Annotated in this window: 43 protein-coding genes, 1 tRNA gene, 1 other RNA gene and 1 CRISPR repeat array (2 of these 46 only partly in view); of the genes, 31 read left to right on the top strand and 14 right to left on the bottom strand. The window is 40.3% G+C overall.

Annotation, left to right across the window (positions count from 1 at the left end; all coding sequences use genetic code 11):
* The 3 genes from BM015_RS08965 to BM015_RS08975 all read left to right on the top strand — a co-directional run.
* Window positions 1-1,862, top strand: partial view of a DUF7133 domain-containing protein gene (locus BM015_RS08965; RefSeq protein WP_090657478.1) — the 3' portion only. The gene continues 445 nt to the left of window position 1, outside the view; the window shows 1,862 of its 2,307 coding nt (coding positions 446-2,307); the start codon falls outside the window, past its left edge; its stop codon occupies window positions 1,860-1,862.
* 345 nt (window positions 1,863-2,207) lie between these two features.
* Complete coding sequence (locus BM015_RS08970) at window positions 2,208-3,395, top strand: Gfo/Idh/MocA family protein (protein WP_090657480.1); 1,188 nt, start codon at window positions 2,208-2,210, stop codon at window positions 3,393-3,395.
* 178 nt (window positions 3,396-3,573) lie between these two features.
* Entirely contained in the window at window positions 3,574-4,902 is a 1,329-nt protein-coding gene (locus BM015_RS08975) for an MFS transporter (RefSeq protein ID WP_177191856.1), read from the top strand.
* A gap of 396 nt (window positions 4,903-5,298) precedes the next feature.
* On the opposite strand, the gene fsa is transcribed toward BM015_RS08975, so the two are convergent.
* The 5 genes from fsa to BM015_RS09000 form a co-directional block, all read right to left on the bottom strand.
* Window positions 5,299-5,952, bottom strand: coding sequence for a fructose-6-phosphate aldolase (gene fsa / locus BM015_RS08980; RefSeq protein WP_090657482.1), 654 nt, complete (start codon window positions 5,950-5,952; stop codon window positions 5,299-5,301).
* A gap of 88 nt (window positions 5,953-6,040) precedes the next feature.
* Window positions 6,041-6,140: signal recognition particle sRNA small type (gene ffs, locus BM015_RS08985), an RNA gene on the bottom strand.
* A gap of 35 nt (window positions 6,141-6,175) precedes the next feature.
* A complete protein-coding gene (locus BM015_RS08990) occupies window positions 6,176-7,459 on the bottom strand; it encodes a type IX secretion system plug protein (protein WP_090657485.1) in 1,284 nt (427 codons plus the stop codon).
* A gap of 258 nt (window positions 7,460-7,717) precedes the next feature.
* Window positions 7,718-8,314: a hypothetical protein gene (locus tag BM015_RS08995; RefSeq protein WP_090657486.1), complete on the bottom strand. Its 597-nt coding sequence runs from the start codon at window positions 8,312-8,314 to the stop codon at window positions 7,718-7,720.
* A 24-nt stretch (window positions 8,315-8,338) separates the two neighbouring features.
* A complete protein-coding gene (locus BM015_RS09000; protein WP_090657487.1) occupies window positions 8,339-8,563 on the bottom strand; it encodes a hypothetical protein in 225 nt (74 codons plus the stop codon).
* A gap of 321 nt (window positions 8,564-8,884) precedes the next feature.
* On the opposite strand from BM015_RS09000, the gene BM015_RS09010 reads away from it, so the two are divergent.
* The 11 genes from BM015_RS09010 to sov all read left to right on the top strand — a co-directional run bounded on the left by BM015_RS09010 (window position 8,885) and on the right by sov (window position 29,878).
* Window positions 8,885-9,286, top strand: a complete 402-nt coding sequence (locus BM015_RS09010) for a helix-turn-helix domain-containing protein (RefSeq protein WP_090657492.1) — start codon at window positions 8,885-8,887, stop codon at window positions 9,284-9,286.
* Between the two features lie 47 nt (window positions 9,287-9,333).
* Window positions 9,334-10,365: a hypothetical protein gene (locus BM015_RS09015; RefSeq protein WP_090657494.1), complete on the top strand. Its 1,032-nt coding sequence runs from the start codon at window positions 9,334-9,336 to the stop codon at window positions 10,363-10,365.
* Window positions 10,366-10,385: 20 nt separating this feature from the next.
* Window positions 10,386-11,891 (top strand): hypothetical protein, encoded by a 1,506-nt coding sequence (locus BM015_RS09020; protein WP_090657496.1) that lies wholly within the window; start codon window positions 10,386-10,388, stop codon window positions 11,889-11,891.
* Window positions 11,869-12,237, top strand: coding sequence for an ASCH domain-containing protein (locus BM015_RS09025; RefSeq protein WP_090657499.1), 369 nt, complete (start codon window positions 11,869-11,871; stop codon window positions 12,235-12,237). Before BM015_RS09020 ends, BM015_RS09025 begins: the two co-directional genes overlap by 23 nt.
* A gap of 327 nt (window positions 12,238-12,564) precedes the next feature.
* Window positions 12,565-13,803, top strand: a complete 1,239-nt coding sequence (locus tag BM015_RS09030; protein WP_090657500.1) for a hypothetical protein — start codon at window positions 12,565-12,567, stop codon at window positions 13,801-13,803.
* Between the two features lie 356 nt (window positions 13,804-14,159).
* Window positions 14,160-18,437 (top strand): type II CRISPR RNA-guided endonuclease Cas9, encoded by a 4,278-nt coding sequence (gene cas9, locus BM015_RS09035; protein WP_090657501.1) that lies wholly within the window; start codon window positions 14,160-14,162, stop codon window positions 18,435-18,437.
* Between the two features lie 78 nt (window positions 18,438-18,515).
* Window positions 18,516-19,436, top strand: coding sequence for a type II CRISPR-associated endonuclease Cas1 (cas1, locus tag BM015_RS09040; RefSeq protein WP_090657502.1), 921 nt, complete (start codon window positions 18,516-18,518; stop codon window positions 19,434-19,436).
* A 30-nt stretch (window positions 19,437-19,466) separates the two neighbouring features.
* Window positions 19,467-19,799, top strand: a complete 333-nt coding sequence (locus tag BM015_RS09045; protein ID WP_218148462.1) for a four helix bundle protein — start codon at window positions 19,467-19,469, stop codon at window positions 19,797-19,799.
* A gap of 105 nt (window positions 19,800-19,904) precedes the next feature.
* Entirely contained in the window at window positions 19,905-20,210 is a 306-nt protein-coding gene (gene cas2 / locus BM015_RS09050; protein ID WP_090657504.1) for a CRISPR-associated endonuclease Cas2, read from the top strand.
* A 497-nt stretch (window positions 20,211-20,707) separates the two neighbouring features.
* Window positions 20,708-21,750: a CRISPR direct-repeat array (repeat unit 47 nt; unit sequence GTTGTATTCAAAGATCACAAGAATAAAGTTTGAAAGCAAATCACAAC).
* 248 nt (window positions 21,751-21,998) lie between these two features.
* On the top strand, window positions 21,999-22,580 hold the full coding sequence (gene ruvA / locus BM015_RS09055) for a Holliday junction branch migration protein RuvA (protein WP_090657505.1): 582 nt from the start codon (window positions 21,999-22,001) through the stop codon (window positions 22,578-22,580).
* Window positions 22,581-22,684: 104 nt separating this feature from the next.
* Window positions 22,685-29,878, top strand: coding sequence for a T9SS outer membrane translocon Sov/SprA (gene sov / locus BM015_RS09060; protein WP_090657507.1), 7,194 nt, complete (start codon window positions 22,685-22,687; stop codon window positions 29,876-29,878).
* Window positions 29,879-29,900: 22 nt separating this feature from the next.
* On the opposite strand, the gene BM015_RS09065 is transcribed toward sov, so the two are convergent.
* Entirely contained in the window at window positions 29,901-30,722 is an 822-nt protein-coding gene (locus BM015_RS09065; RefSeq protein WP_090657509.1) for an SDR family oxidoreductase, read from the bottom strand.
* A gap of 52 nt (window positions 30,723-30,774) precedes the next feature.
* On the opposite strand from BM015_RS09065, the gene BM015_RS09070 reads away from it, so the two are divergent.
* A complete protein-coding gene (locus tag BM015_RS09070; RefSeq protein WP_090657511.1) occupies window positions 30,775-31,308 on the top strand; it encodes a Uma2 family endonuclease in 534 nt (177 codons plus the stop codon).
* On the opposite strand, the gene gmk is transcribed toward BM015_RS09070, so the two are convergent.
* Entirely contained in the window at window positions 31,297-31,872 is a 576-nt protein-coding gene (gene gmk / locus BM015_RS09075; RefSeq protein ID WP_090657513.1) for a guanylate kinase, read from the bottom strand. The two genes, BM015_RS09070 and gmk, sit on opposite strands and share 12 nt — an antisense overlap.
* A gap of 76 nt (window positions 31,873-31,948) precedes the next feature.
* Between gmk and BM015_RS09080 the strand changes: the two genes are divergently transcribed.
* Window positions 31,949-32,021: transfer RNA gene (locus BM015_RS09080), tRNA-Lys, on the top strand.
* A 428-nt stretch (window positions 32,022-32,449) separates the two neighbouring features.
* Here BM015_RS09080 and BM015_RS09090 read toward each other — a convergent pair.
* Window positions 32,450-33,472 (bottom strand): LLM class flavin-dependent oxidoreductase, encoded by a 1,023-nt coding sequence (locus BM015_RS09090; RefSeq protein WP_090657517.1) that lies wholly within the window; start codon window positions 33,470-33,472, stop codon window positions 32,450-32,452.
* A 227-nt stretch (window positions 33,473-33,699) separates the two neighbouring features.
* On the opposite strand from BM015_RS09090, the gene BM015_RS21830 reads away from it, so the two are divergent.
* From BM015_RS21830 to BM015_RS09150, 12 genes are all read left to right on the top strand, one after another.
* The gene (locus BM015_RS21830; protein WP_245751330.1) at window positions 33,700-36,927 is read left to right on the top strand and encodes a sigma 54-interacting transcriptional regulator; all 3,228 of its coding nucleotides are present in this window, start codon (window positions 33,700-33,702) and stop codon (window positions 36,925-36,927) included.
* A gap of 417 nt (window positions 36,928-37,344) precedes the next feature.
* Window positions 37,345-38,229 (top strand): alpha/beta fold hydrolase, encoded by an 885-nt coding sequence (locus BM015_RS09100; RefSeq protein WP_090657519.1) that lies wholly within the window; start codon window positions 37,345-37,347, stop codon window positions 38,227-38,229.
* Window positions 38,230-38,244: 15 nt separating this feature from the next.
* A complete protein-coding gene (locus tag BM015_RS09105) occupies window positions 38,245-38,562 on the top strand; it encodes a phosphoribosylpyrophosphate synthetase (RefSeq protein WP_143075806.1) in 318 nt (105 codons plus the stop codon).
* A 78-nt stretch (window positions 38,563-38,640) separates the two neighbouring features.
* On the top strand, window positions 38,641-39,645 hold the full coding sequence (locus BM015_RS09110; protein ID WP_090657523.1) for an alpha/beta hydrolase: 1,005 nt from the start codon (window positions 38,641-38,643) through the stop codon (window positions 39,643-39,645).
* Window positions 39,646-39,834: 189 nt separating this feature from the next.
* Window positions 39,835-40,590, top strand: a complete 756-nt coding sequence (locus BM015_RS09115; RefSeq protein WP_090657525.1) for an SDR family oxidoreductase — start codon at window positions 39,835-39,837, stop codon at window positions 40,588-40,590.
* A gap of 217 nt (window positions 40,591-40,807) precedes the next feature.
* Window positions 40,808-40,996 carry a hypothetical protein gene (locus tag BM015_RS09120; RefSeq protein ID WP_090657527.1) on the top strand — a complete coding sequence of 63 codons (189 nt, stop codon included), beginning with the start codon at window positions 40,808-40,810 and terminating at the stop codon, window positions 40,994-40,996.
* Window positions 40,997-41,045: 49 nt separating this feature from the next.
* The gene (locus BM015_RS09125) at window positions 41,046-41,822 is read left to right on the top strand and encodes an alpha/beta fold hydrolase (RefSeq protein ID WP_090657529.1); all 777 of its coding nucleotides are present in this window, start codon (window positions 41,046-41,048) and stop codon (window positions 41,820-41,822) included.
* Between the two features lie 134 nt (window positions 41,823-41,956).
* Window positions 41,957-42,415 (top strand): redoxin domain-containing protein, encoded by a 459-nt coding sequence (locus BM015_RS09130; protein ID WP_090657531.1) that lies wholly within the window; start codon window positions 41,957-41,959, stop codon window positions 42,413-42,415.
* 14 nt (window positions 42,416-42,429) lie between these two features.
* Window positions 42,430-42,996, top strand: coding sequence for a DsbA family protein (locus BM015_RS09135; RefSeq protein WP_090657534.1), 567 nt, complete (start codon window positions 42,430-42,432; stop codon window positions 42,994-42,996).
* A 388-nt stretch (window positions 42,997-43,384) separates the two neighbouring features.
* Window positions 43,385-45,418, top strand: coding sequence for a M13 family metallopeptidase (locus tag BM015_RS09140; protein ID WP_245751332.1), 2,034 nt, complete (start codon window positions 43,385-43,387; stop codon window positions 45,416-45,418).
* A gap of 173 nt (window positions 45,419-45,591) precedes the next feature.
* The gene (locus BM015_RS09145; RefSeq protein WP_090657536.1) at window positions 45,592-46,425 is read left to right on the top strand and encodes a universal stress protein; all 834 of its coding nucleotides are present in this window, start codon (window positions 45,592-45,594) and stop codon (window positions 46,423-46,425) included.
* A 16-nt stretch (window positions 46,426-46,441) separates the two neighbouring features.
* The gene (locus tag BM015_RS09150) at window positions 46,442-47,836 is read left to right on the top strand and encodes an aldehyde dehydrogenase (protein ID WP_218148463.1); all 1,395 of its coding nucleotides are present in this window, start codon (window positions 46,442-46,444) and stop codon (window positions 47,834-47,836) included.
* Here the strand turns inward: BM015_RS09150 and BM015_RS09155 are convergent, their stop codons facing one another.
* On the bottom strand, window positions 47,837-48,922 hold the full coding sequence (locus tag BM015_RS09155; RefSeq protein WP_143075807.1) for a glycosyltransferase: 1,086 nt from the start codon (window positions 48,920-48,922) through the stop codon (window positions 47,837-47,839).
* Between the two features lie 207 nt (window positions 48,923-49,129).
* On the opposite strand from BM015_RS09155, the gene BM015_RS09160 reads away from it, so the two are divergent.
* The gene (locus BM015_RS09160) at window positions 49,130-49,378 is read left to right on the top strand and encodes a hypothetical protein (RefSeq protein WP_090657540.1); all 249 of its coding nucleotides are present in this window, start codon (window positions 49,130-49,132) and stop codon (window positions 49,376-49,378) included.
* A 25-nt stretch (window positions 49,379-49,403) separates the two neighbouring features.
* On the opposite strand, the gene BM015_RS09165 is transcribed toward BM015_RS09160, so the two are convergent.
* From BM015_RS09165 to BM015_RS09185, 5 genes are all read right to left on the bottom strand, one after another.
* Entirely contained in the window at window positions 49,404-50,660 is a 1,257-nt protein-coding gene (locus tag BM015_RS09165; RefSeq protein WP_090657542.1) for a pyridoxal phosphate-dependent aminotransferase, read from the bottom strand.
* A gap of 138 nt (window positions 50,661-50,798) precedes the next feature.
* On the bottom strand, window positions 50,799-51,599 hold the full coding sequence (locus BM015_RS09170) for an enoyl-CoA hydratase/isomerase family protein (RefSeq protein ID WP_090657544.1): 801 nt from the start codon (window positions 51,597-51,599) through the stop codon (window positions 50,799-50,801).
* Window positions 51,600-51,747: 148 nt separating this feature from the next.
* Window positions 51,748-53,085 (bottom strand): TldD/PmbA family protein, encoded by a 1,338-nt coding sequence (locus BM015_RS09175; protein WP_090657546.1) that lies wholly within the window; start codon window positions 53,083-53,085, stop codon window positions 51,748-51,750.
* A 129-nt stretch (window positions 53,086-53,214) separates the two neighbouring features.
* Entirely contained in the window at window positions 53,215-54,849 is a 1,635-nt protein-coding gene (locus BM015_RS09180; protein WP_090657548.1) for a TldD/PmbA family protein, read from the bottom strand.
* Between the two features lie 239 nt (window positions 54,850-55,088).
* On the bottom strand, window positions 55,089-55,685 hold the full coding sequence (locus BM015_RS09185) for an acetate uptake transporter (protein WP_090657550.1): 597 nt from the start codon (window positions 55,683-55,685) through the stop codon (window positions 55,089-55,091).
* Between the two features lie 362 nt (window positions 55,686-56,047).
* Between BM015_RS09185 and BM015_RS09190 the strand changes: the two genes are divergently transcribed.
* Window positions 56,048-56,623: a Crp/Fnr family transcriptional regulator gene (locus BM015_RS09190; RefSeq protein WP_090657552.1), complete on the top strand. Its 576-nt coding sequence runs from the start codon at window positions 56,048-56,050 to the stop codon at window positions 56,621-56,623.
* Window positions 56,624-57,267: 644 nt separating this feature from the next.
* Window positions 57,268-57,671: the 5' portion of a ribonuclease H-like YkuK family protein gene (locus tag BM015_RS09195; RefSeq protein WP_090657554.1), read on the top strand. The gene runs 70 nt beyond the window's last position; the window shows 404 of its 474 coding nt (coding positions 1-404); it begins with the start codon at window positions 57,268-57,270; its stop codon lies beyond the right edge, outside the window.

Below are 57,671 nucleotides of genomic sequence, written 5' to 3' on the forward strand. Positions count from 1 at the left end.
TTGCCGAACCGCCAAAGCTTTGGTATTATGATATTAAAGATGATAAGCCCGTAAACAAAACGTTGGTTGACAGCAGCTATGCAGATGGCGGCAACGTAGAGCACCAGCCCAATGGTTTGCTGCGTGCGATGGATAACTGGATATACAATGCCAAAAGCGATGTGCGTTACCGGAAACAGGGTAATAAATGGCTGAAAGAAAAAACACATTTCCGCGGGCAGTGGGGCATTGCGCAGGATGATGAAGGAAGGTTGTTTTATAACACCAACTCAGAAAATTTATTGGGCGATTATTTTATGCCCGGCCTTGGCTCCGGCAATACCAACCAAAGAAAGGTGGCGGGTTATGTTGAGTCGATTATTAAAGACAACAGGACGTATCCTGTGCGGCCAACACCTGGTGTAAACCGCGGCTATATGGAAGGCGTGCTTGACGATAGTTTGCGCCTCACCAATTTTACGGCTGCCTGCGGCCCTGTAATTTATAACGGCGGTTTATTTGATGAGGCTTATCACGGCAATGCCTTTGTAGCCGAGCCTTCTGCCAATCTTATCAAAAGAAATATCTTAACGGATAAAGGTTATATTGTTGATGGAAAACAGGCATATCAAAACAAGGAATTTTTAGCCAGTGAAGATGAGCGTTTCAGGCCGGTGAATTTATATGTTGGCCCCGATGGCGCCATGTATATTATAGATATGTATCGCGGCATCATTCAGCATAAAACTTATCTCACGCCTTATCTTAAAAATGAAATAAAGGAGAGAAAGCTTACCAATCCTTTAAACTGCGGGCGTATTTATAAAATAATTCCAAAAGGAGGTGACGCAAAAAATATTGTGTTCAACAATGACCCGCAGCAACTTGTTGAATTACTGAAAAACAAAAACGGCTGGGTGCGTAATGAAGCGCAGCAAATGATCATTGACAGTAACTATACTGCTGCATCGCCTGCACTGCATGAAATGCTGAAGTCAACAGATAATTTTATTCCCGTTGCACATGCATTATGGACATTGGAAGGCTTGCATGCATTACAGCCTGCGGATGTATTGCCTTTGCTGCAAAACAATAACTGGCTCATAAGAATGCAGGCATTAAGTGTATTGCCTTCTGTTATGAATAAAAATAATTACAACCAGTTTTTACCGCTGCTGCAGCAACTGGTGAACGATACGCTGGCCGCGCCTTATATTGGTTATATCATGCATAATATGCAGCAGTATAATGCAGCCGCTGCCAAACAAATACTGATGCAGTTGACATCAAAATACGCAGCCAATAAATATGTTGCCGATGCGGTGATCAGCAATCTTGAGAATAAAGAAGAAAGCTTTTTGAAAGAGGTGGTAAAAATAAATGCTGATACAACAACAGTGTTTGCAAGGAGATTAAGAAAAGTAATTGATGATATTGCAAAAGCCAGGAGCCAGAGCAACCAGAAAAAGCTTGCCGCTTTATATCCAAGAGGGGCGCATATATTTACAACACTTTGCCAAACCTGCCATGGCCTTGATGGCAACGGCGTTACAGCATTGGCGCCGCCGCTGAATAAATCAAACTGGGTGCAGGGCAACAAAAACCAGTTGATACCAATTGTGCTGTACGGGTTAACAGGCCCTGTAAAAGTGGCGGATCATTTATATAAATCGCCGGAAATAAATGGCGATATGCCGGGCATCGGGTCGAACGATGAATATAATGATGAAGATATTGCGCAGGTATTAAACTACATTCGTAACTCATGGAATAATAAAGTTTCCGGTTCTGCCATTACAGCAAAAGATATTTCTGATACAAGAAAGAAATATGAAGGCAGGCAGAAGACGTTTACAATGGAAGAACTGGAAGGGATTAAGTAGAAGTTGATTGGTTGAAGGGTGAGAAATGGGAATTTGGAATAAGGAATTGGTAAGCAGGAAAGTTGATTCGTTGAGAGGTTGATTGGTTGAAGGGTGAGAAACGGGAATTTGGAATAAGGAATTGGAAAGAAGGAAAGTTGATTGGTTGAGAGGTTGATTGGTTGAAGGGTGAGAAACGGGAATTTGGAATAAGGAATTGGAAAGAAGGAAAGTTGATTGGTTGAGAAGTTGATTAGTTGAATGGGAAGAAACTTGTGAACAAGTGAACACGTGAACTTTTAAACGGATGGGAATTGCTATCAGCTTGTAGCTCAAAGCTGATAGCTGATAGCTCGTAGCTCAAATATGGATAAAACAACAATAAAAGCAGGTATTATTGGCTCCGGCTTTGCCGCCAGGTTTCATTACGATGCATTGCAAAGGGTGTTTAGCACCGGGGTTGAAATTGCGGGCGCTTATTCGCCCACGGAAGAACGGTTGAAAGCATTTACGGATGCAAGAAAAATAATGCCTTACAATGACCTTGAAAAATTAATTGCCGCCTCAGATGTGTTGCATGTTTGCACGCCGCCTGTAACGCATGAGCCCATTGTTATTGCTGCATTGCAGCAAAACAAACATGTAATTGTTGAAAAGCCGCTTACAGGATATTTTGGCGATGGCACAGATAACTTTAACGGCGATACATTTCCAAAACAGCAGGGCCTTGATCATGCATTGCAAAGCATACAAAACATGCTGGATGCAGAAAAGGAAAGCACGGGCAAAATAATGTATGCAGAGAACTGGGTGTATGCGCCTGCTGTTCAGAAAGAAAGGGAACTGATACAAAAAACCGGTGCGCAGATTTTATACATGCGCGGCGAACAATCGCACTCCGGCTCGCATTCATTAACGTATGGGATATGGAAGTTTTCAGGCGGCGGCTCCATGATGGGCAAAGGCTGCCATCCCCTAAGCGCAGCCATTTATTTTAAACATGTGGAAGGCAGGGCGCGCAATGGCAAACCCATTCATCCCAAAACAATCACGGCACGCACCCATGCGGTTACACGTATGCCCGGTTTTAATAATGAAGGCTATTTAAGAGCGTCTTATACCGATGTGGAAGATTTCGCCATGCTGCATGTGGTGTTTGAAGATGGTACATTTGCTAACCTGGTTGCCAGTGAACTGGTGCTGGGCGGTGTGCATAATATAATTGAGGTAAATACTACCAATCACAGAACGGTATGTAATATTAATCCGAATGATGCCATGCAATCATATACGCCCGATAAAAAATATTTTGAAGACATATATGTGCTGGAAAAGATAGAAACAAAACAGGGCTGGTCGTGCATTTCGCCGGATGAAGGATGGTTTGCAGGCTATCAGCATGAAATGGATGCGTTTTATCGCTCGGCCGCTTATGGAGATGCTATTGAAAGTAATAGCAGCCTGGCCGCAGATGTTATCGCCACCATTTATGCGGGCTATGTATCTGCCGAGAACAAAGGCGCGGAAACGGCTGTTCCCCTGGTGTTATCATAAGTAAATGGATTGTTGTTGATTTAAAAAATAATCAACAATCAATACGCAATGTTTATTTAATAGAAAAGTCCCTCTCCTTTGGAGAAGGATTTAGGGTGAGGTCAAACAATTAAATTAAACAATCTCACATAAATAATCAATACCTGCATTATATCATCATTAAAATAATCTAACAGGCATGCCATTAAACCAGACAACTTCAGGCAACATTAATAACAAAATTGGTAAATACCGCTGGACGATATGTTCGCTTATATTCTTTGCCACTACCATCAACTATCTTGACAGGCAGGTGATCAGCCTGTTAAAACCCACGCTGGAAAAAGAATTTAACTGGAGCGAATCGGATTATTCCAATATTGTTATAGCATTCCAGTTTGCCTATGCCCTGGGCATGATTGGCGCCGGAAGATTGATTGATAAGATAGGCAGCAAACTGGGATATGCCCTTACACTTACGTTATGGAGCATTGCCTCTATCCTGCATGCATTTGCAAGGGGCGTATGGAGCTTCGCGGGCTACCGCGCATTTTTGGGGGTAACAGAAGCCGGTAACTTCCCCGCAGCATTCAAGGCTGTGGCAGAATGGTTTCCGCGCAGGGAGCGGGCTTATGCTGCCGGCATATTTAATTCGGGCACCAATGTTGGCGCTATACTGGCGCCGATTGTAGTGCCGTGGCTTGCCATCAATTACAGCTGGCGCATTGCATTTATTGCCATTGGCGCCTTTGGTTTTTTATGGCTGATATTCTGGTTTATTTTTTATGAAGTGCCCGAAAAGCAAAAACGTTTATCAAAAGCGGAATTTGATTACATACACAGTGATAAGGACGGGGACGATGCGGTGGAAGCACAACCTAAAATTTCCTGGGGAAGGTTATTGGCTTTCAGGCAAACCTGGGCTTTTATCGCAGGCAAGTTTTTAACCGACGGCATCTGGTGGTTTTTATTATTCTGGCTGCCTGCATTTTTAGATGCCCAATATCATCTCACCGGCATGCAGGTAAGTTTGCCCATTGCATTTGTTTACACATTAGCGGGCGTTGCAAGTGTTATCGGCGGGTGGCTGCCCATGTATCTTGTTAAGAAAGGGTTCACGGTTGTAAAGGCCCGCAAAACGTCCATGCTCATTTACGCCTTTTGCCCTCTGCTGATAATAGCAGCGCAGTATGCAGGCGGTTATCACATGTGGTATGCCATTATTATTATTGGCATTGCTGCATCTGCCCACCAGGCATGGAGCGCCAACCTGTTTACAACCGTTAGCGATATGTTTCCCAAAAACTCCGTGGCTTCCGTAGTGGGCATCGGAGGCATGGCGGGTGGCATAGGCGGTATGCTGGTATCAAAATTTGCAGGCCTGTTATTCGATCATTACAAAAATCTCGGGCATATTGAAACCGGTTATTTTATTATGTTCCTGTTTTGCGGTTTTGGTTATTTAATTGCTTGGCTCATCATGTTCCTTGGCCTGGTGCCTAAAATGGAGAAGGTGAAGATTGTGTAATGCGTGGCCTGGGATGAGAAGTATTTATAGCTGGATTTAGGCAATTATAGATGACTGGGTAAAGCACTTTAAATGTCATTTCGACGACAGGAGAAATCTCCCAAAATACAATCCTCAAAGATTCCATAAAGTTCCTGCTATGGGCAAGCTGAAGGAAGAAATTGAGTGATTCGCAGCCTCATTAACGAAGTAAAGAAACCGGCCATTTTACCGTCATGCATGCACCAGCTCCCTGTCCCGGTTCTTTCAGGAGATTGGGCATCTCATCATTAGCCATTTACTTTTGATTGTTATGCAACCGAATGTTTTCCCAAAATCAGGTTGATTAACGTTAATATTCCACAATAAAAAATCCCGCTTTGTGCGGGATTTTTTTATTCATTTACCAGGATAAACTTATTGAGATTTCTTTGCGTCTTCCAAAAATTTAGCCAGGCCAATATCGGTAAGCGGATGCTTTAATAAACCGAGAATGGAATCAAGCGGGGAAGTAATTACATGTGCGCCTAATTCTGCCGCCTGTATAATATGATTGGGGCTACGGATAGATGCCGCCAGCACCTGTGTTTCATAACCCTGTATATCGTAAATCTGGACAATCTGGGCAATCAGTTGCATGCCATCCCAGCCACTGTCGTCAATACGGCCGATGAAAGGAGAAATATACCTGGCCCCTGCTTTAGCTGCAAGAATAGCCTGGCCGGCAGAAAAACATAAAGTACAATTGGTGGCAATGCCGTTATCGGTAAACCATTTAATAGCTTTCACGCCATCCTTTATCATCGGCACCTTTACCACAATATTTTTGTGGATAGCCGCCAGCTTTTTACCCTCTTCAATAATATCTTCGAATTTGGTGGAAATAACTTCAGCGCTTATATCGCCATCAACCATTTCACATATAGTTTTATAATGGTTCATAACCGCTTCATTACCTTTAATACCCTCTTTTGCCATCAGGGAAGGATTGGTGGTTACACCATCTAAAATGCCGAGATCGTGAGCTTCTTTAATTTGTGCGAGATTAGCTGTATCAATAAAAAATTTCATAGCGCAATGCCGTTTTCCGGTAGTATTTAATTTGAAGAAAAATCCTGATTATTTATATCCCCCCTTCAGGGGGTTAGGGGGCAAAATAAAAAGGCAGGCTTATTACATCGCACCGCTACAACCGCCTACTCTTGCTGCATTCCTGCCCTGGGAGGGTTCAGCAGGAGCTGGTCGTGTAAGACCTGCCGGCCGCAAATGTAAATGATAATCGTCAAAAAAATATTTATTGTTGCGTTAAGTTACGGCTGTCCACTGTAACGGCGCTCACCAACTGGTCGGCACGGTCGCTGAGAGACCGGTAATACACAAGAATAGTGTACGTATTTTCCGTTTCGGAAAAATCACCTTCCGTATCTGCTGTTTCCGTGGCATTATTTTTACTGCCGGGTGCTTTTGTTACATAGGTATAATAATAATAACCATTCTTCAGCAACAGTGTTTTTTCAAATACACCTTTATCTGCATTAAAATCCAGCTCGCAGATATTATCATCGCAAACACCGGTGGCCAGTTCCCCTGTCATATACACTTTCCTCCCGGCCAATGCATTAATATTTTTTGGCACAAAAGTGAAATGCACATTCGCATAGTCGCCCTGCGTCCAGGGATTATTTACGTCGGTAGTGCTTACTTCAAAAAAACCATTCCTGTCAACATAACTTACATACCTTATACCGGTGCGCTGCATATCAGGCCTCAGCCAAACATTAAAAGGCACGATGTTTTGATCAACACTGTCAACCCGTTCGCTCTGGAAACGAAAGCTCCTCAAATCAACCCAGCGATATGGCCTGCCGCCGGGGAAAACCAGTGAGGTTTCGTTATTGTACTCATAGGCATTACCGCGCATAAAGGTGGGCTGAATGTTCATTACCGCATTATCCCACCTGAAATTTTGCAGCACCACCACTTTCAACTGCTGCTGCGGATTGTTGATATTCAGCTTGGTTTTATCAACTGTAAACTGCAGCTTCTGGTGGGTGCGGAACAGTTGTGTATTGAAAGGCTGCGTGATCTTCACTCCTACTGCAACCATATCATTCAGCACCAAAACGCGTCTTGTAAATGCAAGTTTGGAAGTATCGCCATTCAGGTAAACTTTCAGCAAATAATTACCGCTTAATTTGGGCAAACAATTTTTTTCAGGCAATAAAGCCTGGTAATGCACATATTTTGTTTTGGCAACAGATGAATTGCGGTATTGCATGAGCTTGCCCTGTGTAAAACCCTGCAGGTAATCAAACGGGCTGAGGTTGGCAGGCTGCCAGTTGGCATCGCATAAAACATAGGTATAATTATAGCTTTTAATACCGCCGCCCAGGTCATCAAAATGCAGTTCGAGGCTGCTGACTGCATTGAGTTTGATAACAGGATATGCATCCTGGTTGCCCGTAAGAAAGAGTTTTACGCCGTGTATATTCGGCATATAAATTTTATCTGGCTGCTGTGCGTGCAGGTTAAAAGTAAAAAGCAGGATAGCGATAAATGCAAAAGCGGTTTTCTTCATGTATTTACTACTGAGAGTTCAAATGTAGGGCACTTCCTCCGTATCTCCTTGTACTCTCCTCCATACTTCCTCCATAGTTGGTGCATGAAAGTGCGTAGATTAGTGAATCTCTTTTAAACATTTACAAGGTATATAGCAGGTGACTCATCCCAACCCTTCTTCAAAGAAGAAGGGCAAGAAATAGCGTGATTTTCTAATGCAAAAGAGCAGGCTGGTACAGCGCAAAAGGGTTTAAGGCTCCGGTTAGGTGTAAGGCACCTAAATTAATACCGGTTTCCAGCCGTCGGAAGGGTTTAACTGTAATGTTATCTGCACAGGTTGCTGCGTTGCAGCCGTTTGTTTCGCCGGTTCCCGTTTTATAACAGGTTGCCATTTTACATCGAGGTAATTATTCATGCCCGGATCGCTGTTGTAAAAAGCTTCTGCCTGCGGGCGGTATTCTCCGCCCACTGGTGGCGGCAACAGTTGCAAAGTATTATTGCGGTCAAACAATAGCATACCGTTTTTATGCACCCAGTTAAAAAACAGGTTGCCTTCATTCATGTGTTTCAATACAAAGTATAGCGGGTGCACCACCATATTCACGGTTCCAAAATGTGCTACCATTTCCTGTATTTCGGCCAGCTTTTCTTCGCCGGCCTGTATATGATCAGGTGTTATTACCAGCAGGTCGCAGGTAAAATGCCGGTCTTCCTTCAACTGTCTTTTTATAAAAGCTGTACGTGTGATAACACTACTGGTTCTGCACCCAAAACAGTAGATCATAAGGGCATTGAGCTGGGCCGCCACCAGCTTTTTAATGCAATGGATGGCGTTGCTTTCCATGCCATTGAGTTGGGAAATGTAATTTTTCATGTGTATGTATTTTGATGTTAAAAATTATATGGGAAACAGTAGGGTTGCTGATTTATGTGCACCTTTATTTTTCCATCTTACTAAGATTTCTTTCTGTACCTTTTTCATTTGAATAACAATCAGCTTATTGTTACTTTCTTTTCTTGAAAAAAGAAAGTAACCAAAGAAATTCAAGCACAGATGATCTTTCAACACATCCGCGCACATGCCTTGATTTGGCTTTTGTGCTGCTGATTCTTCGGCTGTCATGCCTTGATATTCGATGCCGGCTTCCTGACTATTAGTTATTTTTTAAAATGCAGGGAGACCACTATTGCATACAATGTAAAACAGGCACAACCACTTGCCGTCATTCCCGGCTGCATTGTAAACCCTCGGGTTTACATCCGGACTACGGCAATACCTGAAAAAATTTTTATTCTGCCTGTGATCATGTCTAAGCATATTGCAAATTTCATTATGGCATGTGCCGTATCCCACAGTAAAGCCATGTTTAATACTTCAACCAGTTTGTATTTTACTTAGTTTTACAAGGCAATGATTGTTTGGGGATAACCGTTAAATTTGTTTATGACAACTACTGCAAAAAAGGTACACGAAGGCCGTAACGTAAAACGTTTTCGCGAAATGCTGGGCATAAAACAGGATGCGCTGGCGGCTGAGCTGGGCGATGACTGGAACCAGCAAAAAATATCGTTACTGGAACAGAAAGAAACCCTTGACCCGGTTATATTAAAAGATGTGGCCGCTGCTTTAAAAATACCCGCCGAAGCGATACAGAATTTTGATGAGGAACAGGCGGTGAATGTGATTGCAAATACTTTTAATGAAAGGTCTTTTGAGAATGCCTTTGCTAACAATTGTACTTTCAATTTCAATCCCATAGATAAAATGATTGAGCTGTATGAACGGATGCTGCAACAGCAAAGGGAGATGATTGAGAAGCTGGAAAAGTTGATTGAAAAAAAGTAAGTTGTTTTAGCATCATTATAATAGAAACCAAACCTAACACCTGAAAAATGGATAATTCATTTTTTGTCTTCTCAGATGTTGTTACGAATAATCCGGTAGTGATTGAACGTTCACATATATGTTTATGGGAATTTAAGAACAACAGTGCTTTAGTTGAATTTGGCTTCGAAGTTTCTAAAAACTCTCTTCCTCAAAACCAGCTCAATATTAACGTATTTATCCCTTGGCTTTCTAAATCGGCAGGAGAAAAAGATTTATATGAGAAACTTAGCAATTCTGAAAATAGCAGATTTATTTTCAACGACTCCATAAAGCAGACTCAATCGTTGGACGATGGCAGAAATAAACTTGGTGTCATTCATGAGTTTGCCAATAGGGATTATCTATGCATTTTACCTATTTCAATTATAAGGAAAGGGAATAATATACTTGAAGTAAAAATTGATCTTCAACATTACAGAGCAGCTCAAGCAGATGCGAATATTTATTTCAGATTTGCTATAACCCCGCAAATGCCTGCTATATCTATGCATAAAAAAGGTATTAGCAAATCAACTATCGTTTACGATATAAAAGTGAATGAAAGAAGAAATATCCCAGATCAAATGCTTACCTTCTTTTCGCAAAGAAATTTTTGTGCCATCAAAGCCTGTTTCTGCTTCTTTATTATTCCCAACGATTACGATATTGTATTCTTTGAAAATGATTCGCTCAAAAGCGTACGAACTCTTGAGTATGACGCTTTTACTAAATATCTTGGCGATAAAAGAGTAAAGCAGGATGAATTGATAGTTGTATTCAACAAGAAAAAAAATTCTGAATCATTCTCTTTCTTTTCAATATTTACAAAAGAACGAATCGGCCCGGAACAATATATCTTAGCTATTTTAATAAATATGGTTTCCGGCATCCTACTGTTTTTACCGGGTTTCAGAACCGGCATTAATAAGGAAACATCAGTTTGGAAACAACTACCTGTTGAATTTATTATAGCGATATTAATCACTGTAGTAACGTTTTTATATTTCCTTTGGCCAAAATTTAAAGCATCAAAAAAGGAGCTAACTCTCAAAACCTAAAGTAAAAGAATGCAAAAAATATGAAAGCATTATTAGATACCAATATTATAATACATAGAGAAGCTGGGCGTGTTGTGGAACAGGATATTGGTATTCTCTTTCGATGGTTAGACAGAGCTCAGTACACCAAATGTATACACCCTATAACCATCCAAGAAATTCATAGAAATCCAAATAAAGAAACAGTACAAGCGTTCATGACTAAACTTGACAGTTATGAGCAAATCAAGTTTCCAACGCCGTTACAGCAAGATGTAAAAGCCGTATCTGATAAGTATGACATAAACCAAAATGATATTAATGATTCACTGCTACTAAATGAAGTTTTTGCAGATCGTGTTGATATCCTAATTTCAGAAGACAAAAAGATTCATTTAAAAGCGAAAGAACTTAATATATCAGATCGAGTATTTAAAATTGACTCCTTTCTTGAGAAAATATTTTCAGAACACCCTGAACTTATTAATTATAAGGTTTTAAATGTACGTAAAGAATATTTTGGACAAATCAATCTTAATGATCATTTCTTTGATAGTTTAAAAGAAGACTACCCTGGTTTTGAACACTGGTTTATAAAAAAATCTGACGAAATAGCTTATGTGACAATAAATAGGGATAATAACCTGATGTTGTCTTTTCTTTATTTAAAAATTGAAACTGAAGGTGAAAACTATTCTGATATCATGCCCGTATTTGTGCCTAAAAAAAGATTAAAGGTTGGTACGTTCAAGGTTATCAATAATGGTTTTCGTTTGGGTGAGCGCTTTATGAAGATAATTTTTGACAATGCCTTAGCTAATGGAGTACAGGAAATTTATGTAACAATATTTGATCATAGAGAGGAACAAAGACGGTTAATAGAATTGATGGAACAATGGGGGTTTTCCTATTGGGGATTGAAAAGAGGGGAACGTGTATATGTAAGAGATTTTACCCCGACATTCGACATCAGTTATTTAAAGGAAAACTATCCTTACATTTCCAGAAATAGAAACATCTATATCGTTCCTATTTACGAGCAGTACCACACAGAATTGCTTCCAGATTCCATTCTTAATACAGAATCACCTTTAGAGTTTATTGAAGATTTTCCGCATCGTAACGGCATTAGTAAAGCATATATTTCAAGGGCAATGCTACCACATCCATCAACCGGTGATTTACTGGTTTTCTATAGAACTGGAGGCTATTACAAAAGTGTAGTTTCTACCATAGGTCTGGTACAGGAAGTAATTTATAATATTGAAACAGAAAGTGATTTTATTAAACAATGCAGAAAAGGCAGCGTGTTTCCAGAAACAGAATTAAAAGCAATGTGGAATTATAACAAAAATTCAAGGCCCTTTGTCATTAGGTTTTTATATGTTTACTCATTCCCACATCGTATCAATATGCAGCGATTAATTGAATTAGGAGTATTGCAAGGCATTAATGATGCACCGAGAGGATTTAAGCCTATTACAAAGAATCAATTTGAATTAATATTAAAAGATACAAGGAGTAATGAAAGTTTTATTGTCGATTAAGCCTGAGTTTGCTGATAAGATATTTGCAGGAACTAAACTTTTTGAATTCAGGCGAACCATTTTTAAAAACAAAGACGTTAAAAAAGTTGTGGTTTATGCTTCGTCCCCCATTCAAAAAGTTATTGGCGAATTTGAAATCGACTTTATTATTAAAAATAGTTTAAATGAACTTTGGCATCAAACACAAGAATTTTCGGGTATAACACAAGAGTACTTTTTTCAATATTTTTCCAACAAGGAAGAAGGATTTGCAATTAAAATAAAAAATCAAAAGAAGTATAAGCAACCCAAATCATTAAAAGAAGATTACAACCTGTTACCACCCCAGTCTTTTATATACCTATAGCTATTAACTATTTTCTGTAATCTTCCTATAAAACACTTCTCCAACCTCGTAATTTACCTGCCCTACATGTAGGATACATACTACATCTTTTATTGGTTTGCTATAAAAACAATTATGGCAAACAAAACTTCTCCAATTCTTTTCAGCAGGCTAATGTTTTTACTAAAGAGCGTGGGCTTGGGATAAGGAAGGGTTTAAATTTCTCAAGTTGACCTCGCCTAAACTTTACAGATTTCGGGACCTTCTTGCCCTTCTCCTTTGGAGAAGGGTTGGGATGAGGTCAACCTGTTATTATTATCATCCCTTTATATCACCCAATTTTTGTTTATGCAAAAGAAACCCTACACTACATTGTTTTTTGAGAGCATACTTCAAAAAGAACAATATCATGCTCTGCTGTCATGGCAGCAAAAAACAAAAGGCTGCCTGCTGCTGGCAAAGCTTACCGCACCTGCTGATGCAGTGCCCTATTGTATTTTTAAATACAGTGCTTCCGGCAACTTTTCCATACTGGCCAACAGCCTTGCAGTGCACACTTCGTACAACCATTGCTTTATATACCGCCGCAATATGGCCTGGTTGAGTTACCGGAAAACTGAAAACAAATTGTATTATAAAGGCAATGCCGAAGCCCGCAGCAACATGCTCCGGTTTTTAACAGCAGGAAAGCTCAGAGCAAAACTGGGGCTTGATTTTCTTACCGAAACAGATGTATCGTTTGCCGGGCAAAGCACTGCTTTGCTGCATAAACTTTTTGCTAAAGAAATAACGGCGCAAAGCACTGCCTGGAAATTCTACCTGCAGCACTGCTATCATGTTGAAGGTAATATTGACTACAAATCGGCGTACCGGCTGTATGGCATTGTAATGAAATTAACAAGCCAGCAGGAGCGAAGAAATTACACCGAACTATTCTTTAAAATACTCTGTACTTCCAATAACCTGCAGCGGGACATAAGGCATTTTTGCAGCGATAAAAAACTGCGCCGCACATTAGTACAGATGGAGGAGTTTATCAACAATAGTTTTTTGATGCATCGAAAAGTAAACTATACCCTTTCCCAAAGCCGCCTGGAAGAAACCTATGCCCTGCAAATGCAAGACCTGCTGCATATAAAAATAAAGAACGGGCTGGAACAACCGGGACCGCTTATTCCATTTTTACCGGCCACTATGGAATTCACTTTTGGCGGCCTGGCTTTTTACCTGCTGAATGATGCTGCAGTCTTTCATGAAGAAGGCCTGGCTATGCGGAATTGCATTTTTGAATGTTCCGCTTTCAGGAAGAATACAATGAAAGGGGAAGCACTGTACTTTTCCGTGCGCAGCACGCAGCACACGCATTTAAGAGGAACGCTGGAAATATACATCAATGAACATGCACCACTGCTGCACCAGTTTAAATCAAGGCTGAATGAATATGATTTTCTTCATCCCGGTAAAAAGAGTTTACCGTTTGGTGAAGCCTTCCTGCACACCACCCGCAGCTTTATTGAAAGCAGCGAAATGCGCAGCTTCTTTTACAGCATATACAAACATTTTAAAAGTGAGGAAGAGCAGCTTTGAAATGAGGGCTTTTAATAACGGCATAATTTAAGTTGATAAACATCCTATTTACGGTTTCCCGTATTTTTTGCAGGCTGGATGGAAATAACTTAACACGGTTTATAACTGCATTGCTACAGCCAGTTTAAGCATTGGTTTGTACTGGTAAAATAAATAACTTTGGTTATCTAACGAAGCTTAATGTAAACCCGGACTTTAGATTGAATAACTGCTGAGCTTGAAATAGTCCAATGTAAATTACAAAGCGTAGAAATAAAAAAGCCCCGTATTGTAAGACGAGGCGCTTAATGTTTTCACAACGGAATAATCCATTATTGTGAATTGCTTTCGACAACAAACGTAAACCATTATATTAAATGAACAAAAAAATTTTAGGCCTTGATTTAGGCACGACCTCCATAGGTTTCGCCAAAGTTATTGAAGATGAAAACCACCAAAACTCTTCTGTTGAACTGATTGGCGCCAGGGTTAACCCGCTTACCACAGATGAACAAAATAATTTTGAAAAAGGCAAACCTGTTTCTGTCAATGCAGATAGGACCTTAAAACGTGGCATGCGACGCAGCCTTGACAGGTACCAGCTTCGACGCAATAATTTGATTGAGGTATTAAAAGTTAATAAAATCATCAATGATGATACAAAACTTGCGGAGGATGGCAAAGGCACAACGCATTCTACGTATGCCCTGCGTTCTTTGGCAGCAACAGATCAGATAGGATTAGAAGCGTTTGCAAGGGTATTGCTGGCCATTAATAAAAAACGTGGCTATAAAAGCAGCCGCAAGGCGAAAAATGATGATGAAGGCCAGGTTGTAGACAGCATGGGTGCGGCGAAAAGATTATATGAAGACAATCTTACACCTGGTCAACTGGCCTTTCAATTACTAAAAGATGGAAAGAAATACCTGCCGGATTTTTATCGTTCTGACCTTACTGCAGAATTGGATAAGGTCTGGAATTTTCAGCAACAATTCTATCCTGAAATTCTTACAGAAGAATTTAAAAAACATTTAGAAGGTAAAGGCCAGCGCGCAACATCGGCTGCGTTTTGGGGGCAATACAAGTTTAATACAGCCGAAATAAAAGGAACACGCGAAGAAAAGAAGCTAAAGGTTTATGAATGGCGGAGCAAAGCGCCGAACATGCAACTTGCCAAAGAAGAAGTTGCCTACGTAATTACTGAAATCAATAACGATCTTAATAAATCCAGTGGCTATCTCGGGGCTATTAGTGACCGGAGCAAGGAATTATTTTTCAATAAACAAACCGTTGGACAATACTTGTTTGAACAACTGCAACAAAACCGGCATACACGTACAAAAGGACAGGTTTTTTATCGACAGGATTACTTAGATGAATTTGAGCAGATATGGGAAACACAGGCAAAATTTTATCCTCAGCTCACCGCTGCCCTAAAGGAAGAAATCCGCGATATTATAATTTTTTACCAACGAAAGCTTAAATCACAAAAAGGTTTAATCAGCTTTTGTGAATTTGAAAGCAAAGAGATTGAAACAGAAAATAACGGGCAGAAAATAAAGAAACGTATTGGCTTGCGTGTAGCGCCGAAATCTTCACCACTATTCCAGGAGTTTAAAATATGGCAGGTTTTGAACAATCTTCAATTCCGCAATAAAGAAACCAAAGAATTATTCTTCCCGGACTTAGATGCCAAACAACAATTATTCAATGAACTAAATATTAGGGGAAATATTTCCGTTTCAGATGCAATAAAAATATTAGGGTATAAATCAAAGGATTGGGAAGCCAATTACAACATACTTGAAGGCAATCGCACCAACAAATTTTTATACGATGCTTATTTTAAAATAGTAGAGCAGGAAGGTTATGATGAAGACTTGCTCAAGCTTACAGGAAGCGATGAAATAGATGTTTCCAAAATAGACAAACCTGCAGCCGAGATTCAAAAAATGGTTAAGGATATTTTTGAATTGTTAGGGATTGATACGAATATCCTGGACTTTGATGCAGAGTTAGATGGAAAAGAATTTGAGAAACAAGCTTCTTACCAGCTATGGCATTTATTATATTCAGCAGAAGATGATAACAAGAAATATAGCAGCGAAGATATTTTTACTTATGGCAATGATAATATTAGTTTAAAGAAAAAGCTTTGTAGCAAATTTGGCTTTAAACCGGAGCATGCCAAAATATTAGTGAATATAACATTTAGTGATGATTACGGAAACCTAAGCAGTAAAGCCATGCGCAAAGTGTATCCGTTCATGAAAGAATTAACTTATGATAAGGCATGTTTTGAAGCCGGCTACAGGCATTCGGCATCATCCTTAACAAAAGAAGAAATTGCAAGCCGACCTTTAAAACCACGATTAGATTTATTGAAGAAAAATGTACTGCGCAGTCCCGTGGTAGAAAAAATCCTCAATCAAATGATAAACGTAGTAAATGCATTGATTGATGAAGAAAACAAAAAAAGAAAAGCAAATGGTTTACTGGAAGATTTCCATTTTGATGAAATACGCATAGAACTTGCCCGCGAGCTGAAAAAGAATGCAAAGGAGCGTGCAGAAATGACGAGCAATATAAATGCAGCCAAACTGCTTCATGAAAAAATCATTAAAATATTACAAGCTGAGTTTGGCGTTCCTAATCCAACAAGAAACGATATCATTCGGTATAAATTATACGAAGAATTAAAAAACAATGGCTACAAAGACTTATATACCAATACTTATATACCGAGGGAAATTCTTTTTTCCAAACAAATAGATGTAGACCATATTATTCCGCAAATGACTTTGTTTGATGACAGCTTTTCAAACAAAACCGTGATATTCAGAAAAGACAACCAGGATAAGGGTAATAAAACAGCTTACGACTATATTCTTGAAAAATACGGCGATAAGGCTGTTGAGGATTATGTAAACCGCCTTACGAGTTTATTTGAATTAGGTAAGAAAAATAAGGAAGAAGGAATTAGTAAGGCTAAATTTCAAAAACTTCAAAAGAGGCAAACTGAAATCGGAGATGGTTTTATTGAAAGAGACTTGAGAGAAAGCCAGTACATAGCAAAAAAAGCGAAAAATATGCTTTTGGAAATTTGTCGCAGCGTAGTTTCTACAACCGGTGAAATCACTGCAAGGCTGCGTGAAGACTGGGGCTTGGTTAATGTGATGCAGGAAATCAATATGCCCAAATTTCGTGCTTTGGGTTTAACCGAAATGATTGACAAAAAAGATGGCGGCCAGAAAGAACGCATTACAGACTGGAGCAAACGCAATGACCATCGTCATCATGCTATGGATGCGCTAACCATTGCTTTCACTAAACATAATCATATACAATATCTTAACCATCTTAATGCAAGAAAAGATGAAATAAGCAAGTGGCACCCTGTCGTCAACAGAATAGAAGAAAAAGAAACCGAATTGGTGTATGACGATTTAGGTAACCGAAAAAGAAAGTTTAAAGCGCCAATGCCCAACTTTCGTGAAGTGGTAAAGGAACATTTGGAAAATGTGCTTATATCACATAAAGCCAAAAATAAAGTTGTTACTAAAAACAAGAATAAAACAAAATCAAAAACCGGCGAAAAAGTAAAAACAGAACTTACACCAAGAGGCCAGTTACACAAAGAAACCGTGTATGGAAAATATCATTATTATGAAAGTAAAGAAGTAAAAATAGGAACTGGTTTTGATCAGGCAACAACAGCAATGGTTGCCAATCCTATTTACAAAAAACTTTTACTTAAACGGCTTTCCGAAAATAATAATGACCCTAAAAAAGCATTTGGCGGCAAAAACGCCTTAAACAAAAACCCGATTTATTTGGATGAGGCTAAAAAAGAAGTATTGCCCGAAAAGGTAAAACTGGTATGGCTTGAAAGCGATTATTCCATTCGTAAAGATGTAACGCCGGAAAACTTTAAGGATGCAAAAACAATCGAAAAAATATTAGATGCAGGAATAAAACGCATAATGCTGAAGAGGCTGGAAGATTATGGCAATGACCCTAAAAAAGCATTCAGCGATTTAGAAAAAATTCCTATATGGTTGAACGAAGCTAAAGGCATAGCAATAAAAAGAGTAACGATAAGTGGCGTAAAGAATGCAGAGCCGTTGCATTATAAAAAAGATCATTTGGGTAATTTTATTTTGGATGAACAAGGTAAGCAAATGCCTGTAGATTTTGTAAGCACTGGAAACAATCATCATGTTGCTATTTATCACGATGCTGAAGGGAATTTGCAGGAAAGGGTTGTATCCTTATTCGACGCAATAAGGCTGGTAAATGCCGGTGAACCAGTTATAGATAAAACCTATAATGAGGGAATCGGCTGGCAATTCTTATTTACCATGAAACAAAATGAAATGTTTGTCTTTCCAAATGAGAAAACAGGTTTTAATCCAAAAGAGATTAATTTGTTAGATCCAAAGAATAGAAAGGCAATAAGCCCGAATTTGTTTAGGGTGCAAAAATTAGCAACTAAAAATTATATGTTTCGTCATCATTTAGAAACAAATGTTGATGAAAAAAAAGAGCTTGTAAATTCAGCTTATATCAATATTAGAAGCACTTCTCCTTTGAATAGAATTATAAAAGTTCGAATTAATCACATTGGGCAAATAATTTCAATAGGAGAGTATTAAGCTAATTTAAAGATAAGCCGAAACAAACCCCGAGGGTTTTAAAAACCCTCGGGGTTTACAACACCAAATAAAACGTTTATGATTAAACGCACCATCTGCATAGAAAACCCTTGCCATCTTAAATGCCGCAATATGCAGATGGTGGTGAATTATGAACATATAAAAGGTTATGAAAACCTTTCCGAAAAAACAGTGCCGATTGAAGACATCGGCATACTGGTGCTGGAGCATCAGCAAATTACCATCAGCCATTATTTACTGGATAAACTGGTAGCTAACAATGCCGCCGTTATTACCTGCAACGAAACGCATCATCCCAGCGGCATGATGCTGCCGCTGGAAAGCAACAGCATTCAAAGCGAAAGGTTCAGGGCACAGATAGAAGCCACCGGGCCGCTGAAAAAACAACTCTGGCAGCAAACCATAAAAGCCAAGCTCAGCAACCAGGCCGCTGTTTTAAAAAAATGGGGCATCCGGCATAATTATCTCACCAAACTGGCGCAGGATGTAAAAAGCGGCGATGCCGGCAACAACGAAGCCAAAGGTGCTGCGTATTACTGGAGTCATTTATTCCCGGATGCCTGGCAGTTTTTCCGCAAACGCGAAGGCCCGCCGCCTAATAATTTATTAAACTATGGTTATGCTATTTTAAGGGCTACAATGGCAAGGGCGATAACAGGTGCCGGCTTGTTACCGGCGCTGGGCATATTTCACCGCAACCGTTATAACGCCTACTGCCTGGCAGATGATATGATGGAACCTTACCGCCCTTTTGTGGATGTGATTGTAAGAAGCATTATAGATAAAACATCGTCGGTGGAAAACTTAACACAGGAGCTGAAAGTGCAGTTGCTGAAACTTCCAACCATAGATGTATTATTAGGCGATGAAACCAGCCCGCTGATGATTGCCACGCAAAGAACAGCAGCATCGCTGGCAAGGTGTTATACAGGTGAACAACGGAAACTGTTGTATCCTGAAATGGTTGATAATGGGTAATGGATAATTGAGAATTGACAAACCCTTTTTATGAAAGAGAATATAGTTAAACAGAAAAGCTATGCTTTTGCCATCAACATTGTCCTTTTGTGTAAAGATTTACAACAAACCCAAAAAGAATTCATTCTCAGCAAACAGTTGCTGCGTTCAGGAACAGCAGTAGGTGCGTTGATACGGGAAGCAGTGCTGGCAGAAAGCAAGGCAGGTTTCATACATAAATTATCTATTGTATTAAAAGAAGGAAATGAAACGGGATATTGGTTATACCTGTTTAAAAGATACGGGATACATTATCCCGGCAGGCTTCAATTTAATAATAACGGGTATAAAGGAATTGTTCCAGTTATTGACAAGCATAATTAAAACCGCAAAACTCAGTTCCAAATAATTGCCAATTATCCATTGTCAATTATAAATTGTCAATTGTCAATTAAAGTGAAATCCAATCGCCTAAATGCATATCGTATTATGTGGGTATTAGTTTTTTTTGACCTGCCTACAGAAACCAAAAAAGAGCGGAAGATATACGCCGATTTCCGCAAAAAGATCCTGCAGGACGGGTTTGCCATGTTCCAGTTCAGCATTTACCTGCGGCATTGCAGCAGCATGCAAAATGCAGAAGTGCATATAAAACGGGTAAAGAAAATTTTACCTGAAAAGGGCCATATAGGCATTATGACCATTACCGATAAGCAGTTTGGGATGATGGAAGTTTTTTATGGGAAGAAACTGGCTGAACCTCAAAATAGCCCCCAACAATTAGAACTATTTTAACGTGAGTTCGGGATAAGAAATATTTAAACCTGAATTACCAAATTAAAGATGACTGCAAATATAAAACGCTTCGAACGTCATTTCGACGATAGGAGAAATCTCCTGAGATTTAGAGGGTTTGAATAATATCTTAAAATTTTTCAATTTCTACATATTCACCCAAATTTAGATTTATTGAATTGATCAATTTTTCTTTCTTTAACCTGTCCACTTTTTTATTTGTTTTCTTTCAGGATTGCTTCTTCTATTGAAAAAGTTTTTATAATACACACAATATTCAAGGTCGTATTCAATGCTCCTTCGAAATGACGGTCACTGACTAATCTTATCCCGAGCTCACGCTATTTTTAAGTAAATTATTGCAAGGCACGGAGTAACCGGGATGCTTAGGAAAGTAAAAACCCTGTGAACTCAAACTGCCCACAGGGTTTTAAACTCATTTTTTCATTCCTGTTTTTCTTTGAAACCCTTTATGGGTAAGGCTTTCGGCTTAAACTGTTGTATTCAAAGATCACAAGAATAAAGTTTGAAAGCAAATCACAACAGGGGCTTGTGCCGGTGTGCTTATATACATGTTGTATTCAAAGATCACAAGAATAAAGTTTGAAAGCAAATCACAACTTTCGCCTAACGTCTCAACCAGCTTCTGCAGTTGTATTCAAAGATCACAAGAATAAAGTTTGAAAGCAAATCACAACATGACAAATATGTGGACGTTCCTTCGATTAGTTGTATTCAAAGATCACAAGAATAAAGTTTGAAAGCAAATCACAACATAAAACGGGCGCTAAAACTTCTTTTAACGTTGTATTCAAAGATCACAAGAATAAAGTTTGAAAGCAAATCACAACCCTTGCTTCGGCCTGCTTTCCTCTAAATCGTTGTATTCAAAGATCACAAGAATAAAGTTTGAAAGCAAATCACAACTGGTTGCTCTGGCTGGGAAATATTACCTGGTTGTATTCAAAGATCACAAGAATAAAGTTTGAAAGCAAATCACAACGCCGGTGTTTTCGTCTATATCCTGGAAGATGTTGTATTCAAAGATCACAAGAATAAAGTTTGAAAGCAAATCACAACGGCTTTCTATTTCGTTGGCAGCTTCTTTGGTTGTATTCAAAGATCACAAGAATAAAGTTTGAAAGCAAATCACAACTGGAAAAACCAATGGGCCAAACGTGATGAAGTTGTATTCAAAGATCACAAGAATAAAGTTTGAAAGCAAATCACAACGCAATTGCTGATTTGGTTGAAAGCGGCATAGTTGTATTCAAAGATCACAAGAATAAAGTTTGAAAGCAAATCACAACGGTGAGTATGCTTACTGTCTTTTCTGTTGGTTGTATTCAAAGATCACAAGAATAAAGTTTGAAAGCAAATCACAACATCTTTATTGCAAATGTTTTTTCTGTGTATGTTGTATTCAAAGATCACAAGAATAAAGTTTGAAAGCAAATCACAACATCGTATGTCGGGTTAAACGCAAAGCATTTGTTGTATTCAAAGATCACAAGAATAAAGTTTGAAAGCAAATCACAACTCCATCCTACAGGCTCCTTTTCTTCCGGTTAGGAAAACATCCTCCGGCGAAAAATTATCAGGCCCCGATACAGGCAGGAATTCATTTATCCGCAACACAGCCAAAAATTGAACGCTGAAAATGACAGCCTTATAAAATAAATAAGCGCCGTTTGCATACTGCTTCAGTACCACCATAATATCTCCCGGCATTTCCTTCAATAAAATAATCTGCCGATTAAATGAAAGCCATATTTTTGATGCCTTTGTATGATAGCATTTGTAAAAGGAAATTTTGTAACCAAACTGCCCTCGCAGGTAATTGTTGATGTAAACGGCGTTGGCTACGATTTGCAGATAAGCCTGAACACCTATTCGGCTATTGCAAATAAAGAAAGCGGGAAATTGTTTACTTACCTGCACATTACTGAAAATGCGCACACATTATATGGCTTTAATGATGTGGAAGAAAAAGAGCTTTTTTTACAGCTCATAAGCGTTTCCGGCGTGGGCGCTTCCACGGCAAGAATGATGCTGAGCGGGCTGAAACCGGAGGAGATCATCAGGTCGATAGCAAATGCTAATACTAAACAATTGGAAAGCATTAAAGGCATTGGCAAAAAAACAGCCGAACGCATTGTATTGGAACTGAAAGATAAATTAAACCGCCTGCAAACCAATTTACCACAATCTGCGTATTCACTTAATACAGTTGAGTCTGATGCCCTGAATGCACTTGTAGCTTTGGGGATTCAAAAAAATATTGCTGAAACAGCCATAAAAAAGGTACTTTCATCCGCCAATAACCTTTCAGTGGAAAACATTATTAAACTTGCACTCAAAAACTTATAGCTTATAGAGCAATTTTACCTAACCAGGCTACATAGAAATTGACAAAACTTCGCATTGCTGATAAACTCTTACTGATAATACTGCTGGTATTTTGCTTTTGCAACATGGCTGCTGCACAGGTTAAAGATACCACAGGTTATTCGCTGCACGACAGCCTGCATTATCCTTTGCAGGACAGGCGCGGCGACAGGTTTTCGTGGGACTATGCGAACCCTTTTGATATAAGAGATACTTCTTTCATTAAACAAAATATTGAATATGACCCCATTACCAATCAATATTATCTAACGGAAAAGATTGGTGATATTATTTACCGCAAACCCACTTACCTCACTTTTGATGAAATGTACCGCCTGCAAAGCCAAAAGCAGGAGAATGATTATTTTAACCGGCGCGGCCAGGCATTGCTCGATCTTAACCGTAAAATTTCACGCCCGGCGCCCCGTGTTTACGACAAACTTTTCGACAGGATGTTTGGCCTTGGCCCCAACGGTCTCAGGGTTGATATAAAACCGCAGGGCACCGTTGACCTCACCATGGGTTACCAGGGCCAGGTAATTAAAAATCCAACCTTGCCGGAAAATGCCCGCAGGAATGGCGGTTTGGATTTTGACATGAATACCAACCTGAACATTAATGCCAGCATCGGCGACAAACTTAAACTGCCCATCAGCTATAACACACTTGCCAATTTTGATTATGAAAACCAGTTAAAGCTCGATTATAAGGGTATGGATGATGAAATATTAAAATCGGTGGAGGCCGGCAATATTTCATTCCAAACCAAAAGCACTTTAATGACGAGCCCGCAAAGCCTGTTTGGCATAAAAACGCAGCTTCAGTTTGGGAAATTATTTATTACCGCCGCGCTGGCCAGCCAGAAATCGCAGCAGCAATCCGTGGCCTTGTCAGGGGGCGGTTTAAGCCAGACCATCAAGAAAAAGCTGGATGATTATGATGAAAACCGGCATTTTTTGCTGGCGCAATATTTCAGGAAAAATTATAATAATGCCATGAGCAACCTGCCGGTGGTAAACAGCCAGGTGCAGGTTATGCGCATGGAAGTTTGGGTTACCAACCGCACCGGCGCCACCACTAATACAAGAAGCATTGTTGGCTTCGCCGATTTAGGCGAAAGCGAACCTGCCAACAGTAATATTCATACCATAACCAATGATGTTTTGCCGCAAAACAATACCAACGACTTGTACACAACGCTGCTGGAAAATGCCAATTTCAGGGATCCTTCGCTGGTAAACAGTTTATTGATTGCAAGGGGCCTGGCGCCGGTGAATGATTTTGAAAAAACATTTGCCCGCAAGCTCGACTCTACGGAATATTACTACAATCCGCAGGTCGGCTTCCTTTCGCTGAACGTGCAGTTGCAGCCCGATGAAGTGCTGGGCGTAGCTTATCAATATACTTACAACGGCAAAGTTTACCAGGTGGGGGAATTTTCACAGGATGTTACAGTTGATTCAACACAGGGTGTACAAAAAGTGCTTTTTCTGAAACTGTTAAAAGCCACATCGCAGCGCGTGAACCTGCCTATCTGGCAATTAATGATGAAAAACGTTTACTCTATTGATGTAATGGGCATGCAGCAGGGCGATTGCAAACTCAACGTTTTATACCAGGAACCCAGCGGCGGTTTAAAAAGATACCTGCCGGTAAGTGATCCTGCAGTAGCAGGCCAGCCGCTTATCCAGATACTCCGTGCAGACCGGTTAAATAACCGCAACGACCCCCAGCCGGATGGTTTGTATGATTTTGTGGATGGCTTTACCGTTATTTCACAACAGGGTAAAATTATCTTTCCCGTTTTGGAACCTTTCGGGCAAGACCTGGCTGATCTCGCTTTCCAGGGCGTTGACCAGGATACTGTTAAGAAATACGTTTACTTCCAGTTATACGATTCCATAAAAGCAATAGCGCAAACCTATGCCAATCTTAACCGGTACGAATTGCAGGGAACGGTCAAAGGCAGTTCTAATACCGATATCTATCTCGGCGCATTTAATATTCCGAGAGGCTCGGTAACCGTAACGGCCGGGGGGCAGGTATTAACAGAAAACACGGATTATATTATCGACTATAACCTCGGCACATTAAAAGTCATTAACCAGGCGATCATTAATTCCGGGGTACCTGTAAATGTTCAGTTTGAAAACAATGCCACTTTTGGTACGCAGCAACGCAGCTTCATGGGATTGCGGCTTGACTACGTGGCTAATAAACATCTTTCTATTGGCGGCACTTTGGAGCGGCTGGCAGAAAGGCCTTATTTCACCAAGGTTAATTATGGCGAAGACCCGATACGCAACAGCATGTACGGTGTTGATTTCAGTTATCAGAATGAATTGCCGGGATTAACAAGACTGATCAATAAACTGCCTTTCTATAATTCAGATGCCACAAGCTCAATCACTGCTTATGGTGAAGCCGCCGTATTAAAACCCGGCCATCCTTCGCAAATTGGCAAAGGCAGCAGCGGGCTTGTTTATATTGATGATTTTGAAGGCGCTACCAGCAGCGTTGACCTTCGTTATCCTTTTATTTCGTGGACACTTGCTTCCACGCCAAGCTCATTCCCGGAAAGCCAGTTGATCAATAACCTGGATTATGGTAAGAACCGCGCCAAGCTTGCCTGGTATAATATTGAACCTATCCTTCAGGATAAATCGAGCCCCAATAATCCTTTGCGCGGTAATTTGAAGGAATTAAGCGATCCGCGTGTAAGGCAGGTTTATACCAATGAATTATTTCCCAACCGCACAACCAATATTACTGATGTAATTGCTTCAACATTCGATCTTGCTTATTATCCAACCGATCGTGGCCCTTACAATTTTGCTGATGATAAAGCCAATGTTGATGCCAATGGCAAGCTGCTTAACCCGCGCCAGCGCTGGGGTGGTATTATGCGCAGCCTCGACCAGACCGATTTTGAAACCGGCAATATTGAATACATTGAGTTCTGGGTACAAGACCCTTTCATTAAAGACCCTGCCAGCACCGGTGGTAAACTGTACATCAATCTCGGTAATATAAGCGAGGATATTTTGAAAGACGGGCGGCGGTTTTATGAAAATGGTTTGCCAACACCATCAATCCCTGCTATTACAGATTATTCAACATGGGCCAGGACGCCGGTGAATCCCATTCAGCTTACGCAGGCTTTCAGCAATGACCCCGACGACAGGAAATACCAGGATGTGGGCTTTGACGGCGAAGCAAATGATTCTGAAAGAGTGCAGCGCAGCACATATCTTGCTAATATCGCCAGCAATTTTGGCGCAGGTTCCCGTATTTACCAGGAAGCCGATGCCGATCCTGCCAACGACGATTACAAATGGTACCGCGATGCCGGCTATGATGCAGCCGGAACAGGCATTTTGGGCAGGTATAAAAATTATAATAATCCACAGGGCAACTCTCCTATCTATACCGGCACATCACAGTTTTCCCCGGCAGCCACTTTATACCCGGATAATGAAGACCTGAACAGGGATAATACGCTGAATGAAACGGAAGAATATTATGAATACGAAGTTGACCTGAAACCAGGCATGGCAGTAGGCAGCACTAAATATGTTACCGATAAAAAAACGGTAAACCCACGTTTAGCCGATGGGTCTTCAGCGCCGGAAGACTGGTATTTATTCCGTGTGCCGGTAAAAGATTTTACGAATAAAGTAGGCCAGATACCGGATTTTAAATCTATCCGCTTTATGCGCATGTACCTTTCCGGTTTTGAAGATTCCGTTGTACTGCGCTTTGCCACGCTTGATATGGTGCGTAATCAATGGCGTTCATTTACATACAACGTAGATACAACAGGCAGCTACACGCAAATTCCTTCCAACTCTCCCACTGTTATGAATCTATTGGCCGTGAACGTGGAAGAAAACAGCAACCGCCAGCCCATACCGTATGTTATACCGCCCGGCATTGAACGGGTACAGGAATTAAGCAATAACGGCGTAAACCTTTTGCAGAATGAACAAGCCATGAGCTTAAAGATCAATAACCTGCAAAAGAATGATTCAAGGGCTGTATTCAAAACGCTTAACCTCGACCTGCGGCAATACGGCCAGGTGGATATGTTCATTCATGCTGAATCGGGCTTAACGCAGCAGCCCGCATTGGCGAACGGGCAAATTGCGGCAGTTATACGCATTGGCCAGGATTTCCTGGACAACTATTATGAAGTAAAAATTCCTTTGCAAATCACATCATTTGGCAGCACAACCGCCCAGCAAATATGGCCCGATTCCAATAACCTTAAACTCATTTTAAATGATTTGGTTCAGCTTAAAATAAGAAGGAATGCAGCATCCAATAATATAACCCAATATTATTCTGAACAGGTGGGTTCAAGAAGATATGGCATTAAAGGCAATCCTAACCTTGGCGAAGTGGAAGGCATTTTAATCGCTATTGAAAATGAAACTGCTAATACTATCAGCACGGAAGTTTGGGTGAATGAATTAAGGCTTTCAAAGATTGATGAAAAAGGTGGTTATGCTGCATTAGGCAGGGTTGATATGCAACTGGCCGACCTGGGTACACTGTCGCTTTCGGCCAATACTTATTCTTATGGTTTTGGAAGCATTGACCAGCAGGTAAACCAGCGGGCCCGTGATAATATGTTCCAGTATGATGCGGCTTTAAATATTGATGCAGGCAAGCTATTACCGCAATCCGTGGGTTTATCCATCCCCGTTTATGCAAGCATCAATAAAACTATTTTAACGCCAGAATACGACCCCTACGATCTTGATATTCTTTATAAAGATAAGCTGAAAATGGCAGGCAACAGGAGGGATTCAATAAGAAAAGCTGCTGCTGATATTACCACTATTAAAACCATCAACTTTACCAATGTGCGGTTTGCACAGCGCGGAACAACAACAAAACTCTGGAGCCCAAGCAATTTTGATTTCAGTTATTCTTATACCGAATATGATCAGACCAATCCAACTATATCGCTTAACAATATAAAAACTTACCGCGCAGGTATTGGTTATACATTTAGCAATGCATCGAAATTCAAAGAGCCTTTTAAAAATCTCATTAAAAATAAAAGTGCATGGCTGGCGCCAGTAAAAGATTTCAATTTTAATTATATACCATCTTTATTAAGTGTTCGCTACGATATTAACCGGCAGTTTGGCATGTACGTGCCGCGCATTGTGAACACTTACGATTCCAAAGTAGAAAAGGTGGATACCACGTATGATAAGTATTTCACTTTCGACAGGTATTATAACCTGCGCTGGGATTTTACGCGGAGCCTCAACCTGGATTTTTCTGCCATAGCTTATGCAAGGGTGGATGAACCGTTTGGCAGGCTTAATACAAAAGCCAAGAAAGATACGGTGCGGCAAAACTTTTTTCATGCAGGCAGAAATACTTTATACCAGCAGCGGGCCACGTTAAGTTATAATATTCCTTTTGCAAAGCTTCCGCTTACGGACTGGATCAATGGACGCTACAGCTATGCCACTACATATAACTGGATAGGCGCCAGCTTACTGGCCACCAGTCTTGGCAACACCATTGAAAACTCGCAGCAAAACAGCCTTACAGCAGAGTTTGATTTAACAAGATTATATTCCAAATCAAAATTTCTTACTGCCGTAAGCCAGGTGGATGATAATACAGATACGGAAGCAAATCCCAATGACAGCATTCAGCCTCCAAAACCAAGGGCGGAAGTAATAACAGATTCTTCCGGCAATAAATTAAGAGGCATTGAAAAAAGGCATGCCTTGCAAAAATGGCGTCAGCAAAAGAGGGATTACCGTAAACAACAGCGGAAGAACAGGCAAACTACAGGACCAGCCGGTGCTGTAAAGGCTGTAGGCCACCTGGTAACCATGATTAAGCATGCGTCCATAAATTATAATGAAAATTATAACAGCCGTGTGCCGGGCATAACAAGCGGAACAGGATATTTGGGGCAGGACCAAAAAGCCAGCCAGCCTGGCTATGCCTATATTTTTGGCAAGCAGCCGGATACCAGTTGGCTGAATAAAAAAGCGCGGGAAGGCGTAATTTCAAAAGACACATTATTCAACCTGCTGTACACGCAGGATTACCAGCAGCAGCTGAATTTTTCGGCACAACTTGAGCCGCTCAGGGAATTTAATATCGACCTGAATATTCAAAAAACATTCTCCAAAAATTATTCTGAGTTATTTAAAAATCTTCCCACCGTGGCAGGCGGTGAAGAATTCAATCACTTAAGTCCGCTGGCAGGCGGTGGCTTCTCTGTCTCTTATATCAGTTTCCAGACATTATTTAAAAAGTCAAACCCGAACCAGATATCCAACACGTTTAAGAAGTTCCAGGATAACCGTTTGATAGTAGCCGGCAGGCTTGCCAAAGCAAACCCATACTGGGACCAAACTTACCAGGCCGATGGTTTTCCAACCGGTTATGGGCGTTATCAGCAGGATGTTTTACTGCCATCGTTTATTGCAGCTTACACAGGCAAGGATGCCGGTTCGGTTTCTTTGATCAATGAAAATAATTCAACCATAAAATCAAACCCGTTCAGCGGCGTACGCGCATTACCTAACTGGCGTATAACTTATACCGGGTTAACGAGAATTCCATCTCTGGCCAATACATTCAGCAATATTACCCTTACGCACGGTTATACCAGCACTTTCAGCATGAACAGCTTTACCAGCGCATTATTATATTATGATCCGCTGCATCTTGGCCAGCCTGCTTTCAAAGACACCGTTTCCGGGAATTACATTCCCTATTTCCTTATTCCTAATTTAACCATACAGGAGCAGTTTGCACCATTGATTGGTTTTGATATTACCACCAACGAGCAAACGTCATTAAGGTTTGAATATGCAAAAAGCAGAACGCTGAGTTTGAGTTTATATGATTACCAGTTGAGTGAAGTAAACAGCAGTTCATTTTCGTTTGGCGGCACCTTCCGGCAAAAGGGTGTGAACATGCCGTTTAAATTGCCTTTTATAAAAGCTGATCCGGATAAAACAGATCTTAATATAAGCCTTGATTTATCGTTCAGGAATGACCTGCAAACCAACAGCAGGCTTGACCAGCCGGCGGCCTACAGTACGGGCGGGCAAAAAACAATCAGCATACAACCTAATATTGATTATTTAATTAATAACCGCATTGATCTTAAATTGTATTTTGAACAGCAGCGCATTATTCCATACATATCCACATCGGCGCCGATTATTAATACCAGGGCAGGTATTGAAATACGTATATCAATAGCGCCAGGTAATAATACAGGCAATTAATAGGGTTACTTTTAAAAATTACCTATAAAAATAAATCGGGATATAAAGGGCCACCGGGGTTAACGGCATACGTTGATAAATCCGTTATGTTTTCGGCTTCCAATACTTTTTCATCAATAAAATTATTACCGGTGCATACCGCGGCCGCTTTGCTTAAAATATAAAAAGCGGCATCAGCCACTATTTCAGGTTTGCGGCTCATTTGTATTAATGTATCACCTCCCAATAAATTCTTAACCGCAGCCGTGGCAATGGTAGTAGCCGGCCAAAGCGTATTGGATGCGATATTATACTTCCTGAATTCTGCAGCCCATCCCATTGCCAGCATGGTCATATTGTATTTGCTTATGGTGTATGCAATATGTTTATCCAGCCATTTTTCATCCATGTTTATTGGTGGCGATAATGTAAGTATATGTGCATTGGCTGATTTTTTTAAATAAGGAAGACAATGTTTGGTCACAAGAAAAGTACCGCGAACATTTATATTAAACATTAAATCAAAACGCTTTGCTTCGGTCTTTTCTGTATCGGTTAATTGTATGGCCGATGCATTATTTATAACTATATCAATACCGTTAAAAGTTTTTACTGCTTCTTCAACGGCCTGTCTTATTTGTTCCTCATCACGAATGTCAACTTTTACGGGCAGCGCATTGCCGCCGGCCGCTTCTATTTCTTTTGCCGCCGTATAAATAGTGCCGCCAAGCCGTGCATCTTCTTCAACCGTTTTTGCTGCCACAATAATATTAGCGCCGCTTTCAGCAAGTTTTAAAGCAATGGCTTTTCCAATGCCCCGGCTTGCGCCGGTAATGAATATGGTTTTGTTTTTGAATGATGGCATACATTTTAATTGACCATAAAAATAAAGATTTATAATTCCGTAAATTAGCAGTATGGAAAGTATGTTGCACCCGCCGAGAACAGCGTTGGAATTATTTAAAATACTTCCCGAAGGAACCCGTTGCCAATTAATAGACGACCATATAATTATGTCACCCTCCCCCATTTGGAAGCACCAGGATATTGTTAAGATTATCCTCTTCCGTATAGAAAGCTACTTGAGAAAAAATCCTGCAGGGAAAGTATTAAGCGATGTTGATATTTATATCAACGAAAAAAATGTTTACCGCCCTGATATATTTTTTGTGGCGGAAGAACAAATGGATATTTTGGGTGATGACGGCTATGTGCATGGCGCGCCGCACCTGGTGATTGAAGTTTTATCACCGGGCACATCCAAATATGACAAAACAAAGAAGAAAGAAATTTATGCAGAATATGGTGTAAAGGAATACTGGCTTATCGATCCACAAACGCTGCAATGCACTGGTTTTGTAAATGAAGGCACATCTTTCAAATCGCTTCCATCTTCACAGGGTTCTTTTACTATTGCTTTACTTGACATTGCAGTGAACCTACAATCCTAAAAAATTTTTCACAGCGGCTTCAGCTTCTTTACAGGCATCTTCCAGCTTATCATTAATAATTATTTTATTGAATTGTTGTTTAAAGCTCAATTCAAACACAGCTTTATTTAAACGTGTTTGCAGGCTTTCCAGGCTTTCCGTACCGCGGGAACTCAATCTTCTTTTCAATTCTTCAACAGATGGCGGCTCAATAAAAATGGTAAGGCAATTTTCATCAAACTGTTCAAACACATGTATGGCGCCTTTTACATCAATATCAAGCAACGGTACTTTGTTTTCATTCCACATACGCCCCAGCTCGCTTCTGAAGGTGCCATAAAACTTTCCTTCATACACCATTTCCCATTCCAGAAAATCATCATCCTGTATTTTATTATGAAAGTCTTCCTCAGTAATAAAATAGTAATCAACGCCATTGGTTTCATTGCTGCGTGGCTTTCGCGTGGTGGCCGAAACCGAGAAGGCAAGCTGTGGAATTTTATCCAGTAAATATTTAGTGACTGAAGTTTTGCCGGCGCCGGATGGCGCTGTTATGATTATTAATTTGCCTGTGTATTCAGCCATAAAAAAAATTGGCGTGCAAAATACGCTAAACAGTTATTTTTGCAGCCCATTAATCTATAACCCTTTATAAAAATTTGACTCCGTAGCTCAGTTGGTAGAGCAGCTGACTCTTAATCAGCGGGCCCAGAGTTCGAGTCTCTGCGGGGTCACCGGAAAATCAAAGGTCGCTGAACAGCGGCCTTTTTTATTTAGCCCAAATAACTGTCCTGATTTTTAAACGTATTCCAGGTGATTATCAATTTGTTATAAAGTCGTTTCACAGCAGGCTTTCATTCCGGCGCTTCCAATTTTTTTTGCTGACCAATTTTTGAGTGCTGCTGCCTGCCCTTCTTTGATGATGAATTTAACTTTGAAGCTTGTTTTAACCGTTCTACCTGGTGCAAAGCCTCCGCATAAGAGATTTCTTGCTGCGAGCAAATTACCTGTAGCGCCAGGGATGACCTTTCCTGAAATGATGCAGAAGTATTTATGGCAAAATATACTTTTTTAAGACGGTATTGCCGGCAATGCCAAACCATACCTCCTAAAAATTATTTAAGGGATAGCCGTGCAAACTTTTCCACTGCTCATCAAAAATTTAACGCCAGCCTAAGCCCGGTGCCACATACTTTAAAATGGAAGACAGTACATGTATATTGTAATCAACGCCTAATGTATTGGGTATGGTTAAAAGCAGCGTGTCTGCCTCCCGGATGGCTTCATCTTCCGCCAGCTCTTTTATAAGCTGATCTGGTTCCGCAGCATAACTTCTTCCAAAAATAGCCCGCTTGTCTTGCTCAATCATTCCGATTGTATCGGCCCTTTTCGCCTCTTGCCCAAAGAAATAACGGTCCTGGTCTGTTACCAATGCGAAAACAGAACGGCTTACAGACACCCTTGGCTCACGCTGGTGCCCTGCTTTTTTCCACGCTTCTTTATACAACCTTATCTGCTCAGCCTGCTGTACATGAAAAGGTTTTCCGCTTTCATCATATTTCAACGTGGAGCTTTGAAGGTTCATTCCATTTTCGGCTGCCCAAACAGCAGTAGCATTAGAAGCCGCTCCCCACCAGATACGCTCCCGCAATCCTTCTGAGTATGGCTCCAGCCTTAGCAGTCCCGGCGGGTTTGGAAACATTGGATATGGATTAGGTTGGGCAAAACCAATGCCTTTCAGCTTATCCAGAAATTCCAGGGCTTTACGGCGTCCCATATCAGCATCGGTTTCTCCGGCTGCCAATTCATATCCGAAATAACGCCATCCATCAATTACCTGTTCCGGCGACCCCCTGCTAATACCCAATTGCAGCCTTCCCCGAGATATTAAATCGGCAGCGCCGGCATCTTCCACCATATAAAGCGGATTTTCATAACGCATATCAATAACACCTGTTCCAATTTCTATTTTGCTTGTTTTAGCGCCAATAGCAGCAAGCAAAGGAAACGGAGAGCCTAACTGCGCTGCAAAATGATGTACCCGGAAATAAGCGCCGTCCAGCCCGATTTCTTCGGCAGCTACCGCCAGATCAATAGACTGAAGCAATGTATCACTTGCGCTACGGGTTTTATAAGCTGGATGGTTAGCCCAATGCCCAAACGATAAAAATCCTATTTTCTTCATACCTTTTTTGCATCCTTATTTTTGAGACAAACATGAAATGTAAATATAGTTCTTACAAGATTTACAAATGCGCCGGGTAAACTGCTGGCAAACGTTTAATTGCCGCTGCATACAATTTAAATAGACTGCAAAAAGATTTTAAATTGTATTAAATTCGTGAGATTTAAATGAATTAATATTCATCTATTCCTAAGCCTGTAACAGAAATAAAAACCGATTACTGCAAAATGCCTTCAATAAAAAGTTCAGGCGGGAAGGCCGGTGTGGGAGTAAAAGTTGCGAAGAAAGATGCTGTAGAAAAACATTCGCTCCGGCAGCAAATTGAATATTATAAAACAGAAAGGGAGATACTGCTGGCCTTAAGCAATGATATTACAAAGGTTCGCGGAAAGGATGACCTTATCAAAGTATTTTCATCAAGGCTTAAGCAATATTTTTATTTTACACACGCCGTTATTTCGCTTATTAATCACCAGAAAAAAACGTATTATCCTTTTCTTATAGACAGGGAATCTATGCCCATCAGGCACCGTACAGAACTGCCTTCTTTGCTTAAAATGGAATTTGTTATCACCGACCCATTCCTTACGCAGGTAAAAAGCCCAAACACGTCAGCAGCTTTCCTTTTAGACGATATTATTAACGAACCGGGCATTCCCGGTTTTTTGAAAGTGAATTATGAATGCGGTATAAGAAAGGCGATGATTGTGGAGTTGAAAAATAAAATGGAAACCTTCGGCCATGTATTGATGTACTCAGATAAAACGGACAGTTTTCCTGATGACTTTAAAGATGTGCTGGAAGGCATTGCGCCGCATCTGTCAAATGCCGTTACCAATATCATTATCAACCAGGAAATGTCGCAGAAGGATAATGACAAATCATTTCTCATTGATTTTAGCCACGATATAGCTTTAACACGTACAAAAAATGAATTGAACCTGGCCATTCATCAATCCCTCAAAAAGCTGGCGCAGATAAAAACTTATTTTATACGTACGCTGGATGATAACGGTATTACGCTAAGCCCATTTATGCACGATGAAAAAGTGTTTTACGAAAACGACCCCGGGTTTAAACATCTTTATCAAACTAAAATGAGAAAAGATGAAGGCATCACAGGCAGGGTATTAAGCGGCAATGCACCGGTACAAATTGATTTTGCTAAAGAAGTGAAACAAGGTAATACCGATTATTATATTGAGTTCTGGAAAAGCCTTGGCCCGGAAAAAGCGGGCTTTCAAAAAATGGTAGGCGTTCCGCTTAAAACCGGCACTGCCATGCTGGGCGTATTGTGGGTGATAACACAAAAGATAAACCTGGAACTGCTGGAAGGCATAAGCGCGCAAATATCTATCGCTATTTCAAACATCAGGTCAAATGAAGAAATTGCCGAAAGGGAAGCGGAAAAATCTGCTTTGCTTTCTTTAAGTGAAGAAATAGCTGCTTTGAAAAAAAAGGAAGATTTGCAGGAAGTAGTAAATAAGCAATTCAAAACTTTATTCTCTATTGAAGATTTTGGGTTCCTGCAGATAAATGAAGACCATACTTACAGTTCATTTATGCTTGATCTTGGAAACCGTATAAAGGCAGAACCAGGCTATGATGAAATAACCTCAGAAAAGTTCCCGGTTGGCGATCCTGTTTTTGAACAAATGATGAACTCGGAAAACCCTGTTGTATTTGAAGTAGATAAACTGGCTGCGCACACCGGCATGCCTTCTTATGTTTATTTCTGGAAAAAACTTGGCGTTAAAAGAATATTAGGAACAGCATTGCGGGTGGGCGGAAAAAATATTGGCTGCGCTTTTCTGCATATTGATACAAATAAGAGCGGGAAACTAAAAATCAATTTGCTAAAAGCTGTTTGCGCCCATATATCCGTAGCTGTTTCCAATATTATTTCTACGGAGCAAATCTACAAAAAACACAAGGAGCAAACCTTTCTGCTGGAATTCAGCAATGATATTGCCCGCGTAAGAACCAAGGCAGAATTGCAGGCTGCTATTTTTAAAGTGCTGGAAAAAACCATGCACATACAATTAGCCATGATACAGGTGATTGACGAAGATGGCTTTAACCTCAGCCCGTTTATGTATGATACCACTTTATATGATAAATCAAGATCGAAATCTTTTTTTGATGAAATGGTAGCCAGGCGGGTTACCATTAATGAATATTATACAACTAAAGTGCTTGCCAGTGATGAAGGTGTTGTTTTGAATGTGGATGATGAAGCCGCAACAGGCAACCCTTATGCAAGGTTATGGCAAACTACCGGGTTTAAACATACGTATGCTTTGCCGTTGCGAACGGGCAGTAAAAACCTCGGCACAATCTGGCTGCATGCCAACCACGTGAGCGAATTGATGGTAAAAGGCATTTGTGCGCAAATATCTATTGCCATTGCCAATATACAGGCCAATGAAAAATTACTGGCATATAAAAAACAACTGGAGGTAGAAAACGATTACCTGCGGGAGCAGATAAGTACGCTCTATAATTTTTCTGATATTATTGGCAGCGGGCCTGAGATGCAAAAAGTATATCACCTTATGTCGCTTGTTGCTGAATCTAATTCCACCGTTCTGTTGTTGGGCGAAACAGGCACCGGCAAAGAGCTGATAGCCCGCGCCATTCACAATGCATCTCCCAGGAAGGATAAACTGATGGTAAAAGTGAATTGCGCCGCATTGCCGCCTAACCTTATAGAAAGCGAATTATTCGGCCATGAAAAAGGCGCTTTTACCGGTGCTATTGAAAGACGTATTGGCAAGTTTGAGCTGGCCAATAACAGCACTTTATTCCTTGATGAAATTGGTGAAATGCCACTTGAAACCCAGGTGAAATTATTGCGCGTTTTGCAGGAACGCGAGTTGGAGCGGGTGGGCGGAAAAACTACTATTAAAGTAGATGTAAGAATAATTGCAGCTACTAACCGTAACCTGGAAAGTGAAGTAAAATCCGGGCGCTTCAGGTCTGACCTCTTTTATCGTTTGAACGTATTTCCCATTACATTGCCTCCGCTAAGAAACCGTATAGAAGATATTGAAGCATTGGCTGTATTTTTTCTTGCCCGGTATTGTAAAAATTCAGGAAAGAATATAACATCCATATCTGCAAAATGCCTTCGTGAATTAAAAGGCTATGCCTGGCCCGGTAATGTGCGGGAGCTGGAACATTTAATTGAGCGGAGTATTCTTTTAACGCAGGGAAATGTGCTGAACGAAATACAATTGCCAAAGGCATTTGGTAATGAAGACAATGATTATGCGGATGCTTCAAATAAAACACTTGAAGAACTGGAGCGTAATTATATTATCGAAGTTCTTAAAAAATGCAGCGGTAAAATATCAGGCAGCGGCGGCGCTGCCGGTGCATTGGGCATTCCTTCCACAACCCTGCATTCTAAAATGAAAAAGCTGAACATTATGAAAGGAGATTATTTTCAATAACTCCAAATACCTGAAAAATAAAACTGTTAAGGTTAAAGTGTAAACATGCATACTTTCTTAATCGTAATATCTGTCATGCAACCTTAAATATTGTGCTGTTATATTATTGAGTAAGATAATTAATACAGGCATCTGCTTAACTGCTGCAATTACATATAATCATACTTATAGCCTTTAATATCTGCGCAAAGAAATAAATTGTACACACCAATTTACGATATACAGTGTGCTGCTTCGCCAATTGACGGAATATAGTGTAATCCTTCCCGTCTTCCTGTTTATAACATATTGATTATTAAATAACTGTGCAATGGCATGGCTATTGTTTTTCCCACTGCCGATGAATGAAAAAAATGAAGGACATGCAGGCAGAAACAGATGCTTAAACTAAAATAATACGCACTAAAATAATGGCTCATGAAATATGAATACACAAGGGCAGCATTTGGCCGCCACTCATTTATTGAAGTTGAAAAAAATGTAAAACTGCATATATCAGACCTTGGCAAGGGTGAGCCCATTGTGTTCATACATGGCCTGCCATTTAACAATACCATGTTTGAATACCAGCATCAGTTCTTTGTTAAAACAGGCTATCGCGTTATAAGCATAAGTCTTCGCGGGTTTGGCTTTTCAGATAAGCCATATGGAAAATATAATTACAATGTGTTTGCTGATGATATAAAAATAATACTGGAAACGCTTGAAGTGGATAACGCTATGCTGGTGGGTTTTTCAACAGGTGCCGCGGCTGCCATACGATATGCATCAAGGTATAACGGCGCTCATATTAACAAGCTGGTTTTATGCAGCGCGGCAGTGCCTTTCCTGGCCGAAAAATATGAACCTATGTCCATTGCTTTAAACCAAAATATTGAGGAGCTCATCAGGCTGATCAATTCAGACCACCCGGCTTTTTTCAAAAAATTCGCAGGGCTTTGCGCCGGCAATAACCAGTTTGTATTATCGAATATAATCCCATGGTTCGATAATATTTATACACAGGCCTCACCTTACGCAATAGAGCAGGGTTTGCTGTTGCTGCGCGATGCTGCGCTTTATACTGATCTTAAAGAAACAACCTTGCCTGCAGCCATTTTTCATGGAAAAAAAGATGAGGTATTCCCGTTTGATTTGGCAGAGCGCCTGTACGATCTTATTCCGCATGCATGGTTTGTTCCTTTTGAAAACAGCGGCCATGCATTATTTCTCGAAGAAATGGAAAAATTCAATTTATCACTGATGAAGTTTATGCGGCTGGGTATTGCTAAACAAGCGGCAGCCGCATCATTATATTATTAATAAAAATGCATGAACATGAAAAATTATAATTCCCTCAACGATGCTTTAAAAGACCTCAGGCAAAGAGGTTATACGGCAAATTTTAAAACGCAAAAGGTTTGCCTTTACTGTGGCGACCTGGATATGCGGCTCGATCCGCAGGATTTTAATGTGGATGAATCATACAGGTTTCCTGAAAATATAAATGGGGTAAGCTGCCTGCTGCTGGCCATCACCAGTTCAGGCGGTTTAAAAGGCACTTTGTTAGACGATTATAACACCGGCCCTGCAAACATAAATGAAGCAATGATGGAAAAATTAAACGCACATATTCAGCATGCAATAAGCGGTTAATAATTCAGCATAAAAAGCCAACCAAGAAAAGCACCATTTTAAAAACAGTTTTATTTCTTATACATAAATACATTAGTTATGTCACAAATTAACAAACCTGCAAAAGCAGAAAACGACCCCCGCATATTCAAAGAAGTAAGGGCATTTCTTGAAGTGCTTAATTCAGGAACAGGCAAGCCTATTGAACAGCTTAGCCCGGCAGACGCCAGGAAAGTATTGATTGATGCACAATCTTCCGTTCCGGTTAATTATGCCGGTATTGAAGAGGCTGAAAGAACAATAACACAAGACGGTGAACAGGTAAAGGTACATATTGTAAAACCTGTGGGTGTGCAACCGGCGGCGCCCGTATTCATTTTCATTCATGGGGGCGGATGGGTACTGGGCGATTATCAAACACATAAACGGCTGGTAAGAGACCTTGTGGTGAAAAGCGGCGCTGTAGCTGTTTTTCCCGACTATACACCCTCGCCGGAAGCATATTATCCTGTTGCTGTTTATCAAATTTATGCTGTGCTTAAATGGGTGGCCGAACATGGAGATGAAATAGGCGTTGATGGCAAAAACCTTGCTGTGGTGGGTAATAGCGTTGGCGGTAATATGACGGCGGCCATAGCATTAATGGCTAAGGAGAAAAATGGCCCGGCAATAAAACTCCAGGTTATGCTTTGGCCCGTAACCGATGCCAATTTTGAAACAGGCTCTTATAAAGAATTGGGCGAAGGAAGATTTCTTACAAGAAACATGATGATATGGTTTTGGGATAATTACCTGCCAGATAAAAAAGCCCGTAAAGACATATATGCTACCCCGCTAAATGCCGGTTTGGAACAATTAAAGGGCTTGCCGCCGGCACTTATTCAAACGGCTGAAAATGATGTGCTGCGCGATGAAGGCGAAGCTTATGCACACAAACTGAACGAAGCCGGCGTAAAAGTAACGCTTACACGGTATGGCGGGTTGATTCACGATTATGGCTTATTAAACGCTTTGGCAGAAGTGCCTGCCGTTAAAGTGGCGCTTTTGCAGGCAGCAGCAGCCATAAAACAGGCATTAACGCCAAACGATACTATTGTAAAATAAAAAATGTTTTGTGGTGAGCAACAATGCTGGTGCTATGAATATTCTTAGCCGGTGCATGACAATGCACTTCAATAAAGCAATTTGGTGTCACGCAGTCCTATCATTCAACAGCATCAGCATTTCCTTTAAAAATCATCGCATCAAAATTTAAGATATCAATCTTATCATAAAATCTAAAAAAGAACAATCATGAAAATTGTAGTCATCGGCGGAACCGGCCTTATTGGTTCAAACCTTGTAAAAAAGCTTGGGCAGAGCGGTCATACTGCAATTGCAGCTTCGCCATCTTCAGGCGTTAATACCATTACCGGCGAAGGTTTACCTGAAATATTGAAGGGTGCAGATGTTGTTGTAGATGTTTCCAATTCACCTTCTTTTGAAGATGAGGCTGTTTGGAATTTTTTCAGAACATCTACTTCAAGGCTTTTGGAAGCAGAAGCGCATGCAGGTGTTAAACATCATGTAGCCATGTCGATAGTTGGCGCCGACCGCCTTCCGGATAGTGGTTATCTCCGCGCAAAAGTAGCGCAGGAAGAACTCATTAGAGCATCAAGCATGCATTATAGCATATTGCGTTCTACACAATTTTTTGAATTTGCCGGCGGCATAGCCAATGCTGCTACTGTTGGCGATGAAGTGCATATATCCCCTGCGCTATTTCAGCCTGTAGCATCTGAAGAAGTGGTGGAAGTGCTGGCAGATATTGTAACAGGCAACCCGCTTAACGGCATTGCAGAAGTGGCCGGGCCGGTGCGTATGCCCATGAGCGAATTTATACGTTATTACCTGGATGCAACAAAAGACAGCCGGAAACTAATAGTAGATGAGCACGCTAAATATTTCGGCACCGAATTAAATGATGATTCACTGGTTTCGGATGCCAGCCCACGCCTCGGAAAAATTAAATATGAAGATTGGTTTAAGCAGCAATTAGTAAAAGCATAGGCTCCCCGGTATTATTTAATTTTTTTCAATAACTGCCTTTCGAAACGAAGATGACGGGTGTCAGTTCGTTGAGGCGGCTGTAAAGGGCATGCACTTTCCACCCGTTCGTGCATGAGACAAACCCACGCCGGCGCGGCGTCTCCGCAAAAGCTGGTCAGCCACACAATGAAACGAATGGCAGCATGCTGTTTTTTCTTCAAACAATAAATGTTTTCTTATGAAGCTGGTTCTTTTACCTCAAAAGTCCGGGCATGGCAATATGCGTGCCTCATCAGAAACATTCCAGGAAAGCATATATCCTTATCTCCGCGAAACAAACATTACAGATGGCGGTGAGTTTCTGGACGATTTCAAACGGTTGGGTGATCAGCCAGCCGGTGAAATACTTGCAGAAGATGATGAATGATCTTTTGCCGGTATGATACACTATTTATTAATCAACAAAAACAAATTTTATGTTTACAGTTACACAACTTACAGCAGGTGCATTACTGGCAGCGGGCGTTCTTTTTGCCACGCCGCAAAATGCAGATGCACAAACCAATATTAAAGGGGTAAAAAATATTGTATTGGTACATGGCGCCTTTGCCGATGGGTCAAGCTGGGCGAAAGTTATTCCTTTATTACAGGCCAAAGGCCTGCATGTAATAGCCGTGCAAAACCCGCTTACTTCGTTTAAAGACGATGTGGAAGCCACCAAAAGAGCAATTGCAGAAGCAGACGGCCCGGTGCTTTTGGTTGGGCACTCTTATGGCGGCATGGTAATTTCAGAAGCAGGAAAAGACCCTAAAGTAGCCGGCCTGGTTTACGTGGCTGCGCTTGTACCGGAAGAAGGCCAGAACGTGAACGATGTTAATGCGGCTATGGCTCCAACAGCGGTAGGCCCTGAGCTCAGGCTTAGTGCAGCAGGCTTTTTGTCTTTATCATTAAAAGGCATCAACGAATTTTTTGCTCAGGATTTACCCGCCGGTGAAAGAAAGGTGATTTACGCAACACAGGTACCCTGGGCTGCATCTGCCACTGAAGAGAAAGTATATAACCCTGCCTGGAAGAGCAAACCTTCGTGGTATGTGGTTGCTTCAAAAGATGGTATGATTAACCCCGACCTGGAACGTTTTAAAGCAAAGCTGATAAATGCTGTTACGCTTGAACTTCCAAGCAGCCATATCCCTATGGTATCCCAGCCGGATAAGGTTGCCGCCTTCATTATAAAAGCCGCAGAACATTTATAAAAAACAATGAATGAAGCATGATTAAAAGCTGTGGCAATCGCTAACGTTGGGCACAATATACAGTCACGATTGTTCAACGTTAGCTGATTTAATACAGCAGAAAAAAATAAATAATAACCGATAAACAGAGTTACATGTTAGCAACAGGAACAAAGGCGCCGGAGTTCGAATTGTATTCCTCGCCATATCAAAAAATAAAACTGAGTGAATTAAAAGGCAAGAAAATTATTCTCGCATTTTATCCTGCAGACTGGAGCCCTGTATGTGGTGACCAGATGAGCCTTTACAATGAAATGGAAAAATATTTCGACCGGCATAATGCCAGAATAGTAGGCATATCGGTTGACAGCAGGTGGTGCCACCTGGCATTTAGCCAGCATAATAATTTTCATTTTCCATTGCTCGCAGATTTTGAGCCCAAAGGCGAAGTGGCCAGCTTGTACAAAGTGTATAATAATGAAACAGGAGAATGCCAGCGGGCATTATATGTTTTGGATGAAAACGGAATAATCCGCTGGAGTTATTTATCGCCTGTTGGTATAAATCCCGGTGCTGATGGAATATTAAGTGCACTGGAACAATTAGATAATTAAAAAAAAGTAAACAAATGAAACAACTAATACCGGTAATAAACAGCAACGATCATATTTATGGCAATGAAAAAGCGCTGATTGAGCTGGTTGAATACGGAGACTATCAATGCCCGTATTGCGGCCTTGCTTATCCAATTGTAAAAAATATTCAGCAGGAACTGGGTGCTGATTTAAAATTTGTGTTCAGGAATTTTCCACTTTCAAAAGTTCATCCGTTTGCTTTTGCAGCCGCTGTGGCTACAGAGGCTGCGGCCCTGCAAAATAAATTTTGGGAAATGCATGACATTATTTTTGAAAACCAGGAAAGGCTAAACATTGAAAATATCATTGTATTTGCTGAAAACATTGGGCTTGACCTTCAGCAATTCAAATATAATATCCAGCAAAAAGAACAGTCCGTTAAAGTAGAGCGTGATTTTGAAAGCGGCCTTCGAAGCGGTGTAAATAGAACACCATCTTTTTATATCAATGGCAATAAATATGAAGGTGAGTGGCGGGAAAGTGAATTGCTGCAGTATATGCAAGGCCTGTTAATAGCTGCGCCTGAAACTGCTCAATATGCAATGCTCAATAATCAATAATAATTTTACCGCTATTTTCAGTTTAAGCATTGCATATTTATTTTATTAGCGTTGCGCTTAGGCTTTATTAAGAAGCTGTTTGCGTTAATAGTTGAAAAAAGTTTATGCGGATAAGTTCATAAAAAGTGTAGTATTAATCATGAAAGTTGATGGAAAGTATTTATGTAAAAAATATTTCCTCCACCAACTTTCAGGGGCAAACAATAGAAGTTTACTTTGCTGTAAACGAAAATCAAAATGTGAATTAAGAGGAACTTTTTCAAATTTAATTAACCTGAACAGCTTCTTAGCGTAACATTTCAACTAATCAACTAATCAACTCAATCAACTTCTCTTTACCCGTAAGCGGTCATTTTTATTTCTCTTATTTTGCACAAAAATTTTTTATATGAAGCGATTAGGTGCACTCATTTTCTCCGCTGGTATCATTACCCTTACAAATACTGCAATGGCACAAACCACATCAAAGAATTTTAAGTTTATTAATCCTACCAATATGAATATGCAGGTAAAACCGGGCGATAATTTTTATTTATATGCAAACGGAAGCTGGATAAAAAATAACCCGGTCCCTTCTTCCAAAACACGCTGGGGCAGTTTTGATGAACTGCGCCAGGCAAGCTTAGACAGGCTGAAACTGCTTTGCGAAGAAGCGGCCAAAAACGCATCGAAAAATGATTTATACCAGCGTGTTGGCGATCTCTATGCAGCAGCAATGGATAGCGCAGCTATTGAAAAATCAGGTTATACACCTATAAAACCTGAGTTGGAAAGATTAAATGCATTATCAACGCAGGAACAGGTGCTGAATGAAATTGCCACTTTGCGCACAAAAGGCGTTGGAGGTTTATTATATGGTTTTTCTGTTGGCCAGGATGATAAAAATGTGAATGAATATATTCCTGAATTAAGGCAGGGCGGCACTTCTTTGCCAGACCGTGATTATTATCTAAAAAATGATGCACGCAGTGAAAATATTCGCAATGAATATGTAAAGTATATAACAGATATGTTTAAGCTGGTGGGCGATGATGAAACCACAGCTCAACAAAAGGCTCAATATATTTTAAACCTCGAAACAGCATTGGCAAAAGCACAGTTAAGCCGTGTTGAAATGAGAGACCCTGTTAAAACATACAACAAATTTTCTGTTGATGATTTCAGTAAATTAACGTCCGGGCTGGATTGGAAAAACCTGTTTGCTTCGATGAAGGTAACCGGCGCCGACAGTTTGCTTTGCAATAATCCGGCCTTCTTTAAAACCATTAATTCTTTATTAACCGCTGTGCCGGTTAATGTTTGGAAAGCTTACCTGCAATGGGCTGTTATTAAAAATTCAGCAGCATATTTAAGCAGCGATTTTGTAAACAGGCAGTTTCAGTTCAGCCAGGTATTAACCGGCCAGAAACAAATTACGCCACGCTGGCAACGCATGAGTGCCTTGGTTGACCGCAATCTTGGTGAATTGCTTGGCCAGTTATATGTGCAGCAATATTTTAATGATGCCGCCAAACAGCGCATGCTGGCACTGGTAAAGAATGTACAGCAAACTTTTGCAGACAGAATTAACCGGGTTGACTGGATGAGTGACAGCACAAAACAACAAGCCATTATAAAACTAACAGCCATCGTAAACAAAATTGGTTTTCCAGATAAATGGGAAACATATCCAGGCGTTGTTATAAACAGGAATGATCTTATCGGCAGCCTGCGCAGTATTGATGAATGGGCATATAATGATAATGTTAGCCGCATGGGCAAACCGGTTGATAAAACAAAATGGGGCATGACGCCGCCAACCATCAACGCTTATTATAACCCGTCCAATAATGAAATTGCTTTCCCTGCAGGCATTTTACAGTTCCCGTTCTTTGATGAAAAAGCTGATGATGCCGTGAATTATGGTGGCATTGCCGCTGTTATTGGCCATGAATTAACACATGGTTTTGATGACCAGGGCAGGCAATATGCTGCAGATGGCAATTTAAAAGACTGGTGGACTGCTGCTGATGCAAAGAAATTTACAGAACGTGCAGATAAGGTTGTTGACCAATACAATGCTTTTACTGTGAACGACAGCCTTCATGTGAACGGCAAACTTACGCTGGGTGAAAATCTTGCAGACCTTGGCGGGCTTAATATTGCTTATGAGGCTTTCAAAAAAACAGAAGAAGGCAAGAGCAATAAAAAGATTGATGGTTTTACACCCGACCAGCGTTTCTTCTTAAGCTGGGCGCAGGTTTGGAGATTAAACATCTTACCTGATTTTGCAGCACAACTGATATTAACCGATCCGCATTCACCAGGCATGTACCGTTGCAACGGGCCAGTAAGCAACATAGATGCCTGGTACACGGCCTTCGATGTGAAACCGGGAGATAAAATGTATAAGCCGGAAAACGAAAGAATTAAAGTGTGGTAACACTGATAAAAAAAGCAGCCCTGGAGCTGCTTTTTTTATCAGTAAATATTAGCCCGGATAGCAAAGAAAATTTATTTTTAACTACATAAAACCGTATTGCAAACCGGTAAAAAAATATCTTCATTATATTTTATAATCAATGAAATATTCTTATAAAAAATAAAACTATACTAATGAAAAACATTCTTATCCCAACTGATTTTTCTGATGCTTCCTATCATACAATATCTTACGGAATTGCATTGTCAAAATCATTAAATGCTGAAAAGATTATTATATACAATGCTTATCAGCCTTATATTTCAGAGGACCCCGAATTCAAGCCGGTGCTGTTAAATGAAATAGATATGTATAAAGAGGTGAGTGAACAGGCCATGCAAAAATTAAAGGATACATTCCGGGAAAAAATTTCTCCCGGTACACAATTAATTTGTGAAGTGGATTATAACGTTGTTGAAGGCGGCATTATAGATGTAAGTGAAAAGTATAATGCCGATCTTATTGTTATGAATGTAAGCTCAACGGGTGCACTGGAAAATCTTCTGTTTGGAAGCACTGCAGTAAGTTTATCAAAGCATAGTAAAATACCGGTGCTCATTGTTCCTGCTGAAGCAAAATTCACAAAGCTGGATAAGATATTACTGGCCATTGATCTTAAAAATACAAAAACAACTGCGCCTGTCGATCATATTAAAAAGATACTGGACATTACCAACGCGAAATTAGATGCGCTGCATGTTTTGGTTCGCGAAAAGGATACGGATAATGTGAAAGAAGAAGAGATTGAATTTCTAAAAACAAATTTCGCAGGGTATAACACGGAATATTATATTGAGCAGGCGCATAGCCTTACAGAAGGCATAAATGATTTTGCCGGCAAACATCAATCAGATGTTATAATAATGATACCCAAAAAACGCGGGTGGCTGGAAAGCATTTTCAGGCGCAGCGAAAGCAAAGCCGTAGTGTTTCATAGCCATATTCCCGTGCTGGCTATTCGTGAATGATCATCAATTTCATTAAATGCCCGAAATATTAAACAATACAAAGCTGAAAGACAGGTTAGAGGCCATAAAAAGTTTTTATAACAGTGGTGTCACGAAAACTTATCCATTCAGGAAACAGCAGCTATTAAAACTTAAAAAAACTATTCTTGAGCACGAGGAAGAATTATATAAGTGCTTATATATCGATCTTAAAAAAAATAAAGAAGAGACCTGGGTTACAGAAATTGGTTTTGTAATAGCAGAAATAAACGCAGCACTAAAAAACCTGCATAAATGGATGCGCAAAGAAAAAGTGCCAACCAATCTTGTTAACCTTCCATCAGCGAGTTATATTATTCCGGAACCTCTCGGTGTTGTATTAATTATAGGCCCGTGGAATTATCCTTTGCAGCTTTTGTTTTCACCGCTTATTGGCGCGATTGCCGCAGGTAATTGCATTGTATTAAAACCAAGTGAATTGGCGCCTGCAACAGCATCAGTTATGAAAAAAATAATTGAAGCCTGCTTTCCTGCGCAATACGTTTTTTATATAGAAGGCGATGGCTCTGTTGTGGTGCCGCAATTAATGCAGGAATTTATATTTGATCATGTTTTTTTTACAGGCAGTACGATTACGGGCAAAGCTGTTTATAAGCTTGCGGCTGAAAATTTAGTGCCGGTAACATTAGAGCTTGGCGGCAAGTCGCCCTGTATTATAGAAAGCGATGCAGATATAAAGGTTGCAGCCAAACGTATTGCTGTTACAAAATTTTCTAATGCCGGGCAAATGTGCGTGGCGCCCGATTATTTGCTACTCCACGAAAGCATTAAAGAACCATTTTTAAAAACGCTTATTAACACGATTGAAAAGTTTTATACAACAGACGCATCAGGCAGTGAAGATTATGGAAAAATCATCAATGAAAAACAGTTTAACCGCTTAATAAAATACTTTGAAGAAGGAAAAATTATTTACGGCGGAAATCATGATAAAGAAAATCTATTTGTTCAGCCAACCATTATAGAACATATCGATACCAATGATGCTTTAATGCAGGATGAAATATTCGGGCCCATTCTTCCTGTAATTACTTTCAGCAATAATGAAGAAGCAAAAGCCATCATTCAGAATAATACAAATCCGCTGGCTTTTTACGTGTTCACATCCTCTAAGCAGAAAGAAAATTACTGGCTTGAAAACATTGCATTTGGCGGCGGCTGTATTAACAATACAAGCTGGCACTTAACCAACCACAACCTTCCTTTTGGCGGCAGGGGTAAAAGCGGTATGGGAAAATATCATGGTAAATATTCTTTTGACACTTTCAGCCATTTTAAAGCTGTAATGAAAACGCCAACATGGTTCGACCCTTCATTGCGTTATCCTCCTTTTAAAGGCAAGTTGAATTTGTTTAAAAAAATAATTCGCTGATTACAACCTCTTAACAAAATCGTTTAGCACTTCTTTGTATTGCCCGGCATTTATTTCAGGCAGCTTATAATTGAATGAAACTGCTTCTCTAAGCTGCATTTCAAAATCATCTTCCTGGTTAAAGGTATAACACCATTTTTGTGCAAATAAATGTTGTGCAAGATATTCCTGCTCGGTTTGGCCGGGCGTAGGAATAAAAACCGCTTTCTTTTGAAGCGATAAAACTTCCATCACTGTTGTATAACCACAGCGGCTTATTACAAACTCACTCTGTGCAATGGCAGCCTGCATTTCTTCAGTGTTCAAATGGTTGAAGATGGCGCAATTGGGTGATATAAAATTCTCCTCGTTTTCGCCGGGCAGCCCGCGAACAATAATAAATTTATCAGGCATTTTGGATGCCAGCTCAAAAATTTTCTTTTCAAAAATTGATCTTTGTGGTTCAGGCCCTGAAATAATTGCAATCCATTTATAGTTTAATATTGTTGTATCCATTTTTTTTAATCTCGAAAGCGGGCCAATATATTTTGAAGGAATAGCAGGTAATTTTTGTGGATGTGAGAGCGCACCTGCAATATTTAACGTTCCGTTTAAATCAGGTATCCAGCATTCATTAAAACGGTTAATGAAACGGTAATTATACTGCTGCAGCATCCTGTCAAGCCATGTAATATTCGTTTGTATGCAAAGCTGGTGGGTTATAAAAACACTGGTTGTTGCTGTTGTGTAAAACCCATAACGGTTATCTGAAATAACAGCATCAAAACCATATTTGTGATGTGCTTCATGCAGCCAATTACGTTCAAACCTTATTATTTTTAAAATTTTAGGGATTTGCAATAAAATTTTAATGACTAAATAACGTTTGTTTTTTGAATAAGAAATTTCATATCCGGGCAGGTGTAAGAACATAATTCCGGGAAACTCGTTCTCTAATAATTTTTTTATTTTTCCTGATGCAGCAATAGTAACAGCACACCCGAGTTTCTGCAAAAATCTAATGAGAACAATGCACCTGGTTGCATGGCCAAGGCCCCAATCAAGCGGCGCAATTAAAATTTTTTTTATGTGCAGATCTTTGTTCAAAAAAAAATTGTTGGTTTGCTTAAAAACTGTGTAATTTAGAAATTGCAAAATAATGAAGAGGGAATATAAACTGGGTTTTTTTGTTATGATGTTAACGATTGTATTTGCTTTATCTTGCAGCCCAAGCAGCCGTACCAAATGTGGTTGCCCTCCCGTAAGACGAAGTGTTGGGTAAAAAAATTTTTAAAATGTAAACTCAGGTAAACTATGAACCCCCGCAATAGAGACCTGCTAGTACTTACAAAAAAAGAAAAATTAAATCAGCAAGAGCTTGAGCAGGAAATTGCGCTTTTGAATGATTTATTTTTCCGGGTAGAAAGCTCGGAGGCTTATTTTATTGCCAATGAAGTGATCGATGTAAATCGTTATAAACTGATTACAAAACTTCATAAGGTGAAGCAAATTTTAAAAGAGCAGAATCATAAGCCTTTTGTATTTATCAGCAATAAAAATTAGAAACTATCCATTCTTTTCAATAAATCTATTCCAGCCTTAGCAGTGCTTGTTTCAGTTCAGCCAAAAAAGGTTCTATATCTTCTATTTTGCAGGTGCCAATACTTAGCCTGTACCAGGGAGAATCGGCGGCCGCCCCAAAAGCATAAAACGGAACCACGGCAAGTTTGGCTTTCCCTAATAAATATTCCGTTACGTCTGCCTGTGTTTTCAATACACCTTCTGTTGTTTTCCTGCCTGCAAGATCAAATTTTACCGTTAAATAAATGGCAGCCTGCGGCGCTATAACATCAACATTAAAGCCCTCATTCTTTAAAGTAATCAATCCTTCATAAATTTTTCTCAGCCTTAATTCCAGTTGTGCTTTAAAGCTGCTGAAATGCTGCTGCACTAAATTCTTTTGTGGCAAATATTTCGCCGTGGCATGTTGCTCGGCCATAGGCGCCCATGCACCGATATGGCTTAAAAAAGCTTTCATCTTGGCAAGCACCGCAACAGGGCCAAACGCCCAGCCAACGCGAACACCTGTTGCTGCAAAGGCTTTTGAAATCCCATCAATAAATATAGTATAGGCACGCATTTCCGGGTACAACGTCACCGGGTTATAATGCTTAATATCACCATAGGTGAGTGTCCAATACATCTGGTCAAACATTAAATACAGCTTCTTTTCATCAGCGCCTCTCCTTTTATTTTCTTCAACAATAAGCCGGCATATTTCCGAAAGCGATTCTTTTGTAAGCGTTGTGCCAGTGGGGTTTTGCGGCGTGCATAAACAAACCAGCGCAGCATCTTTAATATGAGGAGCAATGTCTTCAGCAGTGGGCATAAAATTATTTTCCGGCGTGGCTTCAATCACGCAATGCCGGCCTTTATGCAGGTTAGTATAATGGTTATTATTCCAGGAAGGCGCAGCGTAAATAACCTTATCTCCTTCATCAACCACTGTTTTAAATACAGTATAGATCAACGGCCTGCCACCGGAAGCAATCAATACTTCCGAAGCTGCATAATCAAGCTGGCCCCATTCTTTCAGAAAGATGGAAACAGCTTCACGCAGTTCAATAATGCCATCTGCCGGCGGATAATTAGTATAATGATTTTTGTAAGATTCGATGATAAGTTCTTCCAGCGGCTTAGGTATTGGAAAAACGGCAGGATCAAAATCGCCTATCGTAAAATTGAAAATTTTTTCTCCCTTTCTTTTGCGTTCATTTATTTCGTTTCCAAGGCGAACAATTTCACTGCCTATCATATTTTCTGCAAGCCTGCTTAATTTTTCCATTATGCAAAAATAAGGTTTGAAAAAAAAGTGGCCTGACTGCGTAAATTTTCACGCTCTGAAATAAGTAAGGATTGATCATTTGCGGGCACATTTTGGCATTGCGAACCTACTCACCATTCACTACACACAACTCATCTATTAATTGGAAGATTGCTTTTCCTTCGCTGCCATTTTTTGTTTAAACTGTTCAATGGCAATTTTACTAAAGTCACTTAAAATAAGCCTGCCGCTGATGGCAGCGCGTTCATGCAAGAATTCGTCCCAATGTTCTGTGCCTTTCCAGAAACCTTTTTTCAGCACCGCCACAGCCTGGGGATTGGCATGTGTGAGAAAGGTAGATAGCTTTAATACCGCTTCATCCAAACTTGCTATATCAGGATGCAGCTCTGCATATAAATTTCTTCGCTTTGCCCAGTCGCAACTGCGCCATGATATGGCATCAATTGCTAACTGGCTAAAAGCCGACATATTTATTTTCCGTTCAATAATGGGTCCCACCACAAATGGCCCAATACCGATGGCAAGCTCACTCAACTTTACGTCGGCGCCCGAAACCGCAATAGCATAATCGCAGGCCGCAACCAAACCAACGCCTCCGCCAATGCATTTGCCATGAACCCTTGCAATAACTATTTTAGGGCACTTGCGCATGGCATTAATGATATTTGCAAAGCCACTGAAAAAATGAGTGCCCTCGGCTTCTGTTTTAATGGCAGCAAGCTCATTAAAAGAAGCGCCTGAACAAAATATATTGCTGCCGGCACTGCGTATCACAATCACTTTACAGTCATCATCATGGCCGGCAATATGAATGGATTTGGCAAGTTCATCTAAAATTTTATATGGAAGGGAATTGCCTTGCGGATGAAAAAACTCTATAGTTGTAATGCCCCGGTGCGTTTCGGTTTTTACATAACCTTCCTGTATTTCGTGTATCATAATGGCAATAATTTAAAGTAGTAAAGTAAGAAAAAATACTATACGCAAGTGTTATTAATTAAAGATGAAACGTAAAACTTCATGCTTTGCCGCCAACAAAAAAGCCGCAAAAATTTTGCAGCTTTTTATGTTGAAAAATGAATTGAAATTATACCGCATCAGATAAAGAGCTGAACGTAAAGTCTCTTATTTTCATTGGCGGTATCAGGGCATGAATGCCAGATTCACCGCTCACCGTTCTTTCAGGCACACCCAGCGCTTCAATATTATTAAGCATTATGATGGGGCTTTCGTTAAACCTGAAATTTTTTACAGGATATTTTACCTGCCCGTTTTCAATATAAAAAGTACCATCTCTTGTAAGCCCGGTTTGCAATACGGTTTGCGGATCCACTTCGCGTATATACCAAAGCCGTGTAACGAGTATGCCCTTTTCTGTGCCTTTAATTAATTCTTCCAGCGATTGGGTGCCGCCTTCCATTATAACCGCATCAGGCTGCGGCACTGCTTTCACCCCTTGTTTCTGCGCCCAGTAACGCGAATAAAATAAGTTCTTCATTACACCTTTATCCACCCAGGTTATTTTTTCCTGGGGCCTGCCATCTCCGGCCCATGTGCTTGTGGGAAGATCGGGATTCCACGGGTCTGAATAAATGGTTACACGTTCATCCACCAGTTTTTCCCCAAGCCTCGTACCGCCGCCTGCTTTGCTCATAAAACTCCTGCCTTCATCGGCGCTTCTTCCATCCATATTAAAAAACATGGTTTCGAGCAAAACAATAGCCGCTGTTGGTTCAAGTATCACGGTATATTTTCCGGGCTCCAGCGCTTTGGCATCAACTGAACCTGCCGCTTTCTTTGCCGCCACTGTGGTAAGGCTTTTTACATCCAGCTTTGAAACATCATTATACCCCTTTGAAGCATAGCCGGAGCCTTTGCCATCCTGCGTGCGTAATGTGAGATTAAAATTTATATTGGTGGCAGTGTTATAAGCAAACAAACCTTTTGAGTTCATCATGGCAGAATAACCTGCGCTGTTTTCCAAAAAACCTGCGGCAATTAAATTATTGTCTTTTGAAATTTGCAGGCTGTCTCCAACCGCATCAGTCCTGAATTTGGGATCGATGGCGGCTGTTGTTTCTACATAAGTTTTTGAGGGCGCAGTATATTGCTGAGGCCCGAGAATTGAAACATATTCAGGGTTTTCCGGTGCAAGCTGTGCCAGCTCTTCAGAACGCCTTACCACTTTTTCCAGCGAAGCATCATCAAACTCATTAATAGTTGCCACACCAAGTTTTTTTCCGTAAGCAGAACTTACAACAAGCGTACTTTGCGTAATGCCGCCGCTTGTTGATACGGCGTTGCGTGCATAACGGATATTACCCCCATCGCTGCTGCCGATATTTACCTCACACTCATCTGCTTTTGAATAGCTTAATACTTTTTGTAAAAGTGTTTTTGCTTCCTGTTCTGTAAGTATTGCCATATTAAAATGTTTTGTCCCCGTAAAAATTTATCTCGTACAGGGATATACATAAATTTTGTTTGTTGAATTTCTAATTCCATTCTTTACATTTCAACTTATCAACCTGTCAACTAATCAACTTCATCCCTGCTATATCTTCCTCGCCGTATTAATTACGTTCACGCCGTTAAACCTTGCAGTGGATGCGCCATGCGATACGGCGCTTGATTGCGGTGGCTGGCCTTTACCATCAAAGAAAGACCCGCCAAGGCGATAATCCTTTTCATCGGCAACAGCTACGCATGAATTCCAGAATTCCTGCGTGTTGCTTTGATAAGCTACATCTTTCAGCATGCCCGCAATTTTTCCATCTTTTATTTCATAAAACAACTGGCCGCCAAACTGGAAATTGTAGCGCTGCTGATCAATAGAAAAAGAGCCATCGCCAATTATATAAATGCCTTTCTCTACATTTTTTATCATATCGGCAACAGCCAGCGGCGATTTGCCGGGAGCAAGTGATACATTGGGCATACGCTGAAACTGAACAGAACTCCAGTTGTCTGCATAACAACAACCCTGTGATGCATTCAGGCCAAGTATATGCGCCTGGTCGCGTATGGTTTGATAATTTACAAGAACACCTTCTTTTATCAAATCCCATTCCTGGGTGGCTACACCTTCATCATCATAACCAACAGCGCCAAGGGAGCCGGGTTGTTTTTTATCTGCAAAAATATTTACGTTATTACTGCCGAATTTAAAGTTCTTCGATTGCCATTTATCCAATGTAAGAAAGCTTGTTCCTGCAAAGTTGGCTTCATAACCCAGCACACGGTCAAGCTCTGTGGGATGGCCAACAGATTCATGAATGGTTAGCCATAAGTGTGAAGGATCGAGAATAAGGTCATATTTGCCGGCTTCAACAGATTTTGCTTTTATTTTTTCGCCAGCCTGCTGACCGCCAAGCTTTGCATCTTCAATCATATCATACCTGTTACGGTATAAAGTGGTTTGGCTGCTGATCTTTTCTGCCGCTGACGGCATCACGTATTCATAGCCCATGCCCCGCGGCGCACTTAATGCATTGCGGGTTTCAAACTTACCGGTTGTTGCATCAATCTTTGTGATAAAAAATGTTGGCCATATACGGTGAATATCCTGGTCTATATAACTGCCATCTGTTGATGCAAAATATTTCTGTTCGTTTACCAAAAACAAAATAGAGTTGATGTAGTTAGCTCCTGCCTGCATTGCTGCCGAATTCACGCCCATTAGCAAATCAACTTTTTCTTTAACCGGCACTTCAAATGCATTTTTTTCAATCGGCGTTTTCCAGCTTACTTCACCAAAACCTTTTTGCGGTGCAAGCTGCACAGGTTCGGTAAGCAACCTTGCATTTTCTTTTGCGATGGACACTGCAAGCTCTGCTGCTTTGGCAATGCTGTCTTTATCCATATTATCCGTAGCGGCAAAGCCCCAGCTCCCGTTAGCAATAACACGAACGCCAATGCCATACGACTCAGTGTTTACAATGTTCTGCACCTTGTCTTCGCGGGTTACCACAAACTGGTTAAGATAACGGCCAATGCGCACATCTGTATAGGTGGCGCCTTTGCTGCGGGCTGCATTTAATGCAACGTCGGCCAGTTGTTTTTTGAGCGCCACATCGCCCGGGTCCCATGGCCTGTCGAGTGGTACCGCATTACCGACTATAGGTATGTTGGCAAGCATAGAAGCTCCAACACCCATGCCGGCAATCTGTAAAAAATTTCTGCGTTTCAAGTGGAATTATTTTGAGGTGAAAAATAGTTATGTCTCTTTAGCTGTAAGTTTTAATGATAGCAATTTAAGCAGGGATTAATATTATCACTAAAATTTTTGATGAAAGGTTGCTGACTTATTTTTTGGGGCGAGGAACCAGCTGCTGTAATAAAAGTTGTCATTTTCTTACAGATCCAAACTTAAAATAATTAAAAAAGAAGCCCATATAAAGGCTTCTTTATAGCAAAAGAAATTTTGTATTACAGCGGAAAAACCTTCCTGCCATGCACTTCGTTTATAACCTGCGCAACGCAACCATAGAATGCAGCGCCACCGCATACAATACCTTCGTAACCAGCAATTGTGTGCAAAGATTTATTGCCGGTAAAATCGCCCAAAGCCAGCAGGAAAAACAATATGGTAAGTGTAAAGAAAACCACCTGCAATAAACGGTTAAGTTTTAATGTGCCGATAAACATAAAAAGCGTGAAGATGCCCCATAATAATAAATACCATGCAACTGCCGTTTCGCTGGATTTGTATTCCGCACCAAAAGATGTTTTAGGTATAAGCCATAAAGCAACCAGCGATAACCAGAAAGCGCCATAAGCTGTAAATGCCGTTGCGCCAAATGTGTTGTTCTTTTTCCATTCCTGCAGGCCTGCGAATATTTGTGCAATGCCACCCATAAAAATGCCCATACCCATTATCATGCTGTCAAGCTCGTAAATGCCCGCATTATGAATGTTGAGTAAAATAGTAGTCATGCCAAAGCCAAGAAGGCCAAGCGGCGCAGGATTGCCTGTTGTGTCTTTAATGATAATTGTTTTTGGAGAAACATCGTTAGTTGAATTCATGCAGCAAGTTTAAAAGATTAAAAATAAAGGTTTAAAAATAACGAGGAAGTTTAAAATTGAGCATCATCAGCCAAACAACTTAAAAAATATTTGTGGAATGTGGTATGCATTTATTTTAAACTGAAGTAATGAACGTTTAAAAACGCGGCAATTTAAGCCTTGTGGCATGTTTGGCATTTCTCACCTGCTATTCATCAAAATAATTCGGAATAAACTTTGGTAATAAGAAATAGAAACTACTTTGAATAACTGAGGCTTAGCAGTGCTGAGATTAAAGCTGGGTAAGGGTTTAGGCAAACCATTTAATTGCTTATAAAGCTTGCACTACTGTTTAAGCAACTAACTAAACTGTAAAGATTGACATGTTTGAAAATTTAATTAAAAACCTTAACAGCTATCTGAATTTTACTGATGAAGAATTAACCTTTTTCCTTTCACTTTTCGTATACAAAAAGGTGAAAAAGTATGATTATATTATAAAAGCCGGAGAAATTTGCCACTATGTTGCTTATGTGAATAAAGGATTGTTCCGTTATTATTTTACAGCGGGCAATAAAGAGCATACCACACGCATATTTTTAGAGGATTCATGGACGGGCGATTATGTTTCATTCTTATGCCGCAGGGAATCTGTGGTTAACATTGAAGCGCTTGAAGATTCCGAACTATTCATGCTGAATTATGAATCCATCCAAAGGGCCTATGATAAGGCTAAAACCTTTGAACGCTTTGGCAGGCTGATAGCCGAATCACTGTTTATTGATATCGTTAGCAGGAATACGAACTTCCTGAGGAAAACACCAGAAGAACGATACCTTGATATGCTGGAACAAACGCCACAAATATTCAACAGGGTTTCTCTTAAATACATAGCGTCTATCATTGGTATTGAACCTGAAAGCCTCAGCCGCATAAGAAAAAGAACAGCCGGCAGATAATCTTAACCAACATCAATATTTCCGGTTTATTTCTTAACCAACGTTAAGTGCAAAACAACGCTTTGCATTTTACATTTGTGTTACCTATTTATACGGCCAGGACATTAAGTAATAATATAAGGTTTATTATTACTCCCGTTTTTAAATCCGTTCCCCTGCTGGTCATACTGCCTTGTTGCAAGCAATTAATAAACTCTAACTAAAAGTTATGTGGAATCAATTACACGGAATCTAACAGCAGCAAGGTTTTCAGGCTTAACACAGGTTAAGTTTTGAAATTTATTTCTTAACAAACATCAAGAAACATTCAATTACGTTAATGAATTTATCAAATTAAAAACAGCCATCCTTATCAACAATATTCTATCAGAAAAAAAATCTTTAAAGGCCGTTGCAACATTATAGTCCCCGAAATCACCTGCCATTTTCTTACTGTTTATGCATGCTGCATATACATTAACAGCATTCAAAACTGTCCATTATAATTGGTACTTATAATGCTTCAATGCCTAAACCCTTTTTATATATCACAGGCGCAAAAATTAAATCATCTACGCCGCGTTCCAGCCTTTTTCCACCTGTGTTCATAATCTTATAATAGTACATATAATTTTCTGTTTGTAAATTGGGACAAACATATTTATATGCGATGGAGAAGATTTAACGGCGAAACCATTCACATGCCTATTAAATCGGCTGTGGAAGATGCCATCAAGCGCGAGCACGACAAAGGCGTGCATTTAAAAGTTTGCATTGGCACCGACAGCCAGGTAAAAGGCAGTGAAACGGAGTTTGCAACCGTAATTGTTTTTCTACGGGAACACAGCGGTGGCTTTATGTTTATTCATAATGAAAAAACAAAGCAACGCTATAATATTAAAGAGCGCATGCTGGTTGAAGTGGCCAAAAGCATTGAAGTGGCTTATGAGCTTTGCAATCTTTTTATTCAGTATGATGTTGACATGGAAGTGCATGCTGACATTAATACCAATCCTCATTTTAAAAGCAATGATGCATTGCGTGAAGCTATGGGTTATATTATGGGGAT

The organism is Parafilimonas terrae (assembly GCF_900115755.1).
GTDB lineage: Bacteria > Bacteroidota > Bacteroidia > Chitinophagales > Chitinophagaceae > Parafilimonas > Parafilimonas terrae.

What these genes read in the sequence shown, in the direction of transcription:
- BM015_RS08970 (WP_090657480.1), top strand. Translation starts at nt 2,208, where the DNA reads ATGGATAAAACAACAATAAAAGCAGGTATTATTGGCTCCGGCTTTGCC.
- BM015_RS08975 (WP_177191856.1), top strand. Translation starts at nt 3,574, where the DNA reads ATGCCATTAAACCAGACAACTTCAGGCAACATTAATAACAAAATTGGT.
- fsa (WP_090657482.1), bottom strand. Translation starts at nt 5,952, where the DNA reads ATGAAATTTTTTATTGATACAGCTAATCTCGCACAAATTAAAGAAGCT.
- BM015_RS08990 (WP_090657485.1), bottom strand. Translation starts at nt 7,459, where the DNA reads ATGAAGAAAACCGCTTTTGCATTTATCGCTATCCTGCTTTTTACTTTT.
- BM015_RS08995 (WP_090657486.1), bottom strand. Translation starts at nt 8,314, where the DNA reads ATGAAAAATTACATTTCCCAACTCAATGGCATGGAAAGCAACGCCATC.
- BM015_RS09000 (WP_090657487.1), bottom strand. Translation starts at nt 8,563, where the DNA reads ATGACAGCCGAAGAATCAGCAGCACAAAAGCCAAATCAAGGCATGTGC.
- BM015_RS09010 (WP_090657492.1), top strand. Translation starts at nt 8,885, where the DNA reads ATGACAACTACTGCAAAAAAGGTACACGAAGGCCGTAACGTAAAACGT.
- BM015_RS09015 (WP_090657494.1), top strand. Translation starts at nt 9,334, where the DNA reads ATGGATAATTCATTTTTTGTCTTCTCAGATGTTGTTACGAATAATCCG.
- BM015_RS09020 (WP_090657496.1), top strand. Translation starts at nt 10,386, where the DNA reads ATGAAAGCATTATTAGATACCAATATTATAATACATAGAGAAGCTGGG.
- BM015_RS09025 (WP_090657499.1), top strand. Translation starts at nt 11,869, where the DNA reads ATGAAAGTTTTATTGTCGATTAAGCCTGAGTTTGCTGATAAGATATTT.
- BM015_RS09030 (WP_090657500.1), top strand. Translation starts at nt 12,565, where the DNA reads ATGCAAAAGAAACCCTACACTACATTGTTTTTTGAGAGCATACTTCAA.
- cas9 (WP_090657501.1), top strand. Translation starts at nt 14,160, where the DNA reads ATGAACAAAAAAATTTTAGGCCTTGATTTAGGCACGACCTCCATAGGT.
- cas1 (WP_090657502.1), top strand. Translation starts at nt 18,516, where the DNA reads ATGATTAAACGCACCATCTGCATAGAAAACCCTTGCCATCTTAAATGC.
- BM015_RS09045 (WP_218148462.1), top strand. Translation starts at nt 19,467, where the DNA reads ATGAAAGAGAATATAGTTAAACAGAAAAGCTATGCTTTTGCCATCAAC.
- cas2 (WP_090657504.1), top strand. Translation starts at nt 19,905, where the DNA reads ATGTGGGTATTAGTTTTTTTTGACCTGCCTACAGAAACCAAAAAAGAG.
- ruvA (WP_090657505.1), top strand. Translation starts at nt 21,999, where the DNA reads ATGATAGCATTTGTAAAAGGAAATTTTGTAACCAAACTGCCCTCGCAG.
- sov (WP_090657507.1), top strand. Translation starts at nt 22,685, where the DNA reads ATGGCTGCTGCACAGGTTAAAGATACCACAGGTTATTCGCTGCACGAC.
- BM015_RS09065 (WP_090657509.1), bottom strand. Translation starts at nt 30,722, where the DNA reads ATGCCATCATTCAAAAACAAAACCATATTCATTACCGGCGCAAGCCGG.
- BM015_RS09070 (WP_090657511.1), top strand. Translation starts at nt 30,775, where the DNA reads ATGGAAAGTATGTTGCACCCGCCGAGAACAGCGTTGGAATTATTTAAA.
- gmk (WP_090657513.1), bottom strand. Translation starts at nt 31,872, where the DNA reads ATGGCTGAATACACAGGCAAATTAATAATCATAACAGCGCCATCCGGC.
- BM015_RS09090 (WP_090657517.1), bottom strand. Translation starts at nt 33,472, where the DNA reads ATGAAGAAAATAGGATTTTTATCGTTTGGGCATTGGGCTAACCATCCA.
- BM015_RS21830 (WP_245751330.1), top strand. Translation starts at nt 33,700, where the DNA reads ATGCCTTCAATAAAAAGTTCAGGCGGGAAGGCCGGTGTGGGAGTAAAA.
- BM015_RS09100 (WP_090657519.1), top strand. Translation starts at nt 37,345, where the DNA reads ATGAAATATGAATACACAAGGGCAGCATTTGGCCGCCACTCATTTATT.
- BM015_RS09105 (WP_143075806.1), top strand. Translation starts at nt 38,245, where the DNA reads ATGAAAAATTATAATTCCCTCAACGATGCTTTAAAAGACCTCAGGCAA.
- BM015_RS09110 (WP_090657523.1), top strand. Translation starts at nt 38,641, where the DNA reads ATGTCACAAATTAACAAACCTGCAAAAGCAGAAAACGACCCCCGCATA.
- BM015_RS09115 (WP_090657525.1), top strand. Translation starts at nt 39,835, where the DNA reads ATGAAAATTGTAGTCATCGGCGGAACCGGCCTTATTGGTTCAAACCTT.
- BM015_RS09120 (WP_090657527.1), top strand. Translation starts at nt 40,808, where the DNA reads ATGAAGCTGGTTCTTTTACCTCAAAAGTCCGGGCATGGCAATATGCGT.
- BM015_RS09125 (WP_090657529.1), top strand. Translation starts at nt 41,046, where the DNA reads ATGTTTACAGTTACACAACTTACAGCAGGTGCATTACTGGCAGCGGGC.
- BM015_RS09130 (WP_090657531.1), top strand. Translation starts at nt 41,957, where the DNA reads ATGTTAGCAACAGGAACAAAGGCGCCGGAGTTCGAATTGTATTCCTCG.
- BM015_RS09135 (WP_090657534.1), top strand. Translation starts at nt 42,430, where the DNA reads ATGAAACAACTAATACCGGTAATAAACAGCAACGATCATATTTATGGC.
- BM015_RS09140 (WP_245751332.1), top strand. Translation starts at nt 43,385, where the DNA reads ATGAAGCGATTAGGTGCACTCATTTTCTCCGCTGGTATCATTACCCTT.
- BM015_RS09145 (WP_090657536.1), top strand. Translation starts at nt 45,592, where the DNA reads ATGAAAAACATTCTTATCCCAACTGATTTTTCTGATGCTTCCTATCAT.
- BM015_RS09150 (WP_218148463.1), top strand. Translation starts at nt 46,442, where the DNA reads ATGCCCGAAATATTAAACAATACAAAGCTGAAAGACAGGTTAGAGGCC.
- BM015_RS09160 (WP_090657540.1), top strand. Translation starts at nt 49,130, where the DNA reads ATGAACCCCCGCAATAGAGACCTGCTAGTACTTACAAAAAAAGAAAAA.
- BM015_RS09165 (WP_090657542.1), bottom strand. Translation starts at nt 50,660, where the DNA reads ATGGAAAAATTAAGCAGGCTTGCAGAAAATATGATAGGCAGTGAAATT.
- BM015_RS09170 (WP_090657544.1), bottom strand. Translation starts at nt 51,599, where the DNA reads ATGATACACGAAATACAGGAAGGTTATGTAAAAACCGAAACGCACCGG.
- BM015_RS09175 (WP_090657546.1), bottom strand. Translation starts at nt 53,085, where the DNA reads ATGGCAATACTTACAGAACAGGAAGCAAAAACACTTTTACAAAAAGTA.
- BM015_RS09185 (WP_090657550.1), bottom strand. Translation starts at nt 55,685, where the DNA reads ATGAATTCAACTAACGATGTTTCTCCAAAAACAATTATCATTAAAGAC.
- BM015_RS09190 (WP_090657552.1), top strand. Translation starts at nt 56,048, where the DNA reads ATGTTTGAAAATTTAATTAAAAACCTTAACAGCTATCTGAATTTTACT.